The organism is Parcubacteria group bacterium CG10_big_fil_rev_8_21_14_0_10_36_14, assembly GCA_002772895.1.
In the GTDB taxonomy this organism is placed as follows: domain Bacteria; phylum Patescibacteriota; class Patescibacteriia.
On sequence record PFCS01000040.1, the window covers coordinates 1 to 40,771 of the forward strand.

At 35.3% G+C, this 40,771-nt stretch carries 58 protein-coding genes; 51 read left to right on the plus strand and 7 right to left on the minus strand.

Annotated features, from left to right (window positions below; genetic code table 11):
* The first annotated feature begins 131 nt into the window (after positions 1-131).
* On the plus strand, positions 132-704 hold the full coding sequence (locus COU51_02735) for a hypothetical protein (protein ID PIR66610.1): 573 nt from the start codon (positions 132-134) through the stop codon (positions 702-704).
* Positions 705-741: 37 nt separating this feature from the next.
* Here COU51_02735 and COU51_02740 read toward each other — a convergent pair whose 3' ends face one another.
* Complete coding sequence (locus tag COU51_02740; protein PIR66611.1) at positions 742-1,041, minus strand: nucleoid-associated protein, YbaB/EbfC family; 300 nt, start codon at positions 1,039-1,041, stop codon at positions 742-744.
* A gap of 398 nt (positions 1,042-1,439) precedes the next feature.
* Between COU51_02740 and COU51_02745 the strand changes: the two genes are divergently transcribed.
* Complete coding sequence (locus COU51_02745; protein ID PIR66612.1) at positions 1,440-2,924, plus strand: hypothetical protein; 1,485 nt, start codon at positions 1,440-1,442, stop codon at positions 2,922-2,924.
* Between the two features lie 15 nt (positions 2,925-2,939).
* Here COU51_02745 and COU51_02750 read toward each other — a convergent pair whose 3' ends face one another.
* The gene (locus COU51_02750) at positions 2,940-3,203 is read right to left on the minus strand and encodes a hypothetical protein (GenBank protein ID PIR66613.1); all 264 of its coding nucleotides are present in this window, start codon (positions 3,201-3,203) and stop codon (positions 2,940-2,942) included.
* Between COU51_02750 and COU51_02755 the strand changes: the two genes are divergently transcribed.
* From COU51_02755 to COU51_02765, 3 genes are read left to right on the plus strand one after another with little or no spacing between them, the layout of a single operon-like run.
* The gene (locus COU51_02755; GenBank protein ID PIR66614.1) at positions 3,172-4,080 is read left to right on the plus strand and encodes a hypothetical protein; all 909 of its coding nucleotides are present in this window, start codon (positions 3,172-3,174) and stop codon (positions 4,078-4,080) included. The two genes, COU51_02750 and COU51_02755, sit on opposite strands and share 32 nt — an antisense overlap.
* Positions 4,081-4,084: 4 nt before the next feature.
* Complete coding sequence (locus COU51_02760; GenBank protein PIR66615.1) at positions 4,085-4,657, plus strand: guanylate kinase; 573 nt, start codon at positions 4,085-4,087, stop codon at positions 4,655-4,657.
* A gap of 60 nt (positions 4,658-4,717) precedes the next feature.
* Positions 4,718-5,404: a hypothetical protein gene (locus COU51_02765; protein ID PIR66616.1), complete on the plus strand. Its 687-nt coding sequence runs from the start codon at positions 4,718-4,720 to the stop codon at positions 5,402-5,404.
* A 53-nt stretch (positions 5,405-5,457) separates the two neighbouring features.
* Here the strand turns inward: COU51_02765 and COU51_02770 are convergent, their stop codons facing one another.
* Positions 5,458-5,628 (minus strand): 50S ribosomal protein L28, encoded by a 171-nt coding sequence (locus tag COU51_02770; GenBank protein ID PIR66617.1) that lies wholly within the window; start codon positions 5,626-5,628, stop codon positions 5,458-5,460.
* 133 nt (positions 5,629-5,761) lie between these two features.
* Between COU51_02770 and COU51_02775 the strand changes: the two genes are divergently transcribed.
* The 39 genes from COU51_02775 to COU51_02965 all read left to right on the plus strand — a co-directional run bounded on the left by COU51_02775 (position 5,762) and on the right by COU51_02965 (position 31,495).
* Positions 5,762-6,343, plus strand: coding sequence for a hypothetical protein (locus COU51_02775; protein ID PIR66618.1), 582 nt, complete (start codon positions 5,762-5,764; stop codon positions 6,341-6,343).
* Positions 6,344-6,429: 86 nt separating this feature from the next.
* Positions 6,430-7,068: a site-2 protease family protein gene (locus tag COU51_02780; protein PIR66619.1), complete on the plus strand. Its 639-nt coding sequence runs from the start codon at positions 6,430-6,432 to the stop codon at positions 7,066-7,068.
* 77 nt (positions 7,069-7,145) lie between these two features.
* A complete protein-coding gene (locus tag COU51_02785; GenBank protein ID PIR66620.1) occupies positions 7,146-7,565 on the plus strand; it encodes a 30S ribosomal protein S12 in 420 nt (139 codons plus the stop codon).
* A gap of 6 nt (positions 7,566-7,571) precedes the next feature.
* Complete coding sequence (locus COU51_02790; protein PIR66621.1) at positions 7,572-8,042, plus strand: 30S ribosomal protein S7; 471 nt, start codon at positions 7,572-7,574, stop codon at positions 8,040-8,042.
* A 13-nt stretch (positions 8,043-8,055) separates the two neighbouring features.
* The gene (gene fusA / locus COU51_02795) at positions 8,056-10,134 is read left to right on the plus strand and encodes an elongation factor G (protein ID PIR66622.1); all 2,079 of its coding nucleotides are present in this window, start codon (positions 8,056-8,058) and stop codon (positions 10,132-10,134) included.
* A gap of 85 nt (positions 10,135-10,219) precedes the next feature.
* Positions 10,220-10,561: a hypothetical protein gene (locus tag COU51_02800; GenBank protein ID PIR66623.1), complete on the plus strand. Its 342-nt coding sequence runs from the start codon at positions 10,220-10,222 to the stop codon at positions 10,559-10,561.
* A gap of 173 nt (positions 10,562-10,734) precedes the next feature.
* Positions 10,735-11,925 carry an elongation factor Tu gene (gene tuf / locus COU51_02805; GenBank protein ID PIR66666.1) on the plus strand — a complete coding sequence of 397 codons (1,191 nt, stop codon included), beginning with the start codon at positions 10,735-10,737 and terminating at the stop codon, positions 11,923-11,925.
* Between the two features lie 53 nt (positions 11,926-11,978).
* Positions 11,979-12,317, plus strand: coding sequence for a 30S ribosomal protein S10 (locus COU51_02810; protein ID PIR66624.1), 339 nt, complete (start codon positions 11,979-11,981; stop codon positions 12,315-12,317).
* 246 nt (positions 12,318-12,563) lie between these two features.
* Positions 12,564-13,169 carry a 50S ribosomal protein L3 gene (locus COU51_02815; GenBank protein ID PIR66625.1) on the plus strand — a complete coding sequence of 202 codons (606 nt, stop codon included), beginning with the start codon at positions 12,564-12,566 and terminating at the stop codon, positions 13,167-13,169.
* A gap of 58 nt (positions 13,170-13,227) precedes the next feature.
* Entirely contained in the window at positions 13,228-13,869 is a 642-nt protein-coding gene (locus COU51_02820; protein ID PIR66626.1) for a 50S ribosomal protein L4, read from the plus strand.
* A 204-nt stretch (positions 13,870-14,073) separates the two neighbouring features.
* Positions 14,074-14,364 (plus strand): 50S ribosomal protein L23, encoded by a 291-nt coding sequence (locus COU51_02825; protein ID PIR66667.1) that lies wholly within the window; start codon positions 14,074-14,076, stop codon positions 14,362-14,364.
* Between the two features lie 16 nt (positions 14,365-14,380).
* Positions 14,381-15,223, plus strand: a complete 843-nt coding sequence (locus COU51_02830) for a 50S ribosomal protein L2 (protein ID PIR66627.1) — start codon at positions 14,381-14,383, stop codon at positions 15,221-15,223.
* A 43-nt stretch (positions 15,224-15,266) separates the two neighbouring features.
* Positions 15,267-15,545, plus strand: a complete 279-nt coding sequence (locus COU51_02835) for a 30S ribosomal protein S19 (protein PIR66628.1) — start codon at positions 15,267-15,269, stop codon at positions 15,543-15,545.
* Positions 15,546-15,571: 26 nt separating this feature from the next.
* Positions 15,572-16,033, plus strand: coding sequence for a 50S ribosomal protein L22 (locus COU51_02840; GenBank protein PIR66629.1), 462 nt, complete (start codon positions 15,572-15,574; stop codon positions 16,031-16,033).
* Between the two features lie 11 nt (positions 16,034-16,044).
* Positions 16,045-16,734 carry a 30S ribosomal protein S3 gene (locus tag COU51_02845; protein ID PIR66630.1) on the plus strand — a complete coding sequence of 230 codons (690 nt, stop codon included), beginning with the start codon at positions 16,045-16,047 and terminating at the stop codon, positions 16,732-16,734.
* Between the two features lie 64 nt (positions 16,735-16,798).
* Entirely contained in the window at positions 16,799-17,209 is a 411-nt protein-coding gene (locus tag COU51_02850) for a 50S ribosomal protein L16 (protein ID PIR66631.1), read from the plus strand.
* Positions 17,151-17,399 carry a 50S ribosomal protein L29 gene (gene rpmC, locus COU51_02855; GenBank protein ID PIR66632.1) on the plus strand — a complete coding sequence of 83 codons (249 nt, stop codon included), beginning with the start codon at positions 17,151-17,153 and terminating at the stop codon, positions 17,397-17,399. Before COU51_02850 ends, rpmC begins: the two co-directional genes overlap by 59 nt.
* Positions 17,400-17,402: 3 nt before the next feature.
* Positions 17,403-17,636 (plus strand): 30S ribosomal protein S17, encoded by a 234-nt coding sequence (rpsQ, locus tag COU51_02860; protein ID PIR66633.1) that lies wholly within the window; start codon positions 17,403-17,405, stop codon positions 17,634-17,636.
* Positions 17,637-17,652: 16 nt separating this feature from the next.
* Positions 17,653-18,024 carry a 50S ribosomal protein L14 gene (locus tag COU51_02865; GenBank protein ID PIR66634.1) on the plus strand — a complete coding sequence of 124 codons (372 nt, stop codon included), beginning with the start codon at positions 17,653-17,655 and terminating at the stop codon, positions 18,022-18,024.
* 14 nt (positions 18,025-18,038) lie between these two features.
* Positions 18,039-18,347, plus strand: a complete 309-nt coding sequence (locus COU51_02870; protein PIR66635.1) for a 50S ribosomal protein L24 — start codon at positions 18,039-18,041, stop codon at positions 18,345-18,347.
* 89 nt (positions 18,348-18,436) lie between these two features.
* The gene (locus COU51_02875) at positions 18,437-18,976 is read left to right on the plus strand and encodes a 50S ribosomal protein L5 (GenBank protein ID PIR66636.1); all 540 of its coding nucleotides are present in this window, start codon (positions 18,437-18,439) and stop codon (positions 18,974-18,976) included.
* A gap of 16 nt (positions 18,977-18,992) precedes the next feature.
* On the plus strand, positions 18,993-19,178 hold the full coding sequence (locus COU51_02880; protein PIR66637.1) for a type Z 30S ribosomal protein S14: 186 nt from the start codon (positions 18,993-18,995) through the stop codon (positions 19,176-19,178).
* Between the two features lie 81 nt (positions 19,179-19,259).
* The gene (locus COU51_02885) at positions 19,260-19,676 is read left to right on the plus strand and encodes a 30S ribosomal protein S8 (GenBank protein PIR66638.1); all 417 of its coding nucleotides are present in this window, start codon (positions 19,260-19,262) and stop codon (positions 19,674-19,676) included.
* A gap of 12 nt (positions 19,677-19,688) precedes the next feature.
* Positions 19,689-20,246, plus strand: coding sequence for a 50S ribosomal protein L6 (locus COU51_02890; GenBank protein ID PIR66639.1), 558 nt, complete (start codon positions 19,689-19,691; stop codon positions 20,244-20,246).
* A gap of 69 nt (positions 20,247-20,315) precedes the next feature.
* On the plus strand, positions 20,316-20,666 hold the full coding sequence (locus COU51_02895; GenBank protein ID PIR66640.1) for a 50S ribosomal protein L18: 351 nt from the start codon (positions 20,316-20,318) through the stop codon (positions 20,664-20,666).
* 33 nt (positions 20,667-20,699) lie between these two features.
* Positions 20,700-21,167 carry a 30S ribosomal protein S5 gene (locus COU51_02900; protein ID PIR66641.1) on the plus strand — a complete coding sequence of 156 codons (468 nt, stop codon included), beginning with the start codon at positions 20,700-20,702 and terminating at the stop codon, positions 21,165-21,167.
* Positions 21,168-21,171: 4 nt separating this feature from the next.
* Positions 21,172-21,606 (plus strand): 50S ribosomal protein L15, encoded by a 435-nt coding sequence (gene rplO, locus COU51_02905; GenBank protein ID PIR66642.1) that lies wholly within the window; start codon positions 21,172-21,174, stop codon positions 21,604-21,606.
* 45 nt (positions 21,607-21,651) lie between these two features.
* Positions 21,652-22,923 (plus strand): preprotein translocase subunit SecY, encoded by a 1,272-nt coding sequence (locus COU51_02910; protein ID PIR66643.1) that lies wholly within the window; start codon positions 21,652-21,654, stop codon positions 22,921-22,923.
* Positions 22,924-22,966: 43 nt separating this feature from the next.
* Positions 22,967-23,596, plus strand: coding sequence for an adenylate kinase (locus COU51_02915; protein PIR66644.1), 630 nt, complete (start codon positions 22,967-22,969; stop codon positions 23,594-23,596).
* A gap of 96 nt (positions 23,597-23,692) precedes the next feature.
* Positions 23,693-24,463 (plus strand): type I methionyl aminopeptidase, encoded by a 771-nt coding sequence (map, locus tag COU51_02920; GenBank protein ID PIR66645.1) that lies wholly within the window; start codon positions 23,693-23,695, stop codon positions 24,461-24,463.
* A gap of 28 nt (positions 24,464-24,491) precedes the next feature.
* On the plus strand, positions 24,492-24,875 hold the full coding sequence (locus COU51_02925; protein PIR66646.1) for a Holliday junction resolvase RuvX: 384 nt from the start codon (positions 24,492-24,494) through the stop codon (positions 24,873-24,875).
* A gap of 21 nt (positions 24,876-24,896) precedes the next feature.
* Positions 24,897-25,628 carry a DNA repair protein RecO gene (gene recO, locus COU51_02930; protein ID PIR66647.1) on the plus strand — a complete coding sequence of 244 codons (732 nt, stop codon included), beginning with the start codon at positions 24,897-24,899 and terminating at the stop codon, positions 25,626-25,628.
* A 4-nt stretch (positions 25,629-25,632) separates the two neighbouring features.
* Positions 25,633-27,018 carry an aspartate--tRNA ligase gene (locus tag COU51_02935; protein PIR66648.1) on the plus strand — a complete coding sequence of 462 codons (1,386 nt, stop codon included), beginning with the start codon at positions 25,633-25,635 and terminating at the stop codon, positions 27,016-27,018.
* An 83-nt stretch (positions 27,019-27,101) separates the two neighbouring features.
* Positions 27,102-27,557, plus strand: coding sequence for a hypothetical protein (locus tag COU51_02940; protein ID PIR66649.1), 456 nt, complete (start codon positions 27,102-27,104; stop codon positions 27,555-27,557).
* Positions 27,558-27,731: 174 nt separating this feature from the next.
* On the plus strand, positions 27,732-28,643 hold the full coding sequence (locus COU51_02945; protein ID PIR66650.1) for a hypothetical protein: 912 nt from the start codon (positions 27,732-27,734) through the stop codon (positions 28,641-28,643).
* Between the two features lie 3 nt (positions 28,644-28,646).
* Positions 28,647-29,735 (plus strand): hypothetical protein, encoded by a 1,089-nt coding sequence (locus COU51_02950; protein PIR66651.1) that lies wholly within the window; start codon positions 28,647-28,649, stop codon positions 29,733-29,735.
* A gap of 112 nt (positions 29,736-29,847) precedes the next feature.
* The gene (locus tag COU51_02955; GenBank protein ID PIR66652.1) at positions 29,848-30,138 is read left to right on the plus strand and encodes a hypothetical protein; all 291 of its coding nucleotides are present in this window, start codon (positions 29,848-29,850) and stop codon (positions 30,136-30,138) included.
* 164 nt (positions 30,139-30,302) lie between these two features.
* Entirely contained in the window at positions 30,303-30,785 is a 483-nt protein-coding gene (locus COU51_02960) for a hypothetical protein (GenBank protein PIR66653.1), read from the plus strand.
* A gap of 497 nt (positions 30,786-31,282) precedes the next feature.
* Positions 31,283-31,495 (plus strand): hypothetical protein, encoded by a 213-nt coding sequence (locus COU51_02965; protein PIR66654.1) that lies wholly within the window; start codon positions 31,283-31,285, stop codon positions 31,493-31,495.
* A 94-nt stretch (positions 31,496-31,589) separates the two neighbouring features.
* On the opposite strand, the gene COU51_02970 is transcribed toward COU51_02965, so the two are convergent.
* Entirely contained in the window at positions 31,590-32,858 is a 1,269-nt protein-coding gene (locus tag COU51_02970; GenBank protein PIR66655.1) for a hypothetical protein, read from the minus strand.
* 201 nt (positions 32,859-33,059) lie between these two features.
* On the opposite strand from COU51_02970, the gene COU51_02975 reads away from it, so the two are divergent.
* The 7 genes from COU51_02975 to COU51_03005 all read left to right on the plus strand — a co-directional run bounded on the left by COU51_02975 (position 33,060) and on the right by COU51_03005 (position 37,927).
* Positions 33,060-33,839 (plus strand): hypothetical protein, encoded by a 780-nt coding sequence (locus tag COU51_02975; protein PIR66656.1) that lies wholly within the window; start codon positions 33,060-33,062, stop codon positions 33,837-33,839.
* A 16-nt stretch (positions 33,840-33,855) separates the two neighbouring features.
* Entirely contained in the window at positions 33,856-34,551 is a 696-nt protein-coding gene (locus COU51_02980) for a hypothetical protein (GenBank protein PIR66657.1), read from the plus strand.
* Positions 34,548-35,093 (plus strand): SMC-Scp complex subunit ScpB, encoded by a 546-nt coding sequence (scpB, locus tag COU51_02985; protein ID PIR66658.1) that lies wholly within the window; start codon positions 34,548-34,550, stop codon positions 35,091-35,093. The genes COU51_02980 and scpB overlap by 4 nt, the downstream gene beginning before the upstream one ends.
* A gap of 22 nt (positions 35,094-35,115) precedes the next feature.
* Positions 35,116-36,060, plus strand: a complete 945-nt coding sequence (locus tag COU51_02990; protein PIR66659.1) for a hypothetical protein — start codon at positions 35,116-35,118, stop codon at positions 36,058-36,060.
* A gap of 309 nt (positions 36,061-36,369) precedes the next feature.
* Positions 36,370-36,837: a ligand-binding protein SH3 gene (locus tag COU51_02995; protein ID PIR66660.1), complete on the plus strand. Its 468-nt coding sequence runs from the start codon at positions 36,370-36,372 to the stop codon at positions 36,835-36,837.
* Position 36,838: 1 nt separating this feature from the next.
* Positions 36,839-37,336 carry a hypothetical protein gene (locus tag COU51_03000; protein PIR66661.1) on the plus strand — a complete coding sequence of 166 codons (498 nt, stop codon included), beginning with the start codon at positions 36,839-36,841 and terminating at the stop codon, positions 37,334-37,336.
* A gap of 57 nt (positions 37,337-37,393) precedes the next feature.
* Positions 37,394-37,927 carry a hypothetical protein gene (locus tag COU51_03005; GenBank protein PIR66662.1) on the plus strand — a complete coding sequence of 178 codons (534 nt, stop codon included), beginning with the start codon at positions 37,394-37,396 and terminating at the stop codon, positions 37,925-37,927.
* On the opposite strand, the gene COU51_03010 is transcribed toward COU51_03005, so the two are convergent.
* From COU51_03010 to COU51_03020, 3 genes are all read right to left on the minus strand, one after another.
* Positions 37,922-38,434: an aminoacyl-tRNA hydrolase gene (locus COU51_03010; GenBank protein ID PIR66663.1), complete on the minus strand. Its 513-nt coding sequence runs from the start codon at positions 38,432-38,434 to the stop codon at positions 37,922-37,924. The genes COU51_03005 and COU51_03010 overlap by 6 nt on opposite strands.
* Positions 38,435-38,478: 44 nt before the next feature.
* Complete coding sequence (der, locus tag COU51_03015) at positions 38,479-39,828, minus strand: ribosome biogenesis GTPase Der (protein PIR66664.1); 1,350 nt, start codon at positions 39,826-39,828, stop codon at positions 38,479-38,481.
* A gap of 15 nt (positions 39,829-39,843) precedes the next feature.
* Positions 39,844-40,771: hypothetical protein (locus COU51_03020; protein PIR66665.1), on the minus strand; the 928-nt coding region annotated here is incomplete at its 5' end.

Sequence of the window (40,771 nt, forward strand, 5' to 3'; positions counted from 1 at the left end):
AAATTATTTGACATATCCACCACTTTAATGGTTTTGACCATATTTTTCTAATTGGGTGGTGCGTTCAGTTTAGATTATTGCAAGAATGATCAACCCTTGACTGTTTTTTAAATTTATGCTATTAACTATGAATGGAGGATGCAATGAAAAATATGTCAGTAGTATTATTGATTTTTTGTTTGCCATTGCTTGTAAACGCAGAGGAGAAGAAGAAAGTGGCAACAGAAGATACGCTCCTTTATAAATTAGATCTTTTTCCTTCATATCTCAAAATGATTAAGAATAGTGTTGGAAGCAGGGTATTTAGAAATTTATTTTATATAATCAAAGGGAAAGGCGAAGATGCTTTACAGAACGGAAATTTATCTTGCGCGTATTTTGTAAGTACGATTTTGCGCCAGTTTGATTTAATAAAAGAATGGCGAACGTCAGTAGATGGTTTGACGGAAGAAATGGAACGATGCGGTTGGAAGAAAATTTCGAAACCACGCAAAGGCGCGGTAATCGTTTGGGATAAGATATATTTTAGTCATTCCGAAGGATGGCATGGACATATCGGATTTTATATCGGTGGCGGTTGGACAATCAGCACAAGCTCTTTGAGACGGACGCCGGCATATCGCTACTGGCAAGCATATGGCAATTCAAAAAAAAGAAGAAAGATAATTGCAATTTATTGGCATAAAAAATTGGAGAAAAAGTAAAATGCTCTGTGTACGCAGAGCATTTTTTAATTTACGGCTAAAACCCGGGAATTCCCAGATTGCCAAGACCGCCCGATTCGCGCATTTTTTTTGCCATTTGTTTTTGCGCCTGTTTTGTTGCTTTTCTGTGGGCGATCTTGATAAGTGTTTCCAAATTATTTTTTTTCTCCGGAGTAAGTAGCGATTCGTTTATCCGGATATCGTGGAGTTCCATATTGCCATCCAAAGTGAGGACGACTCCACCTTCGCTTGCGGTTGTTCTTTGCGAGGAAAGTTCGGATTGCATTTTTTTTGCTTGTTCCTGCATATTTTTTAACCCCTTGAGTTTATCAAACATAGAATTTTTTATTAAGTTTTTAGTTATAATATTATATAGTAAACCAAATTTTTATTTTTAGGTCAATATTTTGACATTGATACAAAAATTTTATAATATTAACATAGGAGGAAAAAATGTTTGGCAAAAAAAGAAAACTTTTTTTTGGACGTTACTACATGTCAATGTCGGACTCTTTAAAAAAAATTATTTTGTGTATTGCTTTTTTTCTTTTTCTCGCGTTAGTTTTGTTTTTTATTTGTTATGCCATTAATTGGCATTCATACGCTTTGCCGAAATTTTAAAACCCTTGGGCGATCCCAAGGGCTTTTATATACCGACGGTTTTAGAAAATAATGTAGCGGGTGGATATAATCCTATATTGAAATTAAGGATATATATTGCTATCATAATAATATATGAAGTTAGATAAAAAGATTATAAATAAATTTGATAAAACCCTCAAAGAGCAGGGTATTTTTGATTTAACACATAAATTGCAGAAAAAATTTGGTAAAGCGGAATTTTATTTAGTTGGCGGAAGCGTAAGAGATATATTAATAGGTAGGCAGATTAAAGATATAGACTTATTGGTGCGAAAGGTTAAGGTTAAGAATTTGGAGCGTGAGCTCAAAAAAATAGGAAAAGTCAATCTTGTCGGCGAACGTTTCAGTGTGTTGAAATTTCGTAAAGATAAATCATCAAATGAAATTGATATTGCTATTCCGCGCAAGGATTTTGCATATGGTACCGGTAGATATAAAGATTTTAAAATTAAATCAGACCCTAATTTGCCGGTAAATGAGGATTTATCACGTAGAGATTTTACAGTTAACTCAATAGCTTGGAACATCTTGGATAAAAAACTGGAAGATCCTTTTAATGGATTTTATGATTTGAAGAAAAAAATTATTCGTGCAGTTGGCGACCCAAAAGAAAGGTTTCGTGAAGATTATTCCAGGATGCTTCGTGCAATACGTTTCGCAATTCAGCTCGGATTTATAATTGATAAAAAGACATTGGAAGCAGTTAAAAATAATATTGGGCATATTAACGATAAAGTAAAGGGAGAGCGTAAAGTTCCGTATGAGGTTATTGCGGGAGAATTTTTAAAAAGTTTTAATGCCAATCCGATAGAGACGATTAATATGTATATGAAATGCGGAGCATTGAAGTTTTTGATGCCCGAGGTTTTAAAAATGAAAGGGTGTAGCCAGCCAAAAGAGTTCCATAGCGAAGGCGATGTATTGACCCATACCCTTTTAGCTTTAAAAAATTTGGATTCAAAATTATTCAAGAGTTATTTTAAAGAACCGCCTCAACTTACAACAAAAGTTGCAATTCTTTTTCATGATGTGGCAAAACCTGTTACGAAAAAGAAAATGGGCAATAAAATCGTTTTTTATAATCATGATAAAAAAGGCGCAGAAATTGCTAAGAAAATTATAGACCGACTAAAGCTTACATCGCCACCTGACGTTGGTATTGATGGAGAAGAGGTGGAATGGCTCATAAAAAATCATTTACTCTTTATGCATAGCGCGCCGGAAAAGATGAAAAAAACGACGATAGAAAAGTATTTATTTAATGATAGATTCAGTGGTATGGCTCATATGCAGTTATTTTTGGCAGATGCTAGCGCTACACGTCCTGCGGGAAAAGCACCGGATCTAACGCGATTTAAGAAAGCAATGAAAATTATAAAAGCAATGAAGCCAGAAAGAGAACCACAGTTGCCAAAATCTTTTTTGGATGGTAATGAGATAATGAAAATAGAGCATTTAAAACCCGGACCAAAAATAGGTGAAATTTTGAAATCTCTTCGCGAGGAACAACTAAGCGGTAGAATCAAAAATATAACAGAAGCAAAAAAGTTTGTGAAAAAAAAATACCCCGTTAAATAAGCGGGGTGATTTTGACTATTTTAGGAAATGGTCGCAAAAGTCAAGATATTTTGTTGCAATTTCATGTTTTTCATTAAATTGCCAAAACTTGTCGAAGCCATATTGTAAAAGTCCAAAAAATATTTTGATTGCAAGAGCTGAAGGAGTGGGTTGAAGCGCATAACTATCATTAAGGTGTTCGGATGAAGCAAAATTTTTATGAACCATTTTTCTTCTCCTTTTTAAAAAATAGCATACAATTTTATATATGTCAATAATAAAAGTTAAAAAAGAAGACAAGGACAAACGATTGGATAAATTTTTGATAGAAAAAATACCCAGGCATTCAAGAAATTACTGGCAAAAACAAATTAGAGCTGGTTTGGTTTTGGTAGATAATAAGCGGGCAAAAGTGCATGAATTTTTGAAAGAAAATAACAAGGTTTCAATAAAACAAGAAAGTAAGAAAATAAATAATAAAAAAAATAAAACACAGCGGAAATATAATTTACTGCATGAAGATAAAAATTATTTGATAGTTGAAAAACCGGCAGGAATGCTGACACATCAAACAGGTGGAGAAAATGGTTTGGCAGATGCTCTTCTAAAGGATTATCCGGAGATAGAAGGCGTGGGAGACGAGTATCGCTGGGGGATCGTTCATCGTTTAGATAGAGATGTGAGTGGAGTTTTGTTGGTAGCAAGAACGAAAATATTTTTTAAGCATATAAAAAAACAATTCAAAGAGCGTAAAGTTAAAAAAAATTATTTGGCACTGGTCTATGGTGAAATACAAAAAGATGAAGATGACATTAAATTTGTAATTGCGAGAGCCAAAGAAGGCAAGATGGCCGCGAGACCGGAAGAGAGTGAAGGAAAAGAAGCTACTACTCATTTTGATGTTTTGAATCATTACAAAAATTATACATATTTATGTGTGCAGATTTTAACTGGCAGAACGCATCAAATTCGCGCTCATATGTTGGCATACAATCATCCAATTGTCGGAGACAATATCTATCATCTGCGAAAACAAAAAATAAAAACTCCTTGCGAACTGGGTAGAATTTTTCTACATTCACATATTATTGGATTTAAAAACTTAAAAGGCGAACGAGTAGAGTATGAAAGCAAATTGCCGGTTGAATTGAAAAATTGTTTAAAAAAATTAAAATAATTCTATGGAATTTAATCCAAAAAATTTAATTGTAATAACCGGACCATCAGGCGTTGGAAAAACAACAATAGCTTTAGAATTATTGAAAAAAAATAAAAGTATTAAGCGGGTCGTAACCTACACTACCCGTAAGAGGAGAGACAGTGAGCGTGATGGCAGAGATTATAATTTTATAAGCGAAAAAATTTTTAAGATAATGCTTGATAGAGGAGAATTTTTTGAGCACGCAAAGGTTTATGAAAATTTTTATGGGAACAGCTTAAAGGATATAAAGAAGCTTTGCAAAAAAAATAGATTTGTTCTGATGGTTTTAGATATTCAAGGCGCGGAAAAAATAAAAAAAGAAATTCCGAGGGCAATTAGCATTTTTTTAATGGCAGAGTTGAGAGAGCTGTCAGAACGGATTAGGAAACGTGGTAAAATTTTGCCCAAAGATTTCGGGACGCGCACAAAGCTCGCAAAAAGAGAAATAAATAAGGCGCGCTTATTTGACTATATAATTAAAAATGAACCGGGGAAAATAGATAAGACAATAGAAAGGATTAAAGAAATATTAGAATTAAAAAAATCCGCTTGATTGACAAGGCGGTTTTTTTATGGTTAGATATTATAATGCTCGTTTTATAAGGAGGAGAAGATGCAGATAAAATTTGTAAACGTTTTTGAAGGTAATATTCCGATTGTAATTACCGTACCACATGATGGGAGTTTGGGTAGATTAATAACAGTTGATTTGCCAATAAGGCGGCCAGAACGGCAAAATGACGAAGGGACGCTTTTTTTAGGCGCCGATATCCGCGATTGTATGAAAGAAAAATTTGGTTTTAGGCCATATCTTATTGTGCAGAATGTAGAAAGACGTCGATTGCGCAGGTATATAATACTTAATTATTATGAAAAAGTTTTGAAGTGCGTGAAGGAATGCCTTGAAAAATGGGGAAAGTGCATACTTTTTGACTTGCATGCATTTCAACATCAACCAGTAATTGGAAATTTTGATATTATGCTTGGGACTAATCACAGGCAAACGGTTTGCGGAAATATTGATTTGGAATTTGGCAGACGACTTGCCAACTGGGTTCTGTGGGGTACCGAGCCGTTTGATAGGCGCAATATGTATATTTATATTCCGGATGGAGAATCTCGGGATGGTGAAAAATTTTGCGCGAGCAAAGATTTTACTTTAGTAAAATGGATAAAAAATAAGGAGCCGAGGAGTAGCGCCATCCAACTGGAGATTTATAAAGATTGGTTCATAAGTATAGATAAGTTAAGACGTTTAGCAAAGATTATTTCATTTGCAATTATTGCAACATCAATCTAAAACTCCGAGCGTATGCCCGGAGTTTTATAATATAAATAACTACCGCTTACCGGTTACTTTTTTTTTGCTGTCTTTATGCATTTTGCGCAAACTTTTTTCTTTTTTCCATCAATGGTTTTTGATTGAAGGTTGATATTTTGCCTGCGCAAGGTCTTTATGTTTGAGTGGCTGCGAGATGCGGCTTTTTTGCTTCCGCGTCCGCAGATATCGCATCTTTTGGACATAATAATTTACTAATTACTGATTACTAATTACTAATATAACAGGCATTACTAAATAAGTCAAGGACTTGACAAAAAGCAAAAATTATGGTAACATTTACATAAGTTGTTTGACAAATCCAAAAGGAGGATTGAAATGCTAAAAAATATGAGCAATAAAAGAAAAACCTTGTTTTGGAACGCGGTTGTAATGATTATTTCATATATTGCGTATGTTATCACTTATATGATTATCGGAAAATTAGAGAGTAGTATTCTCGTCGTCGCCTTCGCCACTCTCGCCGCCACTCTCGCCGCCTTCGCCGCCACCGCCTTCGCAACCGTCTTCATCACCCTCGACACCACCGCCTTCGCCGCCACTCTCGCCGCCTTCGCCGCTTTCCCCGTCTTCTCCGTCACTCTCGCCATTTTTGTCGCTAAAGACAACAGAGTCGGTTTTTGGAAAGTTATTCCGCTCTACTCACTGCAAACCGCCCTTGTTTTTCTAATCTTCAGCTACGCGCCTTACGCGAGTTTTGTAATGATTGGTGTCTATGGTTTGACAGTTGTCTATCTCCTTGTGATTGAGCCAAAGCTCATTATTCATTTAAAAGCCAATCCACCAGTAAAAACAGAACAAGAAGAAATTCTAAATGGCGCTTATCGCAGTTCGTTGGTTGAGTCCGGCCGCTACATCCCCGGATTCCGCCTCTGGCTTTTCAAGCTGTTGGTTCATTAGAACCCGGCTTTTAACATTCCCCGCATCAAACAAGATGCGGGTTTTTCTTGATTTTTTTAGGAAAGCGTATATAATAATAGGAAGTTATGCCTATTTCATTATTATCCGACAATCCATTATTTTTTATTGCTTGGATAGGAGCGATATTGATAGCTCTTTCCACACATGAGTTTGCCCATGCTTATGCCAGTTTTAGATTGGGAGATAATACGGCAAAGGATATGGGCCGACTTACGTTAAATCCTTTGGCCCATATTGACTGGTTGGGTTTTTTTATGCTGATGCTTGTTGGGTTTGGCTGGGGAAAACCGGTAATAACCAATCCATATAATTTAAAATATAAAAAGTGGGGGATGACGCTTGTGGCTCTTGCTGGTCCTTTGGCGAATTTGATAAATATAGCGGTTTTTGGAGCTGCATTAAAATTTTTAAGCATTTTTACGGTTCTTAGCGCTGGCAATCTTCTTCTTCAATTTATTAACCTGCTTATTATTATAAATACAATATTGCTGGTTTTTAATCTTATACCGATTCCGCCCTTAGACGGCTCAAGACTACTTTTTACGCTTTTAGACAAGCCAAAATATGAAGAATTAAAAGCGCATCTTAGTAGCCAAGGTCCTATAATTTTGATAGGTCTTATCTTGATTGATAATATTTTTAATATAGGTATTTTTTCAGTAATTTTTAGTGGAATTATACAGTTTGTCTATAAGTTTTTTTAGATACTTGACGTTTATTGACGGATATGGTAAAATTATTTTACAATATTAACTTAAAATAAGATTTTTATTTTTTAAATATGCCAACAGTAAATCAACTGATAAAAAAAGGAAGACAAAGCGCAAAAAAGAAAAGTAAATCGCCAGCAATGCAATTTGTTAATAATACTTTGAGACGCAAAAAAACAGAGATTTCAAAAGGAAGCCCTTTTAAGCGTGGAGTTTGTGTTAAGGTTACAACTATAACTCCAAAAAAACCTAATTCAGCTTTACGTAAAATCGCAAGAGTTCGTCTTTCAAACGGTCAGGAAGTAACAGCTTATATTCCTGGAATTGGGCATAACCTACAAGAACACTCAATTGTCATGATAAGGGGCGGAAAAGTAAAAGATCTTCCAGGTGTAAGATATCATATTGTACGAGGCATATATGATGCTCAGGGTGTAGAAGGAAGAAAAAATAGCCGTTCTCTTTATGGCGTTAAAAAACCTAAATCGTAAATTATTATGCGTGGTAAGAAAAAAGCACCAAAAAGAAAAATTAAACCAGATGTAAAGTATAGCAATCTTCAAGTTGCGAAATTTATTAATTATTTAATGGGAAGAGGCAAGAAAACAGTTGCGCAAGCTGTCCTTTATGATGCATTGGATATAATTTCTGAAAAAACAAAAGAAGATTCATTAGTTGTTTTTGAAACTGCTATTAAAAATGTAAGCCCTCAGTTAGAAATTAGAAGCAAACGTGTTGGCGGAGCCAATTATCAAATTCCTTTTCCTGTAAAAGGAGATAGAAAATTTGCACTTGCTTCAAGATGGATTTTGGGTGCTAGCAGAGATAAAAAAGGAAGAAGAATGGCGGAAAAACTAGCCGAAGAGTTAATGGCTGCAGCAAAAAATGAAGGAACAGCAATAAAAAAGAAAGAAGATGTTCAGAGAATGGCAGAAGCAAATCGCGCTTTTGCTCATTTCGCCCGTTAAACAATAAATTTTTATGCCTCGAGAATTTAATTTAGAAAAAATAAGAAATATTGGTATTATTGCCCATATTGACGCAGGTAAGACAACCATTACCGAGCGTATTTTGTTTTATACTGGAAAGAAGCACAAAATTGGCGAAGTTCATGAAGGCGAAGCAGAAATGGATTGGATGGAACAAGAACGCGAAAGAGGTATCACCATTACTTCAGCCGCGACAACTTGTTTTTGGAAAAATAATCGTATAAATATCATTGATACTCCGGGACACATTGATTTTACCGTAGAAGTTCAACGCTCCCTTCGTGTTTTAGATGGGGGTGTTGTTGTTTTTGACGGTGTCGCCGGTGTAGAGCCTCAATCAGAAACCGTCTGGCATCAGGCAGATAAATATAAAGTTCCAAGAATCTGTTTTGTAAATAAGCTTGATAGAACGGGCGCTGATTTTTATGCCGACCTGGCTTCAATCCATGAGCGTCTTACTAAAAAAGCATATGCAATGCAACTTCCTATTGGTATAGAAAGCGATTTAAAAGGTATTGTAAATCTTTTAGAGAAAAACGCTGTTATATATAAAGATGAATTAGGACAAGATGTGGAGACAATAGAAATACCTGAAGATATGAAAGATAAAGCGCGTGAGTATAGAGAAAAGCTTATAGAAGCAATCGCAAGTCAGGACGAAGCTTTAATGAATAAGTATTTGGGAGGCGAAGAAATTCCCTTAGAAGATCTAAAGTCAACACTTAGAAAAGCCGTCATCAATTTTGAAATTATTCCTGTATTTTGTGGAACTGCTCTAAAAAATAAAGGAGTTCAGCTACTTTTGGACGCAGTTGTTGACTATTTACCATCTCCTCTAGAAGTTCCTCCGGTAAAGGGAATTGATATAAAAGATCCGGAAAAAGAGTTAGAACGTCCAGCAGAAGATAACGCACCTTTTTCTGCTCTTGCATTTAAAATTGCAACCGATCCTTTTGTAGGACGTCTTTGTTTTTTCCGCGTTTATTCCGGCGTACTTAAAGCCGGCTCATATGTTTATAATTCTTCAACTGGAAAGAGAGAAAGAGTTGGACGTATCGTACGAATGTATGCAAATCATAGAGAAGAGATAACCGAAGTTTATGCCGGAGATATTGCTGCCGCGATTGGTTTTAAAGATGTAACAACTGGAAATACTTTATGCGATGAAGATAGTCCTATAATCTTAGAATCAATAACTTTCCCAGAACCGGTTATTTCCGTTGCTATTGAACCAAAAACAAAAGTAGACCAAGAAAAGATGGGTGTTGCCCTTCAGAAACTGGCAGAAGAAGACCCAACATTTCGTGTTTATACCAATGAAGAAACTTCACAGACAATTATTGCTGGAATGGGCGAGCTTCATTTGGATATTATTGTTGATAGAATGAAAAGAGAGTTTAAAGTGGAAGCAAATGTTGGAAAACCTCAGGTTGCATATAAAGAAACAATCAAAGGAGAAGCAGAGGCAGAGGGTAAATATATTAAACAATCCGGTGGACGAGGACAGTATGGACATTGCTGGATTAGAGTTAACCCTCGTGAAGAAGGTCAGGGCTTTAAGTTCAATGACGAAGTAAAGGGCGGAGTTATTCCGAGAGAATATATTCCTGCCATTGAAAAAGGAATTAAAGAGTCACTAAATAAAGGTATTTTAGCTGGATATCCGGTCATTGATATTGAAGCAAGTGTTTATGATGGTTCTTACCATGAGGTTGATTCATCGGAAATGGCATTTAAAATTGCTGGTTCAATGGCGTTTTCCGCTGCAGCAAAAAAAGCCGGGCTTATACTATTGGAACCAACAATGAAAGTTGAGGTCACTACTCCTGAACAATTTATGGGCGATGTTATTGGAGATATCAACTCAAAGCGCGGACAAGTACAAGAAATGCGCGAGAAAGACAGTACAAGGATTATTGATGCGATTATTCCTTTGGGAGAATTGTTTGGATATGCGACAGAATTGCGTTCAATGACGCAAGGACGAGCGAGCTATTCAATGGAATTTGCTAAATATTCTGAAGTTCCAAGAAATGTTGCCGAAGAGATAATTGAAGGAAGAAAGAAGTAAGTTTTTTAAATAAAATTTATTTAATAATTGACTATTGGCAATTCATTGATCATCGATCATTGGATAATGACCATTTTATTATTGTATGGGTGAGCTTTTTAAAAAAATAAAAAAAATAGCAAAAGAAGAAGGGAAGGCGATTGTTATTGACGAGGCGACTGGAGATGCCTTTGTTATAGCTCCGTTAGAAGAAAGCAAAGCTTCTGTATGCAGATGCGAAGATAAAAAAGAAGATACTTTTTCATTTGAAGAAACAGTAAAAGAAAATAGTTTTGACGATGCTGAATTAATGAGAAAGGTTAATGACGATATAAGTAAATGGCGTGAAGAACAGCAAGAAAAACAGAATAAAGAAGATATTCAAGATAAGAATGAAAAGAATACTTTAAATGAAGAAGAAAGATACTATTTAGAACCATTGGAATAATTGGCTAAAATTAGTTAAAAATATTACCCTTGTCAATATAAATTATTTGTGCTATAATATATTTCAGTTTCAAAAATTAATAATTTGCTAAAATTAAACAAATACAGAATGGTGAATTATGAATGCAGAAAGATATTCTGAATTCAAAATTCCAAATTCAAAATTTTAAAAATATGGCAGGAAAATTTGAAAGAACAAAACCGCACGTAAACGTTGGCACAATCGGCCACGTTGATCATGGGAAAACCACTCTTACAGCGGCTATTTTAAAAGTTTTAGCTGCTCACGGTATGATTGCCCAAGATAAATCAGTAGACCAAATTGATGCCGCTCCTGAAGAAAAAGAGCGCGGTATTACTATTGCTACTGCTCACGTTGAGTATGAATCAGATAAAAGACATTATGCTCACGTCGATTGCCCGGGACACGCCGATTATGTAAAAAATATGATTACTGGAGCCGCTCAGATGGATGGAGCTATTTTGGTTGTATCTGCTGCTGACGGCCCAATGCCTCAAACAAGAGAACATATATTGCTTGCCAGACAAGTAGGTGTGCCTTATATTGTGGTATTTTTGAATAAAGTTGACCAAGTATCTGATCCAGAATTGATTGATTTAGTTGAAGAAGAAGTAAGGGACTTATTGAAAAAATACGAATTTCCTGGTGATGAAACCCCAATCATTAGAGGTTCTGCTTTAAAAGCACTTGAAAATCCTTCTGATGAAGCAACTTCAAAACCAATCTTAGATCTAGTAAAAGCATTAGACGACTATATTCCAGAACCTGTAAGAGATATTGAAAAACCATTTTTAATGCCGATTGAAGATGTTTTCTCAATTGAAGGACGTGGAACAGTTGTAACTGGAAGAATTGATAGAGGTATAATTAAGATTAACGAAGAAGTTGAAATTGTTGGTCTTCGCAATACCCAGAAAACAGTAGTAACCGGTATTGAAATGTTTAATAAACAACTTGACGAAGGACGAGCAGGTGATAACGCAGGTCTTTTGCTTCGAAGCTTAAAGAAAGACGAAGTTGAACGTGGACAGGTTATTGCTAAACCAGGAACTATAACTCCTCATACTGAATTTGAAGCTAAAATTTATGCATTGACAAAGGAAGAAGGCGGACGCCATAAACCATTCTTCAAAGGATACAAGCCACAATTTTATATCAGAACAACTGATGTAACCGGCGAAATAACCTTACCGGAAGGAACAGAGATGGTAATGCCTGGAGATCAGGTTGAAGTAACAGTAAAACTTATTACCCCGGTTGCTTTGGAAGAAAAACAGAGATTCGCTATCCGCGAAGGCGGACGCACTGTCGGTGCCGGAGCAGTAACAAAAATATTAAAATAAATCTTTGCGCTGGGGCGGACGTTTTGTTCGTCCCAGCGTTCTGTATTTAGATTATGCCAAAAGCAGTTTTAAAAAAAGAAGAAGAAACGCAAAACAGAATACGCATTAAAATTAGGGCGTACGATCATAAAATAATTGATCAATCGGCCAAAACGATAATTGATAGTGCGGAACGAAGCGGAGCCACAGTGCACGGTCCGATACCTTTGCCGACCGAAAAAAGAAAGTATACTGTTAACAGGTCAACCTTTGTTCATAAAAATGCGCGTGAGCAATTTGAAATGAGAACCCATAAACGGCTTCTGGATATTGTTAATCCTACGGATAAAACAGTTGACGCATTAATGAACTTGAACTTGCCTGCCGGTGTAGACGTAGAAATAAAGATGTAGAAATAAGTAGAAAAGGGCGAAAAAAGAAAATCTTTTACAATTTAGGGTCCAAGGAGAAAGATCTAAAAATTGCAATTTGCAATTAGAAAACCTCCTTGTTGAGTCCGAATAAGAATTAGGGCATTAAAAACGTTCTAATATTAATTGGTATCTAGAATAAAACCTACTTTAAGAAAAGGTCAAAAATCTATTTTTGAGACCGTGGTTTTGTAGATAGATTTTTGACTTTTTATTTTAGAAAAAATTATGAAATTCATAATTGGAAAAAAATTGGAAATGTCACAGAGATTTAGAAATAATGGCGCTGTAGTCCCGGTGACTTTGATTTTTGCACCTAAAAATCAGATAGCGCAAGTCAAAACTAAAGATAAAGATGGTTATAACGCTGTCCAATTGGGAGCATTTCCTAAGAAAAAGTTAAATAAACCTGAAAAAGGTCATTTAAAAGGATTGGAAATGCATGGCACTCTAAATGAATTTAGGTTGGAAGATGTAAAAATATTAGAAAAAGGACAGGATCTCGGAGTTGAACAATTTGAAGAAGGTGAAAAAGTAAATATTATTGGTATATCAAAGGGACGCGGGTTTCAGGGTGTTGTAAAAAGACATGGTTTTCATGGCGGACCTGCTTCTCATGGACATAAAGATCAGCTTAGAATGCCGGGTTCAATCGGTTCAAAAGGTGTAGCAAGGGTTTTTAAAGGAATGAAAATGGGTGGTCATATGGGAACAGACCAAACAACAATAAAAAATTTGGAAATTATTGAAGTTGATAAAGAAAACAGCATTTTGGCAGTAAAGGGAGCAGTACCGGGAGCAAGAAATTCATTGTTATATATCCAAGGCAAGTAAGCTAATAGCTTACGTCTCATAACCATAAAATGTAGTTCTGAGTCGTAAGCAATTAAATATGGCAAAAGTAAAGATATACAATTTAGACGGAACCGAGAAAGAAGAGATAGACTTGAAAGACGAGGTTTTTAATGTTGTGGCAAATGACGATACACTTCATCAGGTTACCGTTGCTATGCTTTCTAACAAGCGTAGTGTTTATGCTCATACCAAAACAAGAGGAGATGTACGTGGCGGTGGTAAAAAACCATGGAAACAAAAAGGAACAGGACGAGCAAGACACGGATCTTCAAGATCACCAATATGGGTTGGTGGAGGTATTACTTTTGGTCCGAGAAAGGATAGAAATTTCAACTTAAAAATAAATAAAAAAACAAAACAAAAAGCATTGGCAATGGTTTTGAGTGATAAACTTGCAAACAACGAGATAGTAGCAATTGACGCTTTTGCAGTAAAAGAGCCGAAGACAAAACAATTTATGTCTTCAATCAAGAACTTATTCACCAAACTTAAAAAAGATTTGAAAGGAAAGACTATTGTCATATCAGGTGTTGATAAGAATATAAAACTTGCGATTCGCAACGTGCCGAATGTAAATTATATTGCAGGTAAGGATTTAAATATCTTGGATGCAATGACTGCAAAGAATATAATTATAGAAAAAAAGAGCATATTGGAATTAGAAAAAAGATTGAGCTAAAATATTATGTCATTAATAACTAGATTTTTTAGAAAACAAAAAGAAGAGAAATTGGAAAAACAAGCAGAAAATCAGAAAAATGCAGCTGAGAAAACTTTGGAATTGGCAAAAAAAACAAAAACAACCAAAACCTCGGTAGCTAAGAAAAATGACACTAAAAAAATAGAGAAGGTTAAAATAGAAACAAAAATAGAAAAGAAAAGAATGAAGGCCGAAGTGTATAGAGTATTATTAAAACCGCTTATTACTGAGAAAATTTCTGATATGGCTGTTTTGGGTAAGTACGCTTTTCAGATTAAAATGGACGCTAACAAAATAATGGTAAAGAAAGCGGTCAGCGCTTTATACGGTGTAAAAGTAAGAGATGTCAGAATAGTAAATGTACTGGGAAAATCAGTAAGATATGGCAGACACACAGGCAAAAGAAGTGATTGGAAAAAAGCGATTGTAACTCTGGCTCCGGGAGAAAAGCTGGAAATATACGAAGGAGTATAAAAAATTACGAATAAGTATGGCAATAAAATTATACAAACCAACAACTCCAGGAAGAAGAAAATCTTCGGTTAATAAGTCAGATTTGACTAAAAAAAGACCGGAGAAGAATTTGATATTTTTTAAAAAAAGATCCGGAGGCAGAAATGCACAAGGAAAAATTACCGTTCATCATCGTGGTGGAGGCGCAAAACGTTATGTCAGAATTGTTGATTTTAGACGCAATAGATATGATTTGCCGGCAAAAGTTCTTACATTTGAATATGATCCGAATAGAAGTGCAAACATAGCTTTAATTCAATACGAAGACGGCAAGAAGAGTTATATTCTAGTTCCTCAAGGATTGGAGATTGGGAACGAAGTAATCTCTTCAAAAGGAAAAGTTCCGATTAAAACTGGAAACAGAACAATTTTAGAAAATATTCCTGTTGGCGAAATGATATATAATATAGAATTAAGCCCTGAAGCTGGTGGAAAAATTGTTCGCGGAGCAGGTATGGGAGCAACGCTCATGGGTTTAGAGGGAGATTATGCTCAGATTAAATTACCTTCTTCAGAAATAAGATTAGTATTAAAGACCTGTAGTGCCTCAATCGGAGTAATGGGAAATAGTGAGTATGCTTTGGTAAGAATAGGATTGGCAGGTAGAAAAAGACATATGGGTATAAAGCCGACTGTTCGCGGTAAAGCAAAAAATCCAGTAGATCACCCACATGGAGGTGGAGAAGGCAATACACCTATTGGTCTTAAACATCCAAAAACACCATGGGGGAAGCCAGCTTTGGGTATAAAAACCAGAAGAAAAAAGAAAGCATCAAATAGATTAATAATTCAGAGAAGAAAACGAAAGAGAAGAAAATAAGATTTTATTAAGAATAAATAATAAGTTGTAAGTATAAAATATTATGAGTCGAAGTTTAAAAAAGGGTCCATTTGTAGATCTAAAACTAATGAAAAAAATAGAGCAAGGCGAACCGGGTAAAACTATAAAAACCTGGTCCCGTGCATCAACCATAACTCCACAAATGGTAGGTTTTACAATCGGAGTTCATAATGGAAAACAGCACGTGCCAGTTTTGGTAGTAGAGAATATGGTTGGACACAAATTGGGAGAATTTGCGTTAACGAGAAAGTTTATAAGACATGGTGGAAAAAAGCAAAAGGACATAGAAAAAGGAAAATAGATAAAAAGCTAATTAGTTAAAATATTATGGAGATCAAAGCAAAGGCAAGATATTTAAGAATGTCACCAAGAAAAGTTAGATTGGTGATAGATATGATAAGAGGAAAAAAAGTTTCCGAAGCTTCGGATATTCTTAATTTTTCTAATAAATGGGCGAAAAGACCTATTATCAAGTTATTAAATTCGGCAATTGCGAACGCAGAACACAATTTTGATTTACAAAAAGATAATTTATATATTAAAGTAATAAAAGCAGATGGCGGACCAATGTTAAAGCGTTGGATGCCACGTGCTTTTGGCAGAGCCGGTGCTATTCGTAAAAGAACTTGCCACATTGAAATTATATTAGATGAGCTAAAAAAAGATATAACCGAAGAAAGTACAGTTATTGCAAAGAAAGATAAGAAAGAAACAGAAGCCAAAAATCAAGAATCAAAGAAAAACGTTTCTGAAAAAAAAGATAAGAAAAAGAAAGTTCTTAATTCCTAATTCACATTACTATGGGTCACAAAGTCCATCCAAAAATATTTAGAATGTCAAGCATATATACCTGGGGATCCAGGTGGTATTCTAAACCAAAAGATTATGCTGATCTAATTAAGCAGGATATTCTTATAAAAAAGTTTGTACTTGATAAAATAAAGGACGCAGGTCCTGATGGTATAGAAATTGAAAGAAAAGGGGATTCATTAAATATTATTATAAATGCGGCAAAACCGGGTGTAGCAATCGGTCGATCAGGTGCAGGTACGGAAGAATTGAAGAAAAAGATAAAAGATAATTTTTTCAGAGGTAAGAAAATGAATTTCAATATAAATATTTTTGAAGTAAAAAGACCTTCTTTGTCAGCCAACATCGTTATGCAATCAATGATAAGTGAGATAGAAAGACGTGTTCCTTTTAGAAGAGTAATGAAGCAAGCCGCTGAAAGAGTAACAAAGGCAGGCGCAAAGGGAGTAAAGATGGCTCTTGCCGGACGATTGAATGGCGCAGAGATAGCTAGAACAGAAAAGTTATTAAAGGGAAACGTACCATTGCAGAATTTGCGAGCTGATATTGATTATGCAAATGGAACAGCTAGAACCATTTATGGATGTATTGGAATTAAAGTATGGATTTATAGAGGTGAAATATTTGAGACAAAGGACGATAAAGAGAATATGGATAAAAAAGAAGAAGAAAATAAATAAATAAAATTAACTAATTACTAATAATAATTTATTAGCAGTTAGTCACTAGTCATCAGTTAAATTTATGTTAATGCCGAAAAAAGTAAAACACAGGAAGTGGCATAAAGGACGCGCCAGAAACAAAAGAAGGGCGACGTCTAAGTTAACTGTGGCTTTTGGAGAATTTGGTATAAAGGCAACCACTTCTTGTTGGGTAAATTCTCGTCAGATAGAATCAGCCAGAAGAGCGATAACTAATTTTACAAAGAGAGGCGGAAAAGTTTGGATTAGAATATTTCCTGATAAACCGGTTACAAAAAAAGGCGCAGAAGTACCTATGGGTTCTGGAAAAGGCGCAGTTGATCATTATGTAACAGTTATAAAACCCGGAATGGTAATGTTTGAGCTTGGTGGCGTTACAGAAGAAGTCGCACGTGATGCTTTTAGACTGGCTGGACATAAGTTGCCTGTTCAAACAAAATTTGTTAAAAAATAGAAATATGAAATATAAAGAATTGAAAAATAAACCAAAAGCAGAACTTGATAAATTAGTGAAAGAGAGCAGAGAAAAATTGCGTGAGTTAAGATTTAAAATTGCAAACCGTAGTCTAAAAAATATTACAGAAGTTGATAAAACAAAAAAAATAATAGCAAAAGCACTGACAGCTTTAAAGCAAACGAAATAATATATGGAAAAAAATATTAAAAAATTAAAAGGAGTGGTAGTAAGCGATAAGATGGAAAAAACCATAGTTGTTAAGATTGGTAGAAGAGTAAGCCATCCAAAATACCACAAAGCTTATAATGTCAGTAAAAAATATAAAGTTCACGATGAAAAAAATCAGTACAAGGTAGGTGATAAAGTAGCATTTGTCGGATGCAGACCGTATAGTAAAGATAAAAAATGGCGTGTAATTTATTAGGTAAAAGTTAAAATATATGATTCAAGTTCAATCAATGTTAAAAGTAGCCGATAACAGCGGAGCAAAAAAGCTCCAGTGTATTAAGGTACTTGGCGGATATAAAAAAAGATATGCTCGTATTGGTGACATTATAACTTGTGCTGTAAAAGAAGCAGTTCCGCATACTCCGATAAAAAAGGGAGATGTCGTGAAGACTGTTATTGTAAGAACAAGGAAAGAAACCAGAAGAAAAGACGGAACCTATATTAGATTTGATGAAAATGCAGCTGTTGTTATTGATCCAAAATCAAAAGATCCAAAAGGTACTAGAATTTTTGGTCCGATTGCAAGAGAGCTTCGCGCAGCAGGATTTAATAAAATAATTTCGTTAGCGCCAGAGGTGCTATAGATAAATTTATTAATATGAAAATACAAAAAGGCGATAAAGTAAAAATAATAAAAGGAAAGGACAGCGGAAAAAGCGGTTCTATTGTTAAAGTATTAAAAGCTTCAAATAAAGTTATAGTTGAAGGGATTAATATGTTGACGAAGCACCAAAAACCGAAAAAAGAAGGTGAAAAAGGGGTAAAAATACAATTTGCTTCTCCAATCAATGTTTCCAATGTTATTATTACTTGTCCTAAATGCGGAAAAGAAACAAGAGTTGGATTTGCAGTAGGTGAAAATAAGAAAAAGATGAGACAGTGCAAAAAGTGTAAAGCAACATTCTAAACAGCAATTAGCGTATGGCGTTTAGGCTACAGTTAAATAATTATATCCTAATCGCTAACCGCTAATTGTTAAACGATAAATTAAGTAATATGCAATTAAAAGAAAAATACAATTCAAAGATAATTCCAGAATTAATGAAGAAACACGGTTATAAAAATCCGATGCAAGTGCCTCATTTAGAAAAGGTTATTTTGAATGTTGGCATAAACGCAAAATTAAAAGATACAAATATTCAGGAAGCCGTTTTAACAACTTTATCTAAGATTAGCGGACAAAAGCCGGTTTTACGAAAAGCAAAAAAATCTATTTCTTCATTTAAAATAAGAGAAGGTAATATAGTTGGAATGAGCGTTACGCTTAGAAAAGAAAAAATGTATGATTTTGTTGATAAGTTTGTAAATGTAACATTGCCTCGCGTTAGAGATTTTCGTGGTATTCCCAGAAAATCGTTTGATGGCAATGGCAATTATAGCATTGGATTAAAAGATCAGGTTGCATTTCCAGAGCTAAGCCCTTCTGATACCGACAGACTACATGGATTGGAGATAGTTTTTGTAACAAGTGCAAAGACAGATGATGAAGCGAGAGATTTACTAGAGTATTTAGGATTTCCATTTAAAAAATCGTAAAATAAGATTTAAGATTATGGCCACAGAAGCACAAATAGTAAAATCAAATAAAAAACCAAAATTCAGCACCAGGGTAGTGCGCCGATGTTGGCGTTGCGGAAGAAAAAGAGCATATATGAGAGATTTCAAATTATGCAGAATTTGCTTTAGGGAGTTGGCTAATAAGGGAGAGATTCCAGGAATTAAAAAATCCAGTTGGTAAATAATAAATAAGGATACAAGGTTATAGCGAATAGGGTAAAATAAACCAGACTCTAAGCTCTATTTCCTAAGTCCTAATATAATTATGTTAAGCGATCCAATATCAGACATGTTGACTAGAATAAGAAATGCTTACTTGGCAAAAAAGCATGAAGTTTTGATACCTACGTCTAAGACAAAATTTGCTATTGCCAATATTTTAAAAAATACCGGTTATGTTGCTAATGTAAAAGAAGTAGTAAAAAAAATAGAAGGAAAAAAAGAAATGAGCAAGAAAGAGCTTGTTGTCACTTTGATTTATAGAAATGATATGCCAGCGCTTAAAATGATAAAAAGAGTAAGTAGGCCGGGCAGAAGAATTTATAAAGGTGCGAAAGACATGCCGAATGTATTAAATGGTTTTGGAGTTGCTATTGTTTCAACTTCCAAAGGAATTATGACGAATAAAGATGCTAAAAAACAGAATATCGGAGGCGAGATAATTTGCGAGATATATTAAATTTATAAAAATATGAGTCGTATAGGAAAAAAACCAATTATTATTCCAGGTGGCGTTGAGGTCAATATTGAGGGCCGGGAAGTAAAAGTTAAAGGACCGAAAGGAGCCCTATCCTTAGTGTTGCACGATCATGCAAAAGCAGAAATAAAAGAAGAGGGAAATGAAAAATTTATACAAGTATCAGTTATAAATCCCTTAAATAAAGCAGATAGAGCAATTTGGGGACTTTCGGCAAAACTTATATATAATATGGTTTGTGGTATTACGGAAGGATTTAAAAAAGAATTAGAAGTAAATGGAGTTGGATATAAGGTAGCATTGCAAGGAAATACAATAAAATTAGAAGTTGGGTATTCACATCCTGTAGAGTTTGCTTTACCGGAAGGTATTAGCGCAGAAGTTCAGAAAAATGTTATTACTATTTTGGGAATAGATAAGCAACTGGTTGGAGAAATGGCGGCACAAATAAGAAAAATTAGAAAGCCAGAGCCGTATAAAGGCAAGGGAATCAAATATTCAGACGAAGTCATAAGAAGAAAAGCAGGAAAAGCCGCAAAATCTGCTGGCTAAAAAAAGCTATTAGCATATAGGTTATTAGTTAAATAATGATTATATCTTAAACTGTTAATCGCTAACTTTATGAACAAAGAAAAGCAAAAACAAGCACAAAGATTGAGACGTAAAATCCGCGTTAAAGCAAAAGGCACTGCAGAGTGTCCAAGATTAAGCGTGAAAAGAAGCTTGACTGGTATTTATTCACAATTGATAGATGATGTTGCACTAAAGACATTAGTGAGCGCTTCTTCAAAAGAAATAAAAGAAAAAGGTTTAGATAAATCAAAGACTGCTTCATTGGTAGGAAAATTGCTTGCCCAAAAGGCTGGAGAAAAAGGAATAAAAAAAGTTGTTTTTGATAAAGGTGCTTATAAATATCATGGAAGAATAAAAGCCCTTGCAGACGGTGCCAGAGAGGGAGGGCTACAATTTTAACAGTTAATTATACCTTAATCGCAAAACATTATTATGATGAAGAAAAATTTTAAAAAAAGACCTCCAAGAGAAGAAAAAGAGTTTGACCAGAAACTTGTTGATCTTGCGCGCGTAACTCGCGTTACAAAAGGTGGAAAACAAATGAGTTTTCGCGCTACGATTGTTATTGGAGATAGAAAAGGACGCGTAGGATTTGGAATTGGTAAATCAAGTGACGTTTCTACTGCGATTTCTAAGGCTGCAAAAGAAGCAAAGAAAACTCTTCTTTCAGTGCCTCTTAAAAACGAAACAATTCCACACGAGGTTTTATCAAAATTTGGCGCGGGAAAGGTATTGATTAAGCCGGCAACTAAAGGAAGAGGTATAAAAGTAGGCGGAGCAATGCGTGTTGTTTTTGAGCTTGCCGGAGTGCCGAATGTTACTGGAAAGATATTGGGTTCAAAAAATAAGATAAATATTTTATACGCAACATTTGAGGCGTTAAAACAGTTGAGAAAATAGTCATATGTCTATCAAATTACACAATTTAAGTCCAAATACTCTTAGAAAAAAGAAAAAACGAATAGGTCGCGGAAATGCATCCGGACACGGTTCGTATTCTACAAGAGGAATTAAAGGACAGAAATCACGTTCCGGTGTTAGCGGATTAAAGTTAAAAGGAATGAAGCACATTGTTTTGGCTACCCCAAAACTTCGTGGATTTAAGAGTGTCCACTTCAAACCTCATACAATTACTTTATCTCAGCTGGATAAATTTTTTAATGATGGAGAAATGGTAACTCCAAAAGTTTTATTATCTAAAAAAATGATTGACTCAAAAACTGAAAAAGTAAAAATAGTTTCCTCGGGTGAGTTAACTAAAAAATTAACAATCAAAGATTGTAAGATTTCTGCCGGCGCTGTTAAAAAAATAGAAAAAGCTGGTGGGAAAATAGAGTAAACAGTATCTCGTGTATTTTTTTATTGAATATTAGATATCAAATTTATGCTCGAAAAGTTTACAAAAATCTGGAAAGATAAAGAAGTTCGAAATAAGATTTTATTTGTTTTGGGCATGCTTGCTGTTTTTAGAATAGCGGCACATATCCCAATGCCGGGAGTTGATGTAGAAAATTTGAAAAGATTTTTTTCTTCCAATCAAATTTTGGGATTAGTAAACATTTTTTCCGGCGGAGCTATGGCAAGTTTTTCCATAGTTGCTTTGGGAGTTGCCCCATACATTACAGCATCAATTATTTTTCAGCTTCTTTCAATGATTATTCCACGTCTAGAAGCTCTTTCAAAAGAAGATGGTGGAAGAGAAAAAATAAATCAATACACCAGATATTTAACTATTCCTTTGGCATTTTTACAATCATACGCAATGATTAATTTAATATCTCGTTCTTCAAGACAGATTTTTTCCGATTTGTCGCCGTTTAATATTTTTTCAATGATGATAACGATGACGGCAGGCACTATATTTTTGATGTGGATTGGTGAGCTTATTTCTGAAAAAAAAGTTGGTAATGGAATTTCTCTTTTAATTTTTGCCGGAATCGTTGACCAATTGCCTGGCGCGCTTCAACAAATTATCGTTACTTACGACAGGGCTCAGATGATAAATCTTTTAGCCTTTATCGCTATTGCCGTTGTTACGGTAATTGGAGTAGTTATGATGAATGAGGCGCAAAGGAACATCCCTATTTCTTATGCAAAAAGGGTGCGAGGAAACAAGATGTACGGCGGAGTAGACAGTCATCTTCCTTTACGTGTAAATATTGCCGGCGTTATTCCTATTATCTTTGCAATTTCTATTATTCTATTTCCACCAATGATAGCGCAGTTTTTTGTAGGAGCCAAAACCGCATGGGTGGCCGGATTTGCAGAAAAAGTTATAGAACTTTTTGGAAATCAACTTCTTTATGGCATACTTTATTTTGTCCTAGTTGTTGCTTTTACTTATTTCTATACATCTGTAATTTTTCATCCTCATCAAATTGCCGAAAATTTGCAGAAATCAGGCGGATTCGTTCCTGGTATACGGCCTGGAGAAAATACTGCTGCTTATTTAAAATATGTTATTAATCGTATTATTTTTGCTGGCGCGCTTTTCTTGGGCGCATTGGCCATCCTGCCTTTGATAATGCAACAAGTTACTGGATTACAAAGCTTGGTTATTGGCGGTACCAGTTTACTTATCGTTGTTTCGGTGGTAATTGAAACGGTAAAACAAATAGAATCACAATTATTGATGAGAGAATACGATAAATATTAGAAATTGCTTAGTGTAAACTATTGAGGAAGTTAGCTAAAAAATTATGAATATTATTTTCTTGGGTCCGCAAACATCGGGAAAGGGGACTCAAACGGAACGCTTGTCGGAAAAGCTAAATATCCCTATTCTTAGAAGCGGAGACATTCTACGAAATAAAAAAACAATAGATGATGCAGAAGGGCGAGAGATCGCTTCTTTTATTGATGTGGGAAAATTAATTCCGGATGAAATGATGAATGATATTATAAAAGAAGAATTACAAAAAGAAGTTTATAAAAATGGAGTTATTTTTGACGGATATCCAAGAAATATACTTCAAGAAAAACATTTGGAAGAAATAATTAATATTGATAAAGCTATTTTTTTGGACGTTCCGGATGCTATTGTTCTAAAAAGAATGACAGCTCGAAGAATATGTTCTAAATGCAGGGCAGTATATAATTTGAGTAGCAACCCGCCAAAAGAAGAAGGCAAGTGCGATAAATGCCAAGGCGACCTTATTCAACGTCCTGACGATACAGAGTCGGCAATTGCAGTGCGCTTAAATATTTATCATAACTTAACAGAGCCTTTGGTTAATTATTATAAAGAACAAGACAAGTTAATTCGTATTGATGGAACAAAAAGCATAGAAGAAGTTCGGCAAGAAATTATTAATGCATTAGAGAATTAATGGTTTTCTTAGTATATAGTTTGGATAAATGAAATATGGCCCGAGAGGGCTTTTTATAATTGTAAAATATGGCGTTTTTTGTTAAGATATATTCATATGATTAGATTAAAAACTAAACAAGATATAGATAATTTGATGCAAGGTGGCGCAATATTGAGCCGGATTTTGGGTGAAATAAAAGCAATGGTAAGGGCTGGGATATCAAGTTTAGGGTTAGAAAAAACAACAAATAGCCTAATGAAAGAAGCGGGTGGTGTGCCGGCATTTTTGGGCTATGCTCCGCAGGGAAATAAAAAATATCCTGCCGCGCTTTGTATGTCTGTTAATGAGGGGATAGTTCATACGCCGGCAAATATTGATTATATTATAAAAGACGGAGATATGGTAAATCTTGATTTAGGTTTTAAGTATAAAGGGATGATAACCGACATGGCAACAACTGTTATTGCCGGAAGCACTGATCAAAGAAATAAAAAACTCTTGGCGACAACAAAAAAATGTTTGGAAGAGGCAATAAAAGAATGTCAGCCAGGCGCTCCTATTTCTGCAATTGGAAAGCGGATAGAAAATATTGCAAAAGGCGAAGGATTTTTTGTTATAAAAGAACTTGTTGGACACGGAGTGGGTTATAGTGTTCATGAATCGCCAGTTGTACCAAATTATTATGATAAAAATATGGATGGTGTAATTATGGAAGAAGGGCTTGTAATCGCGATTGAGCCGATGCTTTCTATGGGCAGTGAGGACATAGATATTGCGGAAGACGGTTGGACATATGTAACAGCAGATAGAAGTCGAGCGGCGCATTTTGAAGCAACAGTGGCAATAACAGAAAACGGTCCAAAAATAATAACACCAATAGTATAATAATTTATATATCTAACCGCTAATTGCTATGAATATAATATCTATAGACTACGGCACAAAAAATATTGGGCTTGCGATGAATAATGATACTGAGATAGCTTTTCCGTTGAAAAGTATTATTAATAATGAAAAGGCGATAGAAGAGATAAAGGATGTATATGATGAGGAGATGGCGGGTAAAATTATTATAGGAATGCCAACAAAAATGAATAGGACTGCCGGTGCGCTTGCAGAAGAAATAAAAGCATTTGCAGAAAAATTAAAAGAAGCCGGATTGCAGATTGAATTTGAAGATGAGCTTCTTTCATCAGAAATGACAAAAAAAATGATGGAAGGCTATAAAGGCAAATACGATAAAGATGCGGTAGAGGCGGCAGTTATACTACAAACATATCTTGAGCGGAATATTTAATAGTATCAAATATTTATTTTTATGTTCTCAATGATAAAGACCTCCGGATTTGTTATCAAGAAATATGATTTCCGGGAGTATGATAGGATTTATACCGTTTATACTGAGGAACTGGGGAAAGTTCCTATTTTTGTGAGAAGCGCGCGAAAGATAAAAAGTAAGCTTGCCCCAGGGCTTGAAAATTTTAATGAAGTCCGTCTTAATTTTATAAAAGGAAGGATTTTTAATCATTTGGCCGGTTGGAGCACAACTGTGGCAAACAGCAAGATATTGCGTGAAACAGAAAAAATAGAAGCAACTTATGATTGTTTATATCTTTTGGATAGACTAATAAAAGAAGAAGAGCCGGACAAGAATATTTTTGGATTATTGAAAGAAGTAATAAACGCAATAAATACTCCATTTTTTCTCCCCCTTTCCAAGGGGGAGTTAGAGGGGGTTCTGCAAAAAATAAAAGTATATTTTTTTTGGAGATTGGTTGATTCATTGGGCTACCGACCCCAGCTTGACTCTTGCGCATTTTGTGGTAATCTAATTAAAGAGGAGAGTAGGGAATTGCGGTTCAATATAACAGATAATATAATAATATGTAGGCAATGCGCCGGTGACGGTATGGCTATAGGAGAGCAAACCCTTCAGACATTAAAACAGATTTTCCAATTTTCGCTAAATAGTTTTTTAAACTTGGAATTAGACGAACAGCTTATTTCCATTACAAATAAATCAAAACAAATAAAATTAAGTGAATTATAAATTTATGCAAGATAGAATTTTTAATACCGACGCAGTAGGAAAAGTCGGCGCATCTGTTACTCTTTCCGGCTGGGTTCATGCCCGCCGTGATATGGGAAAAATTATTTTTATAGACCTTCGCGATAAAACCGGTTTAATGCAGGTTGTTTTTGCCGATCCAAAGCTTGTTAAGCAGGCTGATGAGCTTCGTCCCGAGTTTGTTGTAAAAATTGTAGGTATGGTAAAAAGTAGAGGGGAAAAATATTTTAATAAAAAGCTTGCTACCGGCGAAGTGGAAATAGAAGCCACGGAATTAGAGATTTTGAACGAAGCCAAAACTCCGCCATTCGAAATTGATAAAGACACAACCCCTGTAAACGAAGAAACTCGTCTGAAATATAGATATTTGGATTTGCGAAGCGAAAGAATGCACAAAAATATGGAACTTCGCCATAGAGTAATAAATTTTTTAAGAAATTATTTGGATAAAGAAGGATTTTGTGAAATAGAAACACCAAGTCTCACAAAAGGAACGCCGGAAGGCGCGCGTGAATTTATCGTTCCGTCACGTCTTCATCCGGAAAATTTTTATGTTCTTCCGCAGTCGCCTCAACAATTTAAACAACTCTTGATGGTTGCCGGTATGGAAAGATATTATCAAATAGCAAGGTGCTTTCGTGATGAAGACCAGCGTGGCGATCGCCAGCCGGAATTTACTCAGTTGGATATGGAGATGTCTTTTATAGAGCAAGAAGACATTTTATCATTGATAGAAACAATGACAATAAAAATGATACAAGAATTGTTTCCGGAAAAAAAGATATCCAGCAACCCTTTCCCGCGTCTTACCTATGCGGAAGCAATGCAAAAATACAATAGCGACAAACCGGACTTGCGCCAAGACAAAAACGATAAAGACGAACTGGCTTTTTGCTGGGTAGTTGATTTTCCGATGTTTGAAATGGGCGAATCGGACGGAAAGATGGGAGCGATGCACCATCCATTCACTTCACCAAAAGAAGAAGATGCCGAGCTATTGGATGCCAGTCCGCTCAAAGTCCGCGCCAATGCTTATGATTTGGTATTAAACGGATATGAAGTTGGTGGCGGAAGTATCAGAATCCATAAGCGTGATTTGCAAAATAAAATTTTTGAAATTTTGGGACTTTCCAAAGAAGAGATTGAAGCGAAGTTTAGTCACATGCTAGAAGCTTTTGAATATGGTGCGCCTCCTCATGGCGGAATTGCTTGGGGACTTGATAGGTTTATTATGTTAATGGCAGGCGAACCGAACATTCGCGAAGTAATGGCCTTTCCAAAGACAGGAGACGCTAGGGACCCTTTGATGGGAGCACCATCGCCACTTCCGGAAAAATCTTTGCGCGAAGTGCATATAAAAACAGTAGAATAATATCGAGGCGGCCGTTAGGCCGCCTTTTGTTTATCATTGATTTTTTGAGAAAACTATGATAGTGTCAAATAAGAAGAGAGTAGATGAAAATATTCGCAGGCGGTTTATTCGGTAAAATTGGAACATTGTTATTGAGCTTACTAGCTTTTATCTGGACAATGCCTAATACGCTGATTGGATTATTTGTTGGGATTGTTTTAACTTTTGCCTGGCCAAAATGGAAGTATGGGATGCTTATTTTTTCTTCCGGAAAAGGGATAAGCAATACTGTCCGGAAATTTGGCACCCATGCCATAACATACGGATATGCGGTTATTTTTTGGGAGCCACAATTCGCAGAAGATAGACGCTATTTAGCACATGAAGCGCACCATGTAAAACAATACAAAATGTTGGGCCCATTGTTCCTTCCAGTTTACGCATTTTTTTTGATATTGTCCAAAGGAAGCCAGGGTCCGTGCCATTTATTAGAAAAAACAGCATACAAAAAAATGGAGGAGCACAATTTGATAAAATCGGCGGAAGATGATATAAATTAAGCAAGGAGGGCAAGATGGAAAAGTCAAAGTTTGACGATTGGTACGAACATTCTCGGTATAAGAAGGCTGAGGATCCTTTTGAAAAAAATGCAGGCAGATATTTGAAGCTCGTGCTTCTTATCATTCTTCTTCTTGGAGCAACTTTTGCAATGCTTTATGGATTAAGTGTCGCATTTGGTCATTAATACATTTTGGGAGTCACCTCGACTCCTTTTTTTAATTTCGTTTTTCAGCGGAGTTGAAAAAATAGTCATTTTGTGGTATATTAAGCTTATGAAAAAAATATTAGCTTGGGTAAAAATCGTATTTTCAATTATAATAGGCGCTATTTTGGGAGCCGGGATTTTTAGTTTTGTTGTTGCAAAGACATTATATTTTCCAAATATTAAAAATGTTGCTGCTGATGGGGCAACAGGATTATTTTTTAGTGCCTATCAATATAATCCATGGCTTTGGAATAAAGAGAAAATAACAATTATAAATATTGAAGACCGCAAAAATGATGCGCCATATGTTCAATACAAATTAAAAGGCGATGTAGGTAGTATCCGCCTTATTCATAGCGGAGAAGATTTTGCTCTAATTGCTTATAGTGATCCAAATTTTTCTTCTATGGAAAGCGGATATATCGTTCACCGTTCGCCAAAATCAGAAAGTGAAAACACAATAGATGAAATACATATTGGTGGAAACATTATTGCCGTTGCACCTGATGAAAGCGGATATTTTTATCAATCGCAAGGAAAAATATTTAAAAGAAGTTGGGACGGCGAAACGCTTTTAGAAGTAGATCTTGGTATGGAGCTTGAGCCTATTGTTCATTTTCAGCTAATAGGAATGTGGACAGGGATGGAAAACAATCCTGTATTATTTTTTAGCAATAACACAAAAATGGCTTTTTATGGGACACCATTGAGAGAACGAGATGGGTTTTTATTTATCTGGGATTTGGAAAAAAATAAGATTGAAAAGATTTCTACTCAAGAAAAGTTTCCTGGCTATGGGAATGGCATAAGCGTTAAAGATGATAAATTATATTTAGAAAGAGATAGCGTAGTGTCTAAAAAAGTTTTAGTCGCGGAATAAATTATGGTCAAAAAACTATACACTAAAATTAAATTATTTTACGAAAAATACGAACGTCTGCTTTTGCCTGGGACTTTAGTTTTTGGTGTGATTGTTGATTTTATCACCTTCAAAAGTATTCAGATAAACTATGCTTTTATAATTTTAGGTTTGCATATTCTGTTTGTCGGCGCAATAATCGCTTTTCTAAACTTTTACGATGCCGGACTTATAAGCAACAAAAATCGCGTGCTAAAATATTTTCGTCTTCTTTGTCCTTTGGGAATCCAGTTTTCATTTGGTGCGCTTCTTTCGGCTTGTTTTATTTTTTATTTTTTTAGCGGTTCGCTTTATGTTAGCTGGCCGTTTATTTTATTGATTGTTATTTTGATGATTAGCAACGAAGTATCCCGCGAATATTATTTACGCGCGCGAGTGCAGATAAGTATTTATTTTTTTCTATTGTTTTCTGTTTTTGCTATTATCCTGCCTTTTGTTTTAGAAAAATTGGGAGCATGGATTTTTCTCTCAGCCGGCGCGCTTTCACTCCTTGTTATTTTTTTATACATTACTTTTTTATCCCGTTATATAAAGTCAGAGAAAATCACAATAAAGCGTTTTGCGGTGCCGGTCATAATTATTTTTATTTTTATCAATGCTTTATATTTTTTTAATGTTATCCCGCCTATGCCGCTTTCATTAAAAGATTCTGTTATTGGACACTCAATAAGTAGGTCAGATGGCGAATATACTATAGCGATAGAACCAGAATCATTTTTAGAAAGTATTTTGCCGGGACAAACTATTCATAAAGTTTCTGGAGAGGCGGTCGTGGTTTATACCGCAATATTTGCGCCGGGTAATCTGGCGACAGATATTGTCCATCATTGGCAATATAAAGAAAATGGCAAATGGGTATCAATGGGCAGGTTTTCGTATAGTATTGCCGGTGGAAGAGCCGAGGGGTATCGCGGTTATTCTATAAAAAATGACGTGCCAGTTGGTAAATGGCGGGTGGACGTGGAAACAGCGCGCGGACAGGTGCTGGGACGCGTTCAGTTTGATGTTGTGGAGGCCAATTTTGCGCCCCTGCTGGTTGAAATAGTAGAATGATACTATCTCACATAACTTACGATTTAGAGTGGCTAATAGGTCGTTTTTAATTTTTGGAGGAGGTTTTTACTATTTACGGCAATACCATTATATGGTAGAGTATTGATGTTCATTGAAGCAAGGAGAAAGGGGAGTAAAAATGAAAAAGGTCATTGGAGTTCTTATGCTTTTGTCTTTTTTCGGAGCCGCGACGTTCGGATTTTTGACTTCTGGTGGAGATATTGATGCGCCCTATCAATATCTGCCTTTTGTCCCCAATTTTTTTGTGCGAATGCCTTGCATTATTATTTTAATCACGGCGCTTACAGGAGGTTTGGTAGGATTTGTAGTGTTAGCTTTTCATTTAATCACGTCAGAAGAAAGCAAAAAGACAGAAGGCCACTCAACGGAAGAAAAGGACTAGCCGTCCTAGTTATTGTCGCCAACTACAGTTGGCGATTTTTTTATTTTCACTCTGCCATTTCAAGTTCTTTTTTCGTTTTAAGCGAAGTGAAGAGTTTTGGCGCCAAAGGTGTCAACTTGACTTTTGTCTAAAAATATGTAAGAATATGAAAAAAGGAGATGCAAATGACGATTGTCGTTAGGCCATTTAACAAGTGGAATAAAAAAATACAAAGACGACTTTTAAACGCTACTTTTGATGACGGCTTTATGAGGAGAAAAGTACGTATAAATCCCGCTGTACGAACATTTGTTGCTTTTAATAAGCATCAAATTATGGGCTGGGCGTTGGTCTTTCGGCTAGGTCACAAAAAATGGTTTAATGTTTTTGTAAACGAAAGATACAAAAGGCAGGGCGTTGCTTCTCGTTTAATTTGTCAGGCAATAAAAAGAGAGAATAAACTTGATTTGGTTATTTGGGATGATATAACGAAAAATTTTTATACACAAATCAAGAAGCAATATCCTAATCATATTGTTCTTCGCGACTGGGAAAAGTGGTGCGAAAAAATAGCAAAGTATATTGTGGGGGAATATGCAAAGCAGACTTCTTATGTAGATATAATGCTTTATTTGTTGAAGCGCGAGATTTTTTCTCGCGTTTTTTAATTTTTATAAAATGTAATTCCTACCAAATTGGGGGATGGGTTATGCGGTGGAGGTGTGTTATAATAAAAAAATAAAATTAATTTTGATGGACATACATATGTATGTCCCTTGCTTCTATCTTTCCCCTTCGGAGAAGAGGGAGTGAGGAAACAGAAGAATATTTTAAAAAACATTTACTGGAAATAAAATAATTAATATGGATTAAATTTTTTCATATCGTGAGATGTGTGAAAAAGAAAATGTGCAGACCTTACAAAGATGTATATTTACAAAGGCGTGCTTTGCAGACGGGGACATTGTAAATCTCGATGAACATAACATATGTATGTTCATTTTATTTTGGATTGATGTGAGATTGCCACGCCGCGCGTACACGCACGCCCTACCACCCGGCAGGCAGGCTCGCAATGACGGAGAAAAAATGATATTATAAAAATATAATTAATTTTTTTAATATGGCGACATCAACAAAATCGGGGAGTGGGCTTGTGCGGATAATGATTATTTTAATTTTTTGTATATTGGTTGGATTTTTTATTTATGAGGGAGTGTCTCTTATATATTCCGGCGTGCAAGGGAAGTGGGAAGTTATTTTAGAATTCCAAGGCCTGAAGCTTTATATTACCAGTATCATCCCCGGGCTTTCTGTGGTATTTTTCGGTGTGGCAGTAATTATTTGGGGTCTTCCAAAAGCTATAAAAAATCTCTAACCCCCTTTAGCCCCCTTACACTAAAGGAGAGAATGGGTACGGAGCTCTACTGCATGAATGAATTAAAAAAACTCTCGGGTGAGAGTTTTTGCTTTTATAGCAACTTTTGAAATCGTTTTTTGTCGTCAACTGGTCCAATAATTGTGAGCACCGCTTTTCTACTAAATATCATATCTGCGGCGCGTTTCACATCTTCAAGAGTAACTGCCTGGATTTTATCCAAAACCTGTCGGGGAGTTTCTATCTTTCTATAAAACAGTTCCTGATTTCCGAAGAATTCTGCTACAGATGGAGAATCTTCAAGACCAAGAGCAAATCGCCCCTCGAGCATATTTTTTCCTTTTTTTAATTCTTTTTTGGTAATTCCTTTTTGAAGAACTTTTTCAAATTCTCGCAAAATGCTTTTTACGGCTTGTTCAATTTTGTCCGGTGATACTCCGGCATAGGTAGCAAAAAATCCTGCGTCTACTGCTCTGTCATTATGGATGCCAACGGTATAACAAAGTCCTTGTTGTCCTCGGATTCTTAGAAAGAGGCGAGAACTCATACTGCCACCCAATACAATGGACAGAATACGGCTTGCAGACGATAGCTCATGTTTTGCATGCATTGAAGGAAAACCGAGGATAAGATGGGCTTGTTGCGTATCTTGTGTGCGGATTGAAACAGTCCCTGGTTTGGCGCACAGCTTTTTGTCAAAACATTTCCATTCATACGCTCTTTTTTTCGGTTTGCTTGCAAAGTATTTTTCTAGAAGCAGTCGTGTGTTGTGCGGACTTGATATTTTTCCGGCAATACTTATTACAATATTTCCATTGGCATAAAACCGAGCATGATATTCTACGAAATTTTTTTTCGTAAAGCGTTCGATATTTGCCACCGGTCCCAAAATTGCTCTACCCAACGGCTGATTGCCAAAAAAAATTTCTTGCCAGTCTGTCCAAATTTGTGATCCGGGATTATCCAGTTTTCTTTTGATTTCTTGGATGATGACACTGCGTTCTTTATTAATCTCTGCTAGATCAAAGGGCGCATTGATAATCATATCAGAAAGAATATCAATAGCTTTTTCTACTTGTGAGCCGGCACATTGGATATGGTACGCTACTTCTTGGCGAGATGTGCCCCCATTGATTTCTGCGCCAATATTGTCAACGGCTTTTGCCACTGCTTCTGCACTGTTGTATTTCTTGCCACCCTTAAAGAACATATGCTCCTGAAAGTGCGCAAGCCCGTTTGTTTTTTCGTCCTCGCAACGTGAGCCGGCTTTTGCAAAAACTATAGCAGTAACAGCTTCTGTGGCTTCCATCGGAGTAAGAACTACTCGTATACCATTAGATAAGGTAGATTTTTCCGGAATCATTTTGCCTCTCCTTTTTTCCAATGGTCTTTGTTTACATTAGTATATTTTTTTAAAATCGTCAATTATTAAATATAAATAGAGGTATTTTGACCAAAGCTACATATTATTATACAATATAAATATAAGATTAAATTAAAATAAGCTTGGAGGGCAAGCTGTAAATTTTTCTTTACAGCCCATAGCTTGAGGCTTAATATTTTTATGTCAATCCCAAAAAGTATACTTAATTATTTGAAAAAAAATGATATTGAAGTACGAGTCGAGGGTCATAAAAAAGTTTTTACCGCCTATGATTTGGCAAAAACAATGGATGAAAAATTGAACAAAATCGGTAAGTCACTTCTCGTAAAAGTAGATGGTAAGCCATATTTGGTTTTGGTTCCCGGTCATTATCACTTGGATCTTGGAAAAATCAAAAAAGAACTAAAAGCGAAAAAAGTTGAGCTGGCTAATGAAAAAAGCGTTAGAAAATTATTAAATACAAAGCTTGGTGCACTTCACCCTTTTACCGGTATACACAAGGTAGAGCTTTTGCTTGATAAGGCACTTCTAAAATCTAAAGAGGTGATTATAAATGCCGGAAGTTTTACAGAAAGTTTGAGGATGAAGACAAAAGATTTGCATAAACTGGAAGACGCAAAAGTTGGAGAATTTGGTAAGATGGCGGTTCAAGCAGGAAAAAAAGCTGTAAAATCTGCACCAAAAAAAGTAAAAAAAGTGGTTAAGACAGTAAAGAAAGCCGGTGGAAAAATAAAAAAAGCTGTAAAAAGAGCATCATCCTCCAAGGCCGGAAAAATGGCAAAGAAAACCGTTAAAAAAGCTTATAAAAAAGCTCTTGGGACAAAAGCTGGAAAAAAAACTGCAAAAAAAATAAAGAAAGCGGTTAAGAAAGTCAAAAAGACCGCAAAGAAAATTGCAAAAAAATCCCCGGTCAAAGTAAATATCAGCAAAGTTCCAGCAATCAAGAGGAGAAAGAGATAATTGTTGACTTTTAGCTATGTATAATATAAAGCTGGAGCTGTTTGAGGGTCCTTTGGATCTTTTATTACAGCTTATAGAAAAGGAGGACTTGGATATAAACCAGATTTCGCTTGCCAAAATAGCAGACGAATATATTGATTATGTTGAACATCAAGAAAACATACCCGCAGGCGACCTGGCGGATTTTTTATTAATTGCGTCAAAGCTTTTGTATATAAAATCAAAATCCTTGTTGCCGTATCTTGTTTGGGATGAGGCAGAAGAAGATGCCACTTCTTTGGAAGATCAGCTAAAGCTTTATAAAGAATTTGTAGAAGCATCACAAAAAATAGATTCTTTGTTAAAATATGGAAATTATTTATTTTCCCGAGAGAGAGTCGTTATGCCAACCGGTTTTTATCCTCCAAAAAAATTAAAGGCTTTGGAACTGCGAACAATTTTTATGCAAATTTTGAACAGGATTGAGCCGATGATACAAAAAGGCAAAGAAATAAAACAGCGGGTTGTATCCATAAAGCAGAAAATAGACGACTTGAAAATAATGATAGGCAAAAAAGCTAAACTTGGTTTTAAGGAGTTCGTCGGAAAGGCGAAAAATAAAACAGAAGTTATCGTGAGTTTTTTGGCTTTATTGGAATTAATAAAACAAAAGATTATTAATGTGTCGCAGGAGGAATTGTTTAAAGATATTACAATAAATAAAAACTTATGAATATTAAATCAAAAATAGAAAGTTTATTGTTTGTTTCCGGAGCTCCTTTTGCGATTCATAAAATCGTAAAACTTTTGGATGCAAAAAAAGAAGATGTGGAAAAAGCAATTTTAGAATTGCAAAAAGAATATAAAGACGAAGGTCGCGGAATACAGATTGCCGTGACAACCGATAAATATCAAATGATTACCAGTCCGGATAATTCTAAACTGGTTGAAGAATTTTTGAATCAAGAAGTTATTAGTGATTTGACCAGACCTCAGCTTGAAGCGCTGACAATTATTGCTTATCGTGGGCCTATTTCCAAAACCGAGCTGGAGCAAATAAGAGGAGTCAATTGTAGTTTAATTTTGAGAAATCTTATGATAAGGGGATTGATAGAGATGGAAACAGATATTGGATTGGAAAAATATATTATTACTCACGAATTTTTAAAATTTTTAGGAGTTACCAGCGTAAACGATTTGCCGAATTATGAAAAATTGAATAAAGATAAAAATCTGGAAGAATTATTGGAAAGAACGGAAGAAAAAAATAATTAAATTTGGAAACCGAAATTAGAGTATGGAGTCTATCATAATTACAATCACCAGCCTACTATTATTATATAGCTCTTCTGGCGCTAATTTTAATCCTGAGAATATTATTATAAAGGTAAGCGCGAGTGAGACTTACAAGTTTCCGTATCATCTTGCTCTAGCAAAGCCGATGAGCTTTCCGTATAGACTGCGCGGAGTGCCCAACTTTGACGCAAATGATATTACAGCTGGCGGAGCTATTGTTGCCGATGAAGAAACTGGCAGGATTTTGTTTGAAAAAGATTCGTATGACAAAAAATCAATTGCTAGTTTGACTAAATTGATGACAGCTCTTGTCTGGTGGGAAGTTGACGGTGATTTGGAAAAAATAATAGAAATAAAAAGTGAGGATTATAGAGAAGGGGGAATAGCTTATTTTATTTCTGGAGAAAAAGTTCGGGTAAGAGACCTTCTCAATGCCGGACTTATCGCATCTTCCAACTCTGCCATGGCGGCGCTTGTAAGGAGTACGGGAATAACAGAAGAAGATTTTGTTTCGTTGATGAATGAGAAAGCAGAGTCATTGGGCATGTATAATACTCGTTTCAAAGAACCAACCGGACTTGATTATAAAAATATTTCTGTTGCATCCGACTTGTTTATTTTGGCGCGGGAAGTTTTTAAAAATCCTATTCTAGCTTCTATAACTCAAAAAGCATCATATTCTTTTACGCCGATTGGAAAGGGCGCTACAAGAAATATCCAAAGTACGGATTGGCTTTTATCAGAAAAAAATTCCACTTTTCAGGTAGTGGGCGGAAAAACCGGATATATTGAAGAGAGTAATTATAATTTTATATTAAAAGCGAGAAGCAATGAGGGAAAAAACGTTATCATTGTTTTATTAGGAAGCTCAGATAAGGGCACGCGGTTTGAAGAGGCAAAAAAATTGGTGAATTGGGTATTTAATAATTATGTCTGGAAAATATGATATTTCGTATCTAATATCTTGTATTTGGTATAAATGCGCAAAAATAGCGTATTTTTTGATATAATTTTTTTTGCTTATTTTAGGTAAGAATTAGCAAAAAAACTTGACAGAAAGGTAAAAATGTGCTATATCGCTTTTTAGTACGTTCCAAATTGCCTTGAAAGCTTATCAAACGCGCGTTTGGACAATGATATCTCAAATGCGTTTTTGTTTGCTAAGGGGAGAGTTCACACATGTCTTACCTCGACTTTACAAAAACAAAGTCGGGGCTTTTTTGATTTTTAGGCGATTTTAAGATAAGATGGATATATGTATAACAATGAGCTGACAACAATTCTTGTGGCAGCGGCGCCGATATCAGAACTTCGCGGAGCGATTCCGTTGGCTTTAGAAGTTTTTCATTTTAGTATTTTGAAAACATTGATATTGGCTTGGATTGGCAATTTTTTGCCGGTTCCTTTTATCCTTTATCTTTTGGGGCCGATAGAAAAGTTTCTTCGTCGATATAAAATATTTGATAGATTTTTTGATTGGCTTTTTCATCGCACCAAGCATAGATTTGAAGGAAAATATTTGAAATGGGGAGAGTTGGCGTTGGTGCTTTTTGTTGCCATTCCGCTTCCTGTAACCGGCGCATGGACCGGTTCTGTGGCGGCATATCTTTTTGGTATTCCAAAAAAACGGGCAATATTTTTTGTTTTCTTGGGGATTTTGATTGCATCTTTGGTTGTTACTGCTTTGGACTTGGGGATTGTAAATGGAATAAAATTATTTTAGAATGAAAAAACTTTATTTTTTATTGATTTTATTTATTCTTTTTGGTGCCAGCTGTAAGAGAGATGTGGCAATAGTTTTGGATTCTCCAGAAATTATACCTACTTTAGAAAAAACAGCAGAAACATTGAATTGGTCGGGAAGCGTTATGTCAAAAAATCCGTCTTCAGAGAATAATTATGGCAAGTCTTATCTTTTGAACGGTCCATCAAGAGAAAGTAAAGATCATCTATCGGTAGATTTTTCTTCTTTGGAAATATTGGAATATGGAACTAATGAATCTGCTAAATACAGTTTTTATAAAAACGAATGTTTTAAAGGAAAGGGGATACCGATTAAGATTGGTGGCGATAGCGTATGTTGTCTAAATAATATACAAGATGGATGGAGCTCTACTGTAATGCTGAGTGGGCATTACATTTTACGAGCTGTTGATTATTTTCATACAGATTGTTACGCAAAAAAATATTTGGAAGAATTTTTTAAAAATTATATAGATTAGAAAACAGCTTCTTGACAAAGCTGTTTTTATTTGGTGAGATGTTAGTAGTACATTGAAATGGAGAAAAAGATGAATGCATTCTGGCGTTATCTGGAGAAAGAAAAAATCGGTTGGAAAAAGATTTTACTTTTTTTGTTTTTTTGGTTTTTTGTAATCCAGACGTTTATGTTTGTTTTCATCAATAGAGTTGTTGGATTTGACGTAAAGGTTGTAGGAATAAAAGTCATTTTTGTCATAATCTGCTCAGCATTGATAGAAGAAGCGTCTTTTCGGGTAATGCCATTTTATCTGTCGTATGAGCTTTTCAAAAAGCTAAAAAGTTATAAATGGGCAACCTTAATTAGTCTCTTTTTTATATCCGGTTTTGCTTTTGGATTTGTTCATAAGGTTTGGCTGGGTGCTTGTATCAAGGCTATTGTTGGTATTTTTTATGGAATTGTCTATCTAAAGTTGGAAGGAATTAAGGGAAAGATGGTAAAACCATTCATTATTCTCTCGCTCTTCCATATTATTCATAATATTTTTGTTGTTTCGTTATTTAATAGTCATTTCTCAATTATTTACGGACAAAAAATAATCCCTGTTTTATAACAGGGATTTTATTTTTTCTAGTGATTTATTTAGTTCTTCAATTTCTTTTGGTTTGAATTTTTGCAGAACATACGATTCTGGCGGAGTTTTTTCCGGTCTGCCAATACCAATACGGACGCGGTTAAAATCTTTAGTATTCAAAACATCCATAATTGATTGCACGCCATTGTGTCCTGCGCTTCCGCGGGCGAATGCTTCGCGAGTTTCTCCAAGCGCGATATCCATATCATCATGAAAAACAATAATATTTTCCGGTTTTATTTTATAAAATTTTGCAACAGCGAGAACTGCTTCGCCGGAATTGTTCATAAAGGTGATTGGTTTTGCCAGAATTATTTTTTCTTTTCCCAATTTTGTTTCCGCTATTTCTGCCTTCAGTTTTTTATTCAATTTAAAATTAGACGCATCAAGTTTTTCGCGTAAAAAACCAACCGCTAAAAAGCCGGCATTATGGTGTGTTTTATCATATTGTTTTCCAGGATTGCCAAGACCAATGATAAGTTTCATATTTTTTTATTTATTTTTTTGATAGTTTATACTAAATACGAAAATTATACCTTAACATTTTTTACTTCCATTTTTATCGGAACACCAAGAAAGCCAAATTCTTCGCGTATTTTTTTCGATAAGAACTTTAGGTATGAATCATGGAGAGATGTTTTTTCTTTTATAAAAATTGTAAATCTTGGCGGTTGTACCCCAGATTGTTTTATGCCAAAGATATACGGATGATACACGCCCATTGCTTTTAGTGGCTTATGAGCTCGGGCAGTTTCTTTTATAAATTTTTCCAAAATTTTAGTGTCTATTGTTTTTTCTCTATTTTTCTTTACTTCCAATATCATATCATAAATTCGCCCCACTCTTTCTCCAGTTCCGGCTGACGTAAAAATAATTGGCGCCCAAGCCAAAAAGGGAAAGTATTTTTTTATATGAAGCATATATTTGCTATGCCAGTCTTCTTCTTTTATCAAGTCTATTTTGTTTCCGACGATTATAAGTCCTTTGTTTGATTCTTCTATCATGCTCGCTAAATGTTTATCTTGAGTACCAAATGGCTCCGACAGGTCTAGGACTAAAAGAACTATGTCGGACCTTTTTAGCGTAATGATGCTTTTTTTAACACCCATTTTTTCAAATCCGCGTTCAACGCGGGCTTTTTTTCTTATTCCTGCTGTGTCTATCAGGGTAATATTTTCACCTTTATATTCCAGACGAATATCTTGTGGTTCGCGAGTTGTATGCGGAATAGCGCTTACTACTGCAACTTCTTTGCTTAGTAGTTTGTTTAGAAGAGATGATTTGCCTACATTGGGTTTGCCGATAATAGAAACTTTTATTTCTTCCTCTTCTTTTATCGTCGATAAGCGTACTTTTAATTTTTTTAATTTTTTATATATTTCATCCAAAAGGTCTCCAATACCTGAACCATTTTTTGCAGAAACAACAGAAAAGTTTTTTATCGGGAGATTTTGCCATTCTTTGCTGTCCGTTTCAGAGCGTCTTTTTTTGTTGTCTCCTTTGTTAGCAACGACAATAAACGGTTTATCTTGCATCATCAGCTCATTGATGAGCCGGCGGTCATCCGGTAGTATGCCCGCTTCAAGATCCAAAACCAAGAGTATAACCTCCGCTTCACTTTTAGCGCGTTCAATCTGGCGGATAATATTTTTTTCCAGCTCATCTTTTCCTGCAATATCAAGACCGGCAGTATCAATAAGACCAAAAGTTTTTCCGCGCCAAACTGGCCTGCCATAAATAATATCGCGAGTTGTTCCGGGAGTTGCAGACATAATCGCTTTCGATTGTTCTATAATTCGGTTGAATAGTGTTGACTTGCCAACATTGGTGCGCCCTATTATTGCAACAATAGGCAGTTTTTTTATTTTTATGCCAGACATAATATTTTTTTAAAATTAAATTTGTTCCAGACTTTTCGTTCCAGTAATGATTATAAAATCAGGTTTTGTATCATAATCTATTTTTTCTTTTAGCCAATCAGGTATGGTCTGCGCGACATTCGCATCCAGAATACGTTTTATTTCCATTAATGCATCTTTTTTTTCTTCTGGTATATTGATGGCGTAAATAACATTTTTTTCAAAATCTTTTTGTGGAGAATTGCCAATGTCTTTTACTTTATATCCAAAGTCTTCTAAGGTAAGAGCGGTTGAACCGGCAAGTCCGCCAATGCTTGTTCCGTTTAAGATAACTAATAAAATATCCGATGTATTAGCATATGTTCCGGTATATTTTTCGTTACCGTAATCATTAAAAGGGTTGTTAGCGATTTTATGCAAATCAGACCAATTTTCTTTTTTTGGCAAAAGGACATATTGATTATTGTAGTAGTCAGAATATAGCGGACCCCCTGGTCCATTTGCGATAACATTAACTTTTATATTTTCTGTATTAATGTTTAAATCCTTATATGTTTTTGCAAGAGAGAGCGCTTCCCATGCGCTTATGTCGGTTGTGACATGTTCATCTAATGATCTTGATATTTTTTTTATAGTTGATAATGAAAGCAACGTATCTGATGAGAGAATTTTATTTTTTAACTCAAGGATTATTTGTTGTTGTCGTTTGCTTCTGGCAAAATCGTTTCCTTCGCCATTGTTTCCATGGCGTGAGCGAGCATATGTTAGCGCTGTTTCTCCGTCCATATGTTGCATGCCTTGTTTAAAAGTAACAGTTATCGTTCTGCCTTCTCCGTTACCGATTTCTTCTCTTGGAAAAAGCGGGTCGGTAAATGTGCGGGGGGCATCTACATCAATTCCGCCCACGGCATCAATTAGCGATTTAAAACCTTCAAAATCAAAACGGACATAATAATCAATGGGT

What these genes read in the sequence shown, in the direction of transcription:
- COU51_02735 (PIR66610.1), top strand. Translation starts at nt 132, where the DNA reads ATGGAGGATGCAATGAAAAATATGTCAGTAGTATTATTGATTTTTTGT.
- COU51_02740 (PIR66611.1), bottom strand. Translation starts at nt 1,041, where the DNA reads ATGTTTGATAAACTCAAGGGGTTAAAAAATATGCAGGAACAAGCAAAA.
- COU51_02745 (PIR66612.1), top strand. Translation starts at nt 1,440, where the DNA reads ATGAAGTTAGATAAAAAGATTATAAATAAATTTGATAAAACCCTCAAA.
- COU51_02755 (PIR66614.1), top strand. Translation starts at nt 3,172, where the DNA reads ATGTCAATAATAAAAGTTAAAAAAGAAGACAAGGACAAACGATTGGAT.
- COU51_02760 (PIR66615.1), top strand. Translation starts at nt 4,085, where the DNA reads ATGGAATTTAATCCAAAAAATTTAATTGTAATAACCGGACCATCAGGC.
- COU51_02765 (PIR66616.1), top strand. Translation starts at nt 4,718, where the DNA reads ATGCAGATAAAATTTGTAAACGTTTTTGAAGGTAATATTCCGATTGTA.
- COU51_02770 (PIR66617.1), bottom strand. Translation starts at nt 5,628, where the DNA reads ATGTCCAAAAGATGCGATATCTGCGGACGCGGAAGCAAAAAAGCCGCA.
- COU51_02775 (PIR66618.1), top strand. Translation starts at nt 5,762, where the DNA reads ATGCTAAAAAATATGAGCAATAAAAGAAAAACCTTGTTTTGGAACGCG.
- COU51_02780 (PIR66619.1), top strand. Translation starts at nt 6,430, where the DNA reads ATGCCTATTTCATTATTATCCGACAATCCATTATTTTTTATTGCTTGG.
- COU51_02785 (PIR66620.1), top strand. Translation starts at nt 7,146, where the DNA reads ATGCCAACAGTAAATCAACTGATAAAAAAAGGAAGACAAAGCGCAAAA.
- COU51_02790 (PIR66621.1), top strand. Translation starts at nt 7,572, where the DNA reads ATGCGTGGTAAGAAAAAAGCACCAAAAAGAAAAATTAAACCAGATGTA.
- fusA (PIR66622.1), top strand. Translation starts at nt 8,056, where the DNA reads ATGCCTCGAGAATTTAATTTAGAAAAAATAAGAAATATTGGTATTATT.
- COU51_02800 (PIR66623.1), top strand. Translation starts at nt 10,220, where the DNA reads ATGGGTGAGCTTTTTAAAAAAATAAAAAAAATAGCAAAAGAAGAAGGG.
- tuf (PIR66666.1), top strand. Translation starts at nt 10,735, where the DNA reads ATGGCAGGAAAATTTGAAAGAACAAAACCGCACGTAAACGTTGGCACA.
- COU51_02810 (PIR66624.1), top strand. Translation starts at nt 11,979, where the DNA reads ATGCCAAAAGCAGTTTTAAAAAAAGAAGAAGAAACGCAAAACAGAATA.
- COU51_02815 (PIR66625.1), top strand. Translation starts at nt 12,564, where the DNA reads ATGAAATTCATAATTGGAAAAAAATTGGAAATGTCACAGAGATTTAGA.
- COU51_02820 (PIR66626.1), top strand. Translation starts at nt 13,228, where the DNA reads ATGGCAAAAGTAAAGATATACAATTTAGACGGAACCGAGAAAGAAGAG.
- COU51_02825 (PIR66667.1), top strand. Translation starts at nt 14,074, where the DNA reads ATGAAGGCCGAAGTGTATAGAGTATTATTAAAACCGCTTATTACTGAG.
- COU51_02830 (PIR66627.1), top strand. Translation starts at nt 14,381, where the DNA reads ATGGCAATAAAATTATACAAACCAACAACTCCAGGAAGAAGAAAATCT.
- COU51_02835 (PIR66628.1), top strand. Translation starts at nt 15,267, where the DNA reads ATGAGTCGAAGTTTAAAAAAGGGTCCATTTGTAGATCTAAAACTAATG.
- COU51_02840 (PIR66629.1), top strand. Translation starts at nt 15,572, where the DNA reads ATGGAGATCAAAGCAAAGGCAAGATATTTAAGAATGTCACCAAGAAAA.
- COU51_02845 (PIR66630.1), top strand. Translation starts at nt 16,045, where the DNA reads ATGGGTCACAAAGTCCATCCAAAAATATTTAGAATGTCAAGCATATAT.
- COU51_02850 (PIR66631.1), top strand. Translation starts at nt 16,799, where the DNA reads ATGTTAATGCCGAAAAAAGTAAAACACAGGAAGTGGCATAAAGGACGC.
- rpmC (PIR66632.1), top strand. Translation starts at nt 17,151, where the DNA reads ATGCTTTTAGACTGGCTGGACATAAGTTGCCTGTTCAAACAAAATTTG.
- rpsQ (PIR66633.1), top strand. Translation starts at nt 17,403, where the DNA reads ATGGAAAAAAATATTAAAAAATTAAAAGGAGTGGTAGTAAGCGATAAG.
- COU51_02865 (PIR66634.1), top strand. Translation starts at nt 17,653, where the DNA reads ATGATTCAAGTTCAATCAATGTTAAAAGTAGCCGATAACAGCGGAGCA.
- COU51_02870 (PIR66635.1), top strand. Translation starts at nt 18,039, where the DNA reads ATGAAAATACAAAAAGGCGATAAAGTAAAAATAATAAAAGGAAAGGAC.
- COU51_02875 (PIR66636.1), top strand. Translation starts at nt 18,437, where the DNA reads ATGCAATTAAAAGAAAAATACAATTCAAAGATAATTCCAGAATTAATG.
- COU51_02880 (PIR66637.1), top strand. Translation starts at nt 18,993, where the DNA reads ATGGCCACAGAAGCACAAATAGTAAAATCAAATAAAAAACCAAAATTC.
- COU51_02890 (PIR66639.1), top strand. Translation starts at nt 19,689, where the DNA reads ATGAGTCGTATAGGAAAAAAACCAATTATTATTCCAGGTGGCGTTGAG.
- COU51_02895 (PIR66640.1), top strand. Translation starts at nt 20,316, where the DNA reads ATGAACAAAGAAAAGCAAAAACAAGCACAAAGATTGAGACGTAAAATC.
- COU51_02900 (PIR66641.1), top strand. Translation starts at nt 20,700, where the DNA reads ATGATGAAGAAAAATTTTAAAAAAAGACCTCCAAGAGAAGAAAAAGAG.
- rplO (PIR66642.1), top strand. Translation starts at nt 21,172, where the DNA reads ATGTCTATCAAATTACACAATTTAAGTCCAAATACTCTTAGAAAAAAG.
- COU51_02910 (PIR66643.1), top strand. Translation starts at nt 21,652, where the DNA reads ATGCTCGAAAAGTTTACAAAAATCTGGAAAGATAAAGAAGTTCGAAAT.
- COU51_02915 (PIR66644.1), top strand. Translation starts at nt 22,967, where the DNA reads ATGAATATTATTTTCTTGGGTCCGCAAACATCGGGAAAGGGGACTCAA.
- map (PIR66645.1), top strand. Translation starts at nt 23,693, where the DNA reads ATGATTAGATTAAAAACTAAACAAGATATAGATAATTTGATGCAAGGT.
- COU51_02925 (PIR66646.1), top strand. Translation starts at nt 24,492, where the DNA reads ATGAATATAATATCTATAGACTACGGCACAAAAAATATTGGGCTTGCG.
- recO (PIR66647.1), top strand. Translation starts at nt 24,897, where the DNA reads ATGTTCTCAATGATAAAGACCTCCGGATTTGTTATCAAGAAATATGAT.
- COU51_02935 (PIR66648.1), top strand. Translation starts at nt 25,633, where the DNA reads ATGCAAGATAGAATTTTTAATACCGACGCAGTAGGAAAAGTCGGCGCA.
- COU51_02940 (PIR66649.1), top strand. Translation starts at nt 27,102, where the DNA reads ATGAAAATATTCGCAGGCGGTTTATTCGGTAAAATTGGAACATTGTTA.
- COU51_02950 (PIR66651.1), top strand. Translation starts at nt 28,647, where the DNA reads ATGGTCAAAAAACTATACACTAAAATTAAATTATTTTACGAAAAATAC.
- COU51_02960 (PIR66653.1), top strand. Translation starts at nt 30,303, where the DNA reads ATGACGATTGTCGTTAGGCCATTTAACAAGTGGAATAAAAAAATACAA.
- COU51_02965 (PIR66654.1), top strand. Translation starts at nt 31,283, where the DNA reads ATGATTATTTTAATTTTTTGTATATTGGTTGGATTTTTTATTTATGAG.
- COU51_02970 (PIR66655.1), bottom strand. Translation starts at nt 32,858, where the DNA reads ATGATTCCGGAAAAATCTACCTTATCTAATGGTATACGAGTAGTTCTT.
- COU51_02975 (PIR66656.1), top strand. Translation starts at nt 33,060, where the DNA reads ATGTCAATCCCAAAAAGTATACTTAATTATTTGAAAAAAAATGATATT.
- COU51_02980 (PIR66657.1), top strand. Translation starts at nt 33,856, where the DNA reads ATGTATAATATAAAGCTGGAGCTGTTTGAGGGTCCTTTGGATCTTTTA.
- scpB (PIR66658.1), top strand. Translation starts at nt 34,548, where the DNA reads ATGAATATTAAATCAAAAATAGAAAGTTTATTGTTTGTTTCCGGAGCT.
- COU51_02990 (PIR66659.1), top strand. Translation starts at nt 35,116, where the DNA reads ATGGAGTCTATCATAATTACAATCACCAGCCTACTATTATTATATAGC.
- COU51_02995 (PIR66660.1), top strand. Translation starts at nt 36,370, where the DNA reads ATGTATAACAATGAGCTGACAACAATTCTTGTGGCAGCGGCGCCGATA.
- COU51_03000 (PIR66661.1), top strand. Translation starts at nt 36,839, where the DNA reads ATGAAAAAACTTTATTTTTTATTGATTTTATTTATTCTTTTTGGTGCC.
- COU51_03005 (PIR66662.1), top strand. Translation starts at nt 37,394, where the DNA reads ATGGAGAAAAAGATGAATGCATTCTGGCGTTATCTGGAGAAAGAAAAA.
- COU51_03010 (PIR66663.1), bottom strand. Translation starts at nt 38,434, where the DNA reads ATGAAACTTATCATTGGTCTTGGCAATCCTGGAAAACAATATGATAAA.
- der (PIR66664.1), bottom strand. Translation starts at nt 39,828, where the DNA reads ATGTCTGGCATAAAAATAAAAAAACTGCCTATTGTTGCAATAATAGGG.